Here is a 57,671-nt window from a genome sequence, read left to right on the forward strand (position 1 = left end):
ACTGCGTCCGCTGGACCTGATGCAGCCGTACCGCCTGGAAATGGGCACCAAGCTGGCCAACGCCCGTGGCAAGGACCTCTATGCCTTCTGGGGCGAGCGCATCAGCGCCTGGCTGAACGAGTCCCTGGCCGAGCAGGGCGACGACGTACTGCTGAACCTGGCCTCCAACGAATACTTCGGCGCGGTGAAGCGCAAGGCCTTGAATGCGCGGGTGATCGACACCGAGTTCAAGGACCTGAAGAACGGCCAGTACAAGATCATCAGCTTCTACGCCAAGAAGGCCCGCGGGATGATGGCGCGCTATGTGATCAAGGAGCGTCTGAGCAACCCAGAAGGCCTGAAGGACTTCAACTACGCCGGCTACGCCTACAGCGCCGAGCACTCCAAGGCGGACCAGCTGGTATTCCTGCGCGACCACGCCGAAGACTGATTCGCCGGCCCTGCTGCACCAAACGGGAGCCCTGAGGCTCCCGTTTCGTTTCCGCGCAGAACCTGCGGGAACGCCCCATGGGTGCGATTGTGTGCATGGACCTGCCGCCCCGTGCGTCCGATGGGACGTCCGGTGTTGGGCGGTTCGCGAGCCAGCTCGCTCCTACGAAAGCCCCTGTACGACCGAAGCGGGTGCAACCGCCGGCCCTGCGGACGGTTAGCGGGCGTGGTCCGCTCCTGCAGGGGACGATTACCCGCGCCGCTTCGCTTCTGTTTCGCCGCCCAAAATCACCGCTGATTCCAAGTGGCCTGTAAGCCATTGACCATGGAACTGCCCAGTCACGGGTGGCGGTTCTGTACGTTTCCTGTCCAAAACACCCCCTCAAGACCACACTCGCTGAATGGTCAAAATGACCGTTCGTCTGCTTCAGGATTAATCGTGAGAAATTTTTTCGACCGCCAGGACCGGTCGGAAGGATGGAAATCGTCCTGATTCGCCCCCTCCCCTGTAATCCATTGGCCATTAACAGCCTTTGGCCATGACATGCATTTCACGATTGCACTTTGCAATAGAGAAAGCTGAACGGCAGCTGAACGAATGTCTTGACGACGATACACGGTCGTTTTTAACGAAAATTTCAATGGAACTTTCCCCGACCTTGCACTTTGCATTGACGGAAATGACCTGTGTTTTGCCATTAGCGCAGCATCAGGTGATATCAATTGGATATTTCACATTCTTTCAGGGACGGGATGGGCGGAAGGAACTAACCGCATTTCGGATAAATCCTATTTGCGCAACGAGCATCGTTGGCGAAACAGAAATGCCCCGATGGAAATTGGAGTTTTACTTCCAAGGTTATTTCGATCAGCTCTTGTCGATTCATCCTTGAAACGCAACCCAATGAAATAACTGAACTTTTCAGATGACGAGGCAATCATCTAACCAGACTGGAGCACGCCAGGCAGACATTGCACCAACTTTGCAATCTGCCTGAAACATAACAGGGCAAACATCCAAAGTTTGCGCCAATACCGTGCTCGAAAGTTTAGCACTCGATTCCCATGCCTGCCTGGAAGGAAGTACGGAGAACACTTTGACAGTGAACTCCGGGGATTCACTCAACCTGAATAAAGCGCCCTTCGGGGCAACCTGAATAAATCGCCCTACCGGGCAACTTTAAACAGTTCGACCATTGAAGAGGTGAATGCGATGCGTATCAGCATCTTTGGTCTTGGGTATGTTGGCGCAGTATGTGCCGGCTGCCTGTCCGCACGGGGCCATGAAGTCGTTGGGGTGGATGTGTCCACCACCAAGATCGATCTGATCAACAACGGGAAATCGCCCATCGTCGAGCCGGGCCTGGAGCCTCTGCTGCAGCAGGGCATCCGCACCGGTCGCCTGTCGGGCACCACCGACTTCAAGAAGGCCGTACTGGACACCGACGTGTCGTTCATCTGCGTCGGCACCCCGAGCAAGAAGAACGGCGACCTGGACCTGGGCTACATCGAATCCGTCTGCCGCGAGATCGGCTATGCGATCCGCGAGAAAAAAGAGCGCCACACCGTGGTCGTGCGCAGCACCGTGCTGCCGGGCACCGTGAATAACGTGGTCATCCCGATCATCGAAGACTGCTCGGGCAAGAAAGCCGGTGCCGACTTCGGTGTGGGTACCAACCCGGAGTTCCTGCGCGAATCCACCGCGATCAAGGACTACGACTTCCCGCCCATGACCGTCATCGGTGAGCTGGACGCCCAGACCGGCGACCTGCTGGAAGAGATCTACCGCGAGCTGGACGCGCCGATCATCCGCAAGACCATCGAGGTCGCCGAGATGATCAAGTACACCTGCAACGTCTGGCACGCCGCCAAGGTCACCTTCGCCAACGAGATCGGCAACATCGCCAAGGCCGTCGGCGTCGATGGTCGCGAGGTGATGGACGTGATCTGCCAGGACCGCAAGCTGAACCTGTCGCGCTACTACATGAAGCCCGGCTTCGCCTTCGGCGGCTCCTGCCTGCCCAAGGACGTGCGCGCCCTCACCTACCGCGCCAGCCAGCTGGACATCGAGCACCCGATGCTCGGTTCGATCATGCGCAGCAACCAGCACCAGGTGCAGAAGGCCTTCGACATCATCGCCGCCCACGGCAGCCGCAAGGTCGGCCTGCTCGGTCTGTCGTTCAAGTCCGGCACCGACGACCTGCGCGAAAGCCCGCTGGTGGAACTGGCCGAGATGCTCATCGGCAAGGGCTACGAGCTGCAGATCTTCGACCGCAACGTCGAGTACGCCCGCGTCCATGGCGCGAACAAGGAGTACATCGAATCGAAGATCCCGCATGTCTCCTCGTTGCTGGTTTCGGACCTGGACGCGGTCGTGAAGTCCTCCGACGTCCTGGTCCTGGGCAACGGTGACGAGCTGTTCGTCGACGTGGTGAAGCAGGCGCCTGAAGGCAAGAAGGTCGTCGACCTGATCGGTTTCATGCCGAGCGTCACTGACGAGCGCGCCGAAGGCATCTGCTGGTAATTGGGTTTCGATTGGCTGCGCGTCGGCCCGGTGTCGTTGGAGAGGAACTCGGAAATGCTCATTCACTTCAGTGAACTCCGCTTCCTCGTCCCTCTCCGCCTAACCGGACTCTAGCTCGCTCAATCGAGTCCATGCCTTCAGACCCTAAAAGCGCCGGTCACCGGCCCGCCCAGGCGGGCCGATGACCAAGCCCAACCAGACGGATAGACGACGATGGAAACCTACAAACGAATCATCGGTGAGGCCACCGGCTGGCTGGTCTTTCTCGGCCTGCTGATGCTGCTGGCACTTCTCGTGCCGCCGACCGTATTCGACGCCGAATCCAAGGACTTCCTGCTGCTCATCGGCGCGGTCGGCATCTGGCGCTATTCCATGGGAGGCCTGCACTTTCTGCGCGGCATGCTGTTCCTCTACGTGGTCTATCCGCACTACCGCCGCAAGATGCGCAAGCTCGGCGACGCGGCCGACCCGTCCCACGTGTACCTGATGGTCACCAGTTTCCGGATCGACGCGCTGACCACCTCGATGGTCTATCGCTCGGTCATCGAGGAAGCCATTGCCTGCGGCTACCCCACTACCGTGGTGTGCTCCATCGTCGAGATGTCCGACGAGGTGCTGATCAAGCAGCAGTGGCAGAAGCTCAACCCGCCGGAGCATGTCGAACTTGACTTCGTGCGCATCCCCGGCACCGGCAAGCGCGACGGCCTGGCTCACGGCTTCCGTGCCATCTCCCGCCACCTGCCCGACGAAGACGCGGTGGTCGCGGTGATCGACGGCGACACCGTTCTGGAGCCTGGCGTGGTGAAGAAGACCGTGCCCTGGTTCAAGCTCTTCCCCAACGTCGGCGGCCTGACCACCAACGAATTCTGCGAAGTGCAGGGCAGCTACGTGATGAGCGAGTGGCACAAACTGCGCTTCGCCCAGCGCCACATCAACATGTGCTCCATGGCCCTGTCCAAGCGCGTGCTGACCATGACCGGGCGCATGTCGGTGTTCCGCGCCGCGGTGGTAACCGACCCCGACTTCATCACCGACGTGGAAAGCGACCACCTCGACCACTGGCGCCTGGGCCGCTTCCAGTTCCTCACCGGTGACGACAAGTCCAGCTGGTACAGCCTGATGCGCCTGGGCTACGACACCTTCTATGTGCCGGACGCGGCGATCAACACGGTCGAGCACCCGCCGGAGAAGAGCTTCATCAAGGCCAGCCGCAAACTGATGTTCCGCTGGTACGGCAACAACCTCCGGCAGAACTCCCGCGCCCTGGCACTCGGCCCGCAGCGCCTGGGCTGGTTCACCAGCGTGGTGCTGTTCGACCAGCGCCTGTCGATGTGGACCTGCCTGCTCGGCCTGGTCGCCGCGATCATCGCCAGCATCAAGTACAGCATCGCCTTCCTGCTCATCTACCTGCTGTGGATCGGCATCACCCGCTTCGTGCTGACCCTGCTGCTGTCGCTGTCGGGCCACCACATCGGGCCAGCCTATCCCGCGATCCTCTATTACAACCAGATCGTCGGTGCCCTGGTGAAGATCTACGTGTTCTTCCGCCTCGACCAGCAGTCGTGGACCCGCCAGAACACCAAGCTCGACCGCGGCCTGGCCAGCTTCCAGCGCTGGTTCAACACCTGGTCCTCGCGAGCCATGACCTTTTCCGCGGCCAGCGTTTTCGTCGCCGTACTGCTGACCATCGTCTGACCTCCTTTTTAGCTACGTACAGGACTCGACCTCATGAATACCGCCGTCAACGTCAATGTCGTGCATGAATCCGAAGCCCAGCGCCAGCACGCCCGGGTCAAGCTGCCCGCCCGTATCCGCTACATCGGATCCCACCGCGAGGGCGTCGACGCCCGCCTGCTGGACCTGTCCGCCGGCGGCTTCGCCTTCACTTCCGCGAACAACACGCCGGTACAGGTCGGCGACCTGCACAAGGGCAAACTGTTGTTCCAGATCGACAGCATCAGCTTCTCCCTGGAAGTGGAGTTCCAGGTGCGCTCCTACGACCGCGAAAGCGCGCGCGTCGGTTGCGAATTCCAGCACCTGAAGCCGCGCGAGATCGCCGCCCTGCGCTACCTGATCACCTCCTACCTGGCCGGTGAAGTAGTGAGCGTGGGCGACATGCTCAACACCCTGCAGCGCGAGAACTTCACCAAGGCCCGCAAGCACGGTGCAGGCTCCGGCGGCATGGGCTTCTTCGGCCGCTTCCGCGCGGTCACCGTAAGCACCGCGATCTTCGTGGTCGGCGTCGGCGCCTTCGCGGTGATCCTCAACCAGATCTACAACCTGTACTTCGTCACCCATGCCGACTCGGGTGTGGTCAGTGTGGCCAACCAGCAGATCACCATGCCCCGCGAAGGCACGGTGGAAAGCCTGGTGGAGCCTGGCGCCGAAGTCGCCAAGGGCGCGCCGATCGCCTCCTTCTCCGCCAACCTGCTGGACCTGCTCAAGGGCAACCTGACCGAAGAACAGCTCAACCCGAGCAACATCGAGAAGCTCTTCGGCCATCAGATGAAGGGCACCCTGACCAGCCCGTGCGACTGCCGCGTGGTCGAGCAGCGCGTCGCCAACGGCCAATTCGCCAACAAGGGCGACGTGATCTTCACCCTGACCCCGCGCGACAGCACCGCCACCGTCGAAGCGCGCTTCCCCTACCGCAACGCCGCCGAGCTTTCCCCCGGCACCCACGTGAACTTCCAGGTCGCCGGCGACAGCGAAGTGCGCGGCGGCCGCATCCTGCGCACCGCGCCGGTGGACGGTGACCTGTCCTCGGAAATCCGTGTGCAGATCACCCCCGACCAGCCGCTCGACAGCCAGATGGCTGGCCGCCCGACTGAAGTCAGCATCGGCGGCCTGCCGGGCCGCACCCTGCTGAACAAGGCGATGGCCCTGGCCACCGCTCGCTAAGAGGACTGCCCGCATGAATCGACCTGTCTTGCGACACGCCCCGCACCTGGCACTGGCATTGGCCATCGCCGCCGCGGCCGGATGCGCCGGCCTGCCCGACCAGCGCCTGGCCCAGGAGGCCCTGGACCGCGGCGACATCGCCACCGCCCAGGCCAACTTCCAGGCCCTGGCCACCATGGGTTACGCCGACGCACAGGTCGGACTGGCCGACATGCAGGCCGCCACCGGCGACCCCGACGAACAGGCCCGCGCCGAGAAGCTCTACCGCGAAGCGGCCGAGAGCTCCCCGCGCGCCCGCGCCCGCCTGGGCAAGTGGCTGGCGGCCAAGCCCGGCGGCACCGACGCCGAGCACCGCGAAGCCGAACAGCTGCTGACCCGCGCCTTCAACGAAGGCGAGGACAGCGCGCTGGTTCCGCTGATCGTCCTCTACCTGCAGTACCCGCAGGCCTGGCCGAACGTGAACCCGCAGCAGCGCATCGACCAGTGGCGCGCCCAGGGTCTGCCGCAGGCGGACCTGGCGCAGATCATCCTGTACCGCACCCAGGGCACCTACGACCAGCACCTCACCGAAGTCGAGCAGGTCTGCCAGCGCTGGCTGAACCGCATGGACGTGTGCTGGATGGAGCTGGCCACCGTGTACCAGAAGCAGGGCAACGCAGATAAGCAGAAGGCCCACATCGAAGCGCTCAAGGCAGGCTGGAAGGCCGGCCGCGTACCGTCCGAGCGCGTCGAATCAGTAGCCGGCGTGCTGGCCGACCCGAACATCGGCACCGCCGACCCGCAGGCCGCACAGGCGTTGCTCAACGAGATCGCGCCAACCTACCCGGCCGCCTGGGTCAGCCTCGCCAAGCTGCAGTACGACAACCCCGACCTGGGCGACCTCGACCAGATGCTCGACTACCTGAAGAAGGGCCAGGAAGCCGCGCAGCCCCGCGCCGAACTGCTGCTGGGGCGCCTCTACTACGACGGCAAGTGGGCCCCTCAGGAACCGCAGAAGGCCGAACAGCACCTGCTCAAGGCCGCCGCCACCGAGCCTCAGGCGCACTACTACCTGGGCCAGATCTACCGCCGCGGCTTCCTCGGCCAGGTCTACCCGCAGAAGGCCGTGGACCACCTGATCATCGCCGCCCGCGCCGGCCAGGCCAGCGCCGACATGGCCCTCGCACAGCTCTATTCGCAGGGTCGCGGCATTCGCCCAAACCTGGTCAATGCCTACGTCTTCGGCGAGCTCGCCCAGCGCCAGCAGGTACCCACTGCGAGCGACCTGATGGCGCAGATCGAACCGCAGATCCAGCCGGCCGACCGCAGTGCGGCCCAGCAGTTGCTCAAGCGTGAAGAACAGGCTCGCGGCGCCAACTGGCAAGCCACCGTCAGCCTTCTGCAGAACAATCAGGAACAAGAAAATCTATGAAGCGCACCGACCCGATGACCACCCCGCTGTTTGCTCTCGTCGATGGAGTTCAGCCGCGTGCCCTGGCTTCCGCTGTCCGCCGCGCCCGCCTGTTCCCCGCCATGCTCGGCGTTGGCCTGAGCCTCGCCGGCACCCTGTTCGGCAGCCTCGCCCACGCGGCAGAAGAGCCACCGAAGAACTTCGGCCTCGACATCAAGGTGACCGCCGAATCCGAGGATGACCGCGACCTGGGCACCGCCCGCGGCGGCGACCTCAACGGCATCGGTCTGGACCTGCGCCCCTGGGCCTTCGGCCAGTGGGGCGACTGGAGCGCCTACGTGATGGGCCAGGCAGTCGCCGCCACCGACACCATCCAGACCGACACCCTGCAGAACGACGACGTCAACAACCCCAGCAGCGGCAGCCGCGACAACAAGCGCGAGCCCGACGATGCCTACCTCGCCCTGCGCGAATTCTGGGTCGACTACGCCGGCCTTACCCAGTACCCCGGCGAGCACCTGCGCTTCGGTCGCCAGCGCCTGCGCGAAGACAGCGGCATGTGGCAGGACACCAACATCGAAGCGCTGAACTGGACCTTCGACACCACCCTGCTGCGCGCCCACCTCGGCGCCGCCCAGCGCTTCTCCGACTACCGCACCGACATCACCGACCTGGCGCCGGAGGACAAGGACCGCACCCATGTGTTCGGCGATATCTCCACGCAGTGGATGCCCCAGCACTGGGTCGGCCTGCGCCTGCACCATTCCGACGACAGCGGCAGCCTGCCGGACCGGGGCGAGACCGTCGACTCGCTGGACAAACGCTCCACCGGCGACCTCACCTGGGTCGGCATCGAGGCCAACGGCGATGGCTACAACTGGCGCTCGCAGATGCCCATCAACTACTGGGCCAGCGCTACCTGGCTGACCGGCAACCGTGACCGCCTGACCACCGTCCCGGTGAACGGTGAGCGAGTCGCTGCAGGCAAGCAGAGTGGCGACGTGGATGCCTACGGCGCCGACCTGGGCCTGCGCTGGAACATCGACGAGCAATGGCGCGTCGGCGGTGCCTACGCCCGCGGCAGTGGCGGCGGCAAGAACGGCGAAGACCAGTTCGAGCAGACCGGCCTTGAGAGCAACCGCTCCAACTTCACCGGCACCCGCGCCCGCGCGCACCGCTTCGGCGAGGCCTTCCGCGGCGAACTGTCGAACCTCGAAGCTGCGACCCTTTTCGGTTCCTGGCAGCTGCGCGACGACTACGACGCGAGCGTCATCTACAACAAGTTCCGCCGCGTGGACAGCGACTCGGACATCGGCAGCAGCGGCATCACCGCTCCGCTGGTCAACGACTCCAAGGACATCGGCCAGGAAGTCGACCTCGTCGTCACCAAGTACTTCAAGCAGGGCCTGCTGCCGGCTTCGATGAGCCAGGCGATCGACGAGCCGTCGGCGCTGATCCGCTTCCGTGGCGGCGTATTCAAGCCTGGTGACGCCTACGGCAGCCACGTCGACTCGACCATGCACCACGCGTTCGTCGATGTGATCTGGCACTTCTGAGGACTGTAGCGATGACTATCCGAGCACCCTTCCCCGCTCCAACACCCTCACCCCAGCCCTCTCCCAGGGGGAGAGGGGACGCTCTGGCGTTGGGTTGCGTGCCGTGCCAGCCGATCGCTCCGAACAGCTCCCTCTCCCTGCGGGAGAGGGTTGGGGTGAGGGGGCCGCAAGGCCAGCGCAAGTCCGGCGCCGTGCAATGGTCCACCCTGCTGCTGGGCAGCGTATTGCTGGCCACCACTCCAGCCTGGGCGGCGCAGCCCGCGGCCAAGGCCGAAGCCAGCAGCGCACATGCGAAGAAGACCGACGCCGCGAAAGCCGAAACCGGCAAGACCGCCGAAGGCGAACAGGCCCCGGCAGAAGAACCGGGCCACACCCAGACCCTCAAGCAATCGGGCAACTACACGGTGACCGCGGCACCCAGCGAGCCGCTGCACCTGGAACCGCCCAAGCTGCCCGACCTCACCGGCTACACCGCCGAGGCGGTGGAGAAGAAGATCCAGCGCAACAAGCGCGGCAAGGCCCACATCGAACGCATGGTCCAGCAGCAGCCGCTGAAGGAATTCACAGGCGGCAAGAACCGTCTCGCCGAATGGGTGAAGCGCCAGCGCCAGATGCCCCAGGCGATCTTCATCGACGGCGGCTACGTCAACCTCGCCGACCTCGTGGGCAAGTTGCCGAAAACTGCCCTGGAACAGACCGAGCCGGGCGTCTACGTGGCCCGTCTGCCCATCGTCGTCAGTCAGGGCGCCACCCTGGAGATCGACGGCAAGGTCAAGGAACTGCGCCTGTCCCAGGACCGCGGTGCGTTCCTGGTCAACGACGGCAAGCTGTTCGTGCGTAACACCAAAGTCACCGCCTGGAACGAGGCGAAGAAGGAACCGGCGTGGTTCAAGGAGCCCAACGAATTCCGCCCCTTCCTGATCTCCTGGGGCGGCGCCGAGGCTTACCTGGTGAACAGCCACTTCACCAGTTTCGGCTACAACGCCTCCAAGGCCTACGGCATCTCCATCTCGCAGTACAGCCCGGGCATGGACAAGACCATGAAGCGTCCTCGGCCCCAGGGCTGGGTGCTCAATTCCACCTTCGAGGACGCCTGGTACGGCTTCTACTGCTACGAGGCCGACGACCTGGTGGTACGCGGCAATACCTACAAGAACAACATCGTCTACGGCATCGACCCGCACGACCGTTCGCATCGCCTGATCATCGCCGAGAACACCGTCTACGGGACCAAGAAGAAGCACGGCATCATCGTTTCGCGTGAGGTCAACGACAGCTGGATCATCCACAACAAGACCTACGACAACCACCTCTCCGGGATCGTCCTCGACCGTAATTCCGAGCGCAATCTGGTGGCCTACAACGAGGTGTACCGCAACCATTCCGACGGCATCACCCTCTACGAGTCGGGCGACAACCTCATCTACGGCAACCAGGTGCTGGCCAACCTGCGCCACGGCATCCGCATCCGTAACAGCGTGAACATCCGCCTCTACGAGAACCTCGCGGCCGGCAACAAGCTGATCGGCGTCTACGGCCACATCAAGGACCTCTCCGATACCGACCGCAACATCGACCTCGACCCCTTCGACACCAAGGTCTCGCTGATCGTGGTCGGCGGCAAGCTGGCCGGCAACGGCTCGGGTCCGCTGTCGGTGGATTCGCCGCTGTCGCTGGAGCTCTACAAGGTGGCCATGCTCGGCCCGACCAAATCATCCGGCATCTCCTTCAACGGCGTGCTCGGCGAAAAGCAGGACCAGATCCTGGACCTGCTGGTGCGCCAGCAACGCGCGGTGCTGATCGACCCCGTCGAAAGCCAGGCCGAACTGCAGAACTGAGGACCGACCATGAATAAAATCACCACCAACCTGCTGCGCCTGTCGGGCCTCACCGCCGCCCTGCTGCTCGCCCACCAGGCCAGCGCCGCCGACGCGCCGAGCTACTCCGCGCAGCCGGCTGCCGGGCTGTGCCCGACCGCCGCCAACAACGCGGCGTACAACACCAAGTACCTGGGCTTCTTCACCCACCTGGTGCCGGCCCAGGAAGACTGGCTGTTCCGTACCACCTACGACCTGCGCACCGACTTCGGCACCAGCGCCGAAGGCTGGCGCGAGCTCAAGCAACTGCGCGACGAACTCAAGCGCAAGGGTATCGACCTGGTCGTGGTCTACCAGCCCACCCGTGGCCTGGTGAACCGCGAGAAGCTCAACCCGCAGGAGAAGGCCAGCTTCAACTTCGAGCTGGCCAAGCAGAACTACCAGGCGACCATCGCCCAGTTCCGCAAGGCCGGTATCTACACGCCGGACTTTTCGCCGCTGTTCGACGAGAAGGAAGAGCACCCGTACTACTTCAAGGGCGACCACCACTGGACGCCGTACGGCGCCATGCGCAGCGCGAAGATCGTCGCCGAGACCCTGAAGGAAATCCCCGCCTACAACGACATTCCCAAGAAGGAATTCGAGAGCAAGCGCGTGGGCCTGCTGTCCAAGCTGGGCACCTTCCACAAGGCTGCCGCGCAACTGTGCGGCAGCAGCTACGCGCCGCAGTATGTCGACCGCTTCGAAACCGAACCGGTGGGCGACTCGGGCGGCGGCGATCTATTCGGTGAAGGCGGCGATGCCCAGGTCGCGCTGGTGGGCACCTCCAACAGCGGCCCGGCGTACAACTTCGCCGGCTTCCTGGAGCAATACGGCAAGGTCGACATCCTCAACAACGCCGTCTCCGGCGGCGGCTTCGACAGCTCCCTGCTGGCCTACATGACGAGCAAGGAATTCCACGACAAGCCGCCGAAGATCCTCATCTGGGAGTTCGCCACCCACTACGACATGGCGCAGAAGAGCTTCTACCGCCAGGCCATGCCGCTGGTGGACAACGGCTGCGCCGACGGCAAGCCGGCCATCAGCCGCAAGGTCAAGCTGCACGCCGGCAGCAACGAGGTGCTGGTCAACAGCAGCGCCCTGCCGATCCGCTCGGGCAGCTACACCGCCGACGTCACCTACTCCGACCCCGGCGTGCACGAACTCAAGAACACCATCTGGTACATGAACGGTCGTCGCGAGCAGCTGAAGATCGAGCAGTCCAAGGCCGTGGATACCGGCGGACGCTACGTCTTCGAACTGCGCAACGACGAGGACTGGTCGAACCAGCAGTTCCTCTCCCTGGAGATCGAGGCGCCGGAAGACATGCCGGCGGGCCTGGAAGTCGAGGCCAAGCTCTGTCAGACGCCCAAAGCCAAGTCGGCCGACGTGGCCGCCAACTGACGCGAGGGAGTGAATTCCATGCCCAGCCTACGCAAGATCAAGACCCCCGTGGTCGCCCGCATCGGCCTCTCCATCGCCGTGCTCGGCGCCCTGTTCGGAGGCGAAAGCGCCACCTACGCCGCCGACCTGATGCCGCCACCGGGCTACTTCTCCGCCGTCGGCGACAAGGGCAGCAAGAAGGACGCCGACAGCTGCCCCACCGCGCCGACGCCCTACACCGGCAGCCTGCAGTTCACCAGCAAGTACAAGGGCTCGGATTCGGCGCGCTCGACCTTGAACGTCGACGCGGAGAAAGAGTTCCGCAGCCAGATCAAGGACATCACCGACATGGAGCGCGGCGCCACCAAGCTCATCACCCAGTACATGCGCAGCGGCAACAAGGGCGACCTGGACTGCGCGATGAACTGGCTGGATTCCTGGGCGCGGGCCGGTGCGCTGGAAAGCAGCGACTACAACCACACCGGCAAGTCCATGCGCAAATGGGCGCTGGGCAGCCTGTCGTCTTCCTACATGCGCCTGAAGTTCTCCAGCAGCCGCCCGCTGGCCGCCTACGGCGAGCAGTCGAAAGAGATCGAGAACTGGTTCAGCACCCTGGGCAGCCAGGTGGTGCGCGACTGGAGCGACCTGCCGCTGAAGAAGATCAACAACCATTCCTACTGGGCCGCCTGGTCGGTGATGTCCACCGCTGTGGTAACCAACCGCCGCGACCTGTTCGACTGGTCGGTGCAGGAGTTCAAGGTCGCCGCCAACCAGGTCGACGCCGACGGCTACCTGCCCAACGAACTCAAGCGCCGCCAGCGCGCGCTGTCGTACCACAACTACTCGCTGCCGCCGCTGACCATGATCGCCGCCTTCGCCCAGGTGAACGGCGTCGACCTGCGCCAGGAAAATAACGGCGCCCTGCAGCGCCTGGCCAACCGCGTGATGCAAGGCGTGGACGACCAGGACGCGTTCGACCAGAAGACCGGCAACGACCAGGACATGGGCGACCTGAAGGAGAACAGCAAGTTCGCCTGGCTCGAACCCTACTGCGCGCTCTACAGCTGCGCGCCCAAGACCCAGGACTGGAAGAAGAAGATGGAGCCGTTCAACAGTTTCCGTCTGGGGGGTGAAGTGACCAAGGTTTTCAACCGTCAGGGGGCGGGGAGCTGAAGCAGCGCCCGTCTCCTTGAAAGCGGAACTCCCGTAGGGCGCATAACCGCTTGCGGTTATCCGCCGAAGGATCTGGCACGAAACCACGGCGGATAACGCTTCGCGTTATTCGCCCTACCAGAGCAGAGCGGCAACACCGAGCCATCCGACAACACCGGACGGCCCCCTCTCCCACTGGGAGAGGGCTGGGGTGAGGGCAAGCCCTCGCTCCGAAGCAACGGCAACACCACCCGACCCACGCAATAAAGACGCGGGCGGGCGCAACAGATTGAGCACCACATGGGGAGGAATTGGCGGGTTGCCCCGGCCTTTCCTCAAGGCGTCGCGAAGACGCCGGAAGGTCCGGAGCGACTCAAGGTTTGAAGCTCCAGAGAGAGACGCGGAATGGTCTTTTCTTCCAACGTATTCCTGTTCCTGTTCCTGCCGGTCTTCCTCGGCCTGTACTACCTGAGCGGGAACCGCTACCGGAACCTCCTGTTGCTGGTCGCCAGCTACATCTTCTACGCCTGGTGGCGGGTGGACTTCCTCCTGCTGTTCGCCGGCGTCACGGTCTTCAACTACTGGATCGGCCTGCGCATCGGCGCCGCCGGCGTACGCACCAAGGCTGCCCAGCGCTGGCTGCTGCTTGGCGTGGTGGTCGACCTGTGCGTACTGGGCTACTTCAAGTACGCCAACTTCGGCGTCGAGAGCCTCAACGAGATCATCACCTCGTTCGGCATGCAGCCCTTCGTGTTGACCCACATCCTGCTGCCGATCGGCATCAGCTTCTACACCTTCGAATCGATCAGCTACATCATCGACGTGTACCGCGGCGACACCCCGGCCACGCACAACCTGATCGACTTCGCGGCGTTCGTGGCGATCTTCCCGCACCTGATCGCCGGCCCGGTGCTGCGCTTCAAGGACCTGGTCGACCAGTTCAACCACCGCACCCACACCGTCGACAAGTTCGCCGAAGGCTGCACCCGCTTCATGCAGGGCTTCGTCAAGAAGGTGTTCATCGCCGACACTCTGGCGGCGGTGGCCGACCACTGCTTCGCCCTGCAGGACCCGACCACCGGCGACGCCTGGCTCGGCGCGCTGGCCTACACCGCACAGCTGTACTTCGACTTCTCCGGCTACAGCGACATGGCTATCGGCCTCGGCCTGATGATGGGCTTCCGCTTCATGGAGAACTTCAACCAGCCCTACATCAGCCAGTCCATCACCGAGTTCTGGCGGCGCTGGCACATCAGCCTGTCCACCTGGCTGCGCGACTACCTGTACATCAGCCTGGGCGGTAACCGCGGCACCACCTTCCAGACCTACCGCAACCTGATCCTCACCATGCTGCTGGGCGGCCTCTGGCACGGCGCCAACGTCACCTACATCATCTGGGGCGCCTGGCATGGCGTGTGGCTGGCCATCGAGCGCGCGCTGGGCGTGAACGCCGCACCCCGCGTGCTCAATCCGCTGAAGTGGGCGTTCACCTTCCTGCTGGTGATCGTCGGCTGGGTGATCTTCCGCGCCGAGAACCTGCACGTGGCCTGGCGCATGTACGAAGCCATGTTCAGCTTCGGCGACTGGAAGCTCTCCGAGCTCAACCGCGCCAGCCTCACCGGCCTGCAGGTCGGCACCCTGGTGATCGCCTACCTCGTGCTCGCCTTCTTCGGCCTGCGCCAGTTCTACAACCAACCGATGCAGAGCAAGGCGCCCAAGGCCGCCGCGAAGACCGAACAGGTCGACGCCGACGGCCCGGCCAGCGCCCAGCCGCGCGCTCCGGCCATGGCCCAGCAGGACCCAGCGGCGATCGCCTACTCGCCCAGCGGCGCCGCCGTCTACCAGCCGCACTGGATGACCCAGCTGCCGGTACTGGCCACGCGCATCGCCCTGCTCCTGCTGTTCGCCGCCTCGGTGCTCAAGCTCTCGGCGCAGAGCTACTCACCGTTCCTCTACTTCCAGTTCTGATCCGGACGAGGCATCCATGACTATCGCCAAACCCCTCCAGTACGCCTACATCGCCGCCTTCGGCGGGATGTTGCTGGGCCTGGCCGGCTGGTCGCTGAAGGCCTTCCCCAGCTTCTCCGCCGCCGAGGGCACCACCGTGCTCAACGGCAAGCTGGCCCACGCCTTCGAAGGCCACTACGACGACGAATTCCCCATCAAGCGCCTGGGCACCAACCTCTGGGCCGCATTGGACTACACCGTCTTCGACGAAGGCCGCCCCGGCGTGGTGATCGGCAAGGACGGCTGGCTGTTCACCGATGAAGAGTTCAAGCCCGCCCCCTCCCAGCAACAGTTGGAAGATAACTGGGCGCTGGTGCGCGGCGTGCAACAGGAGCTGGAGCGCCGCGGCGTGAAGCTGGTGCTGGCGATCATCCCCGCCAAGACCCGCCTCTACCCCGAGTACGTCGGCAAGGAGCAACCCGCAGCCCTGCACGCCTCGCTCTACACCGACTTCCTGCAGCGCGCCCGCCAGGCCGGCATGGCCGCGCCCGAGCTGCTGGAGACGATGGAAAAGGCCAAGGACAACGGCCAGGTGTTCCTGCGCACCGACACCCACTGGACCCCGCTGGGCGCCGAAGCCGTGGCCCAGCGCCTGGGCGAAAGCATCCGCGCCGGCCAGGGCGCCGACCTGCCGACCCAGAGCTTCGTCACCGAGGCCGGCAAGAGCGGCGCGCACAAGGGCGACCTGCTGACCTTCCTGCCTCTGGACCCGCTGTTCACCAACCTGCTGCCTGAAGAAGACCAGCTGCAGCAGCGCCAGACCCACCCGGCCGAGGACACCGCCGGCTCTGCTGACACCAGCGGCGGCGACCTCTTTGGCGACAGCACCCAGCCGCAGGTCGCCCTGGTCGGCACCAGCTACAGCGCCAACGCACGCTGGAACTTCGCCGGCGCCCTCAAGCAGGCGCTCTCGGCGGATGTCATCAACTACGCCAAGGAGGGCAAGGGCCCCCTGGAACCGATGCTCGAACTCCTGCAGGACGAAGGCTTCAAGCAGAAGCCGGCGCGACTGCTGGTCTGGGAATTCCCCGAACGCTACCTGCCGATGCACAGCGACCTGAGCCAGTTCAACCAGGACTGGGTGGCGCAATTGCGGGCAGCCGGTAGCCGCGACGAACGCCTGGCTTCCAACCAGGCCCCGGCTCACTGAGCAGATACATCCACGGCGCATCGAGCGCTGGAACAGGGCACCACCCGTGCCCATACGAGAAAAAGTAGACGGAGGTACACCCCATGAACCGACTGACCATTCGCACCCTGAAGTCGTCCGCCCTCGCACTGGCCCTGGGCGCCGCATCCTTCGGCGCTTTCGCCGGTGGTGAAGGCGCGCTGTACGGCCCGCAGGCGCCCAAAGGCTCCACCTTCGTACGGGCCTACAACGCCGGCAGCGGCGAACTGTCCGTCAGCGTCGGCAACGCCACCCTCAACGACATCTCGCCGCTGGGCTCCAGCGACTTCAAGTTCCTCCCGCCGGGCAACTACACCGCCAAGGTCGGCACCCAGAGCCTGCCGGTGAAACTCGACCCGGACGCCTACTACACCCTCGTCAGCCAGCCCGGCGGCCAGCCGCGACTAGTGCCCGAGCCGCCGTTCAAGAACAAGCAGAAGGCTCTCGTCCGTGTACAGAACCTCAGCGGCAAGGCCCTCACCCTGAAGACCGCCGACGGTAAGACCGAAGTGGTCAGCAACGTCGCCCCGCAGAGCCACGGCGACCGCGAGATCAACCCGGTGAAAGTGAACCTAGCGCTGTTCGACGGCGCGAAGAAGGTCAGCGACCTCAAGCCCGTCACCCTCGAGCGCGGCGAAGTGGTCTGCCTCTACGTCACTGGCGACGCCGGCAAGCTGAACCCGGTGTGGGTCAAGCGCCCGGTGAAGGCGGACTGATCCATGCGCCGGCGGATGCTGCACTGCCACTCCCATCCGGAGTGCGGACGAGGCGCCACACCTCCCGCCGGCACGAACTGCCTGCCCTTCCCTCGGGGAGGGTCCTGGGGCGCACCGGCAACTGACGCGCCCCGCTCCACCCAGAACAACAAGACCGGCTAAGCACCGGCAGAAGAACCCGTGCGCCGCAACGACGGCAAGCACAGGAGAGGTCACCCAAACCGCACGCCGGCCCGCATGACGTGGACCGGCCAACAGAACGCAAACGCTTTAGGAGAAACCCGATGATCCCAGTAATCCTTTCCGGTGGTAGCGGCTCGCGACTCTGGCCTCTTTCGCGCAAACAGTATCCCAAGCAGTTCCTGGCCCTGACCGGCGACCACACCCTGTTCCAGCAGACCCTGGAGCGCCTGGTGTTCGAGGGCATGGAGCCGCCGGTGGTGGTGAGCAACCAGGAACACCGTTTCATCGTCCAGGAACAGCTCGAAGCGCTGGACCTGAAGACTCAGTCCATCCTCCTCGAACCCTTTGGCCGCAACACCGCCCCGGCAGTCGCCATCGCCGCCATGAAGCTGATGTCCGAAGGCCGTGACGAACTGCTGCTGATCCTCCCCGCCGACCACGTGATCGAAGACCAGCGCGCCTTCCAGCGCGCCCTGGCACTGGCCACCAACGCCGCCGAAAAGGGCGAGATGGTGCTCTTCGGCGTCCCCGCCGACCGCCCGGAAACCGGCTACGGCTACATCAAGTCCGGCGACGAGCGCGGCCTGCCGGACGGCGTCATCCGCGTCGAGCGCTTCATCGAGAAACCCGATGAAGCCCGTGCCCGTCAGTTCGTCGAGGAAGGCGGCTACTTCTGGAACAGCGGCATGTTCCTGTTCCGCGCCAGCCGCTTCCTGGAAGAACTGAAGAAGCACGACGCCGACATCTACGACACCTGCCTGCTCGCCCTCGAGCGCAGCCAGCACGACGGCGACCTGATCAACATCGACGCCGCCACCTTCGAGTGCTGCCCGGACAACTCCATCGACTACGCCGTGATGGAAAAGACCCGCCGCGCCTGCGTAGTCCCGCTGGCCGCCGGCTGGAACGACGTCGGCAGCTGGTCGTCGATCTGGGAAGTCCACGACAAGGACGCCGACGGCAACGTCACCATGGGCGACGTGGTCGTGCACGACAGCCACAACTGCCTGGTGCACGGCAACGGCAAGCTGGTGTCCGTGGTCGGCCTGGAAGACATCGTGGTGGTCGAGACCAAGGACGCCATGATGATCGCCCACAAGGACCGCGTGCAGGACGTCAAGAAGGTAGTCAACCAGCTCGACGCTGCCGGCCGCAGCGAGACCCAGAACCACTGCCAGGTCTACCGTCCGTGGGGTTCCTACGACTCGGTGGACATGGGCGGCCGCTTCCAGGTCAAGCACATCACCGTTAAGCCGGGCGCGCGCCTGTCGCTGCAGATGCACCACCACCGCGCCGAGCACTGGATCGTCGTCTCCGGCACCGCCCAGGTGACCTGTGACGACAATACCTTCCTGCTAACCGAGAACCAGTCCACCTACATCCCGATCGCCTCGGTCCACCGCCTGGCCAACCCGGGCAAGATCCCGCTGGAGATCATCGAAGTGCAATCGGGCAGCTACCTGGGCGAAGACGACATCGAGCGTCTGGAAGACGTCTACGGCCGAACCACCGAGAACGTGGAGCTGCGCGCCGTCGTGCGCTGATTCCACGCGAGAATCCGGCGCTTCCCCCATCGGCGCCATGCCCCCGCACCTTCCGGTGCGGGGGCTTTTTTATGCCCGTAGCTGCCCACTCCCTCAGGGATACACCGTTGCCGGACGGTTCGCGAGCGAGCCCCACAGGGAACACCCGCGCCACATCAACCCGCCCTATCCCGCCGCCTGCTAAGGTAATGCTCGAAACCCTGCGCGGAGCGCTCCATGCTGTACGGCATCCTGCTGATCGTCACCTGGATCATCCTGCTGATCCGCTACCCCTCCCGCGCCCTGCCGATCTCCGGCGCCGGGCTGGTGGGGCTGGCCACGGTCATCGCCGTGGCCATCTGGCAGGACAACAGCGACACCCGCCAGCTCCAGCACCTGGAATTGCGCATCGCCTATCAACCCGACCAGTGCCAGCCTGGCCGCCCCCTGGCCGTCAGCCTGAAGAACGGCTCCGCGCGCCCGCTGCTGGAGCTGCGCTGGAAAGTTGCCGCCTACCGTCCCGGCGATACCACCGACCTCGCCGAAAACCTCTACGAAGCGCCGCGCTACCGTGGCCCCGGCGCGCTGCTCGCCGGCGATAGCTGGAACGACTGCCTGCCGCTGCCACCGCTGCGCCCCGGCTACCGCGCCAGCACCCTGGAATTTCGCGCCGAGCGAGTCAGCGGCCGCTTCGGCAATTGATTCACCTGCCCCGCACAATCCGGTACGGTAGTCCCGCCCACAACCCAAGGACTGCCACACCATGCCCCAGCCCGTCGCCCTCATCACCGGTTGCTCCAGCGGTATCGGCCGCGCCCTCGCCGATGCCTTCCAGGCCGCCGGTTACCAGGTCTGGGCCACCGCCCGCCGCGATGAAGATGTCGCCACCCTCGGCCAGGCGGGTTTGCGCGGCGTGCTGCTGGACGTCAACGACGAACCCGCCGTCGAGCGTCTCGCCAAACTACTGCAGCGCGAAGCCGGCGGCCTCGATGTGCTGATCAACAACGCCGGCTACGGCGCCATGGGCCCGCTGCTGGACGGCGGCAGCCAGGCGATCCGCCGGCAGTTCGAAACCAATGTGTTCGCCGTGGTCGGCGTCACCCGCGCACTGTTCCCGGCGCTGCGGGCGCGGCGCGGGCTGGTGGTGAACATTGGCAGTGTGTCCGGCGTATTGGTCACCCCCTTCGCTGGCGCCTACTGCGCATCGAAAGCCGCGGTGCATGCGCTCAACGATGCACTGCGCCTGGAGCTGGCCCCTTTCGGCATCGAGGTGATGGAAGTGCAGCCCGGCGCCATCGCCTCCAACTTCGGCGCCAACGCCAGCCGCGAGATGGCCGCGGTGGTCAGCGAAGACTCCGCCTGGTGGCCGCTGCGACAATTCATCCAGGCGCGCGCCGCGGCCTCCCAGGACAAACCCACCCCCGCCAGCGACTTCGCCCGCGAGCTGCTGGCTGCCGCACAGAAATCCCCGCGCCCGCGCCTGCTGCGCATCGGCAACGGCAGCCGGGCCCTGCCGCTGCTCTCGCGCTGGCTGCCCACCGGCCTGCTGGACAAGGTGCTGAAGAAGCGCTTCGGCCTCGACGGGCAACTCTGATGACCTACCCGATCCGTTACCTCGCCCTCGCCGGCATCCTCGCTGCCTTCTTCCTCAACGTGGTGGCACGCGGGCTGCTGCGGGTCGGCGGTGTGCCGGCGACCTTGCTGGTGGCAGCGGTGATCGCCGCCACCATGGCCTTCTGGTTCGCCCGCCGGCACAAACGCCTGGCGGAGACCGCCGAGCGTTGGCGGCTGACCGCGCTTTACGGCGGTGGGCTGGCGGTGCTCTACGCCCTCCTCGTCGGCATGGCTGCGTGGAAGAACACGCCGAGCCCTGCGGCGCTGCTGATCTACGCGTTGAACTACCTGTGCTATCCGCTGTGCGTCTGGTGGTTCTTTCGCCCCGGCGTGCTCGCGCGCTTCCTGCCGGCCGACCGACGCTGAGTCGCCTTCACGCTTTCTTCACCTGCTTTTCATCCGCTTACAACCGGCCTCCTTCTAAGGTGACGCGGACCTTAGAGGAGTCCCCATGTCCCTGCCTTCGATTCTCCGTGGCGCCATCGCCGCCGCCCTGCTGAGCACTGCACTGCTGAGCATTAGCCCGCTCGCCTTGGCCGCTGGCGAGACGCAGGCCGACTGGGCCAAGCCGGTGGACAAGTCGTTCAACCTGTACCAGATGTCGCCGACCCTCTACCGCAGCGCCCTGCCCTCCGGGCAGAACCTGCCGGTGCTGGAGCAACTGAAGGTGAAGACCGTGGTCAGCTTCATCAAGGACGACGATCGCGCCTGGATCGGCCAGCAGAACATCGTGGCCGTGAGCTTCCCGACCCACGCCGACCGCGTCGACGACGCCGACGTGCTGAAAGTCCTGCGTCTCCTGCAGAGTGCCGAGCAGAATGGCCCGGTGCTGATGCACTGCAAGCACGGGCGTGATCGCACCGGCCTGTTCGCCGCCATGTACCGCACGGTGATCCAGGGCTGGAGCAAGGAAGACGCGCTCAAGGAAATGGTCGAGGGTGGCTACGGCACCGAAGACGACATGACCGACGCCATCGCCTACGTGCAGAAAGCCGACATCGGCAAGCTGCAACTGGCCCTGGCCAGCGGCGCATGCAGCACCTCGGCCCTCGCCGGCTGCCAACTCAAGGGCTGGCTGGCGGACACCTTCGGCGAGGAACGGCCGCCGCACCCGGCGCACTGATCGGCGTATCTGTCACACCGTCATGGCGAGAGTGCGCTAACGTGGGCGCACTCTCACCGTTTCACAGGCATGCCATGACTTCCTCCCGTTTCAGCGCCGTCACCCACACCCGCTACATCGACCATGCAGGCCTCGATGCCTTCTGCGCCGACTACGACGGCTTTCTGCTCGACCTCTGGGGTGTGTTGATCGACGGTGTCGACGTGTTCCCCGGCGCCCTCGACTGGCTCGCGCGCCGCGCTGCCGAAGGCAAGCCGGTGTGGTTCCTCAGCAACGCCTCGCGCAGCGTCCCGGAAATGGCCGACACCCTGGTGCGCCTGGGCGTCTCCCGCGAGCTGTTCGCCGGCATCACCACTTCCGGCCAGTTGGCCATCGACGCCTTCACCCATGAACGTAAATTCCAGCGCGGCGGTATCTACACCGTCGGCGTGGGCGATGCGCTGACCACCTGGCCGGTGGAGATCCGCGAGCGCTTCTGCGACGACATCCATGCCGCCTCGCTGATCCTCGGTGTCGGCAGCTTCCCGCAGGACGAGCTGGAAGAGCGCTTCGCCCCTCTGCGCAGCGCGACCGACAAACCCTTCCTGTGCGCCAACCCCGACCGTGTGGTGGTTTCCGGCGGCCAGACGGTGTTTGGCGCCGGCCGCCTGGCCGAGGCGTTCGCCGAGGAAGGCGGCAGCGTGCACTGGTACGGCAAGCCCGATCCCTCGGCGTTCCGCATCGCCCAGCGGCAGTTGGAGGCGCGCGGCGCGAAGCACATTCTGTTCGTCGGCGACTCGCTGGTGACCGACGTACCCGGCGCGCTGGCCGCGCGCATCGATACCCTGTGGCTGGCGTCCACCGGCATCCATCGCCAGGCGCTGGGCGTGCCTTTCAATGGCGAGCTGGACGCGGAGAAAACCAACGCGCTGCTCGATGGCTATCCAGTTCGACCGCACTTTGCAGCGCCGGGGCTGGTCTGAGTTCAGGACATCCACCTGAGCTCGAGCCCCCATGAACGAACTGATCGACCTGCTGCAATGGCCAGCCATGCTGGTCACCGTCCTCGCCGCCTGGCTGGTGGGCTCGCGCGACCGCAAACGGCGCAAGGTGGGCTTCTGGGTGTTTCTCGTCAGCAATGCGCTGTGGATTGCCTGGGGCCTGCCGGCCAAGGCCTACGCGCTGGTGCTGCTGCAGCTGTGCCTGGCGGCGATGAATATCCGCGGCAGCTACAAGAACCGCCGGCGCGAAAACGCCGAGGGATAAGCGATCCCTGTAGGAGCGAGCTTGCTCGCGAACCGCATGGCACCGGCGCTGGGCTGTTCGCGAGCAAGCTCGCTCCTACGAAGATCTTCGCCCTGCGCGGCTGTCCCATCGACCTGTTAGGCACAGGGGGATCCAGGGCATCAGCCGGCACAGTCGGCCCCCTCTCCCCTCGGGAGAGGGTTGGGGTGAGGGCAGCCCAGGCGACGGAGCTTCCCGCTGCACGGACCTGAAACGAAAACGGGAGCCGCAGCTCCCGTTTTCATTCACCCGATCAACTCACTGCGCCGCCGCAGCCGCGCCGTCGGAGAGTTCCGCGTTGCGGCTCTGCGGGTTGACGATCACCGTGGCGGTGATGCCCGCTGCCAGCAGCACGCCTTCGGGCACGTCGTCGATGTGGATGCGCACCGGCACGCGCTGGGCCAGGCGCACCCAGTTGAAGGTCGGGTTCACATCGGCCACCAGTTCGCGGCTTTCCGGGTTGTCGCGGTCGTAGATGGCGCGGGCGATGCTCTCGACATGGCCCTTCAGGCGCTCGCCGCTCATCAGTTGCAGCTCGGCCGGGTCACCGACACGGATGTGCGGCAGCTTGGTCTCTTCGAAGTAGCCGTAGATCCAGTAGGAGTTCTCGTCGACCACGGCCATCTTCGCCTCGCCCACGCGGGCGTAGTCGCCACGGTGCACGTTGAGGTTGGTCACGTAGCCGTCTACCGAGGCCCGCACCTGGGTGCGTTCCAGGTTCAGCTTGGCGGCGTCCAGCGCGGCCAGGGCCTGCTGGTAGTCGGCCTCGGAGGCGGCGGCGGTGTTGCTGGCGTCGTCCAGGCTCTCGCGGGAGACGACTTCCTCGTCCATGGCGCGGCGGCGCTTGGCGTTGAGCAGGCGCATCTGCAGGGTGGCCTTGCGCGAGTCGACCAGGGCCTGCGCCTGCTTCACGGCGATCTGATAGTGGTCCGGGTCGATCTGCATGAGCAGGTCGCCCTTCTTCACTTGCTGGTTGTCACGCACCGGCACGTCGACCACCACGCCGGAGACGTCGGCGGCGACATTGATGATGTCGGCGCGCACCCGGCCGTCGCGGGTCCAGGGCGTATCCATGTAGTTCACCCAGAGGGCGCGGCCGATCAACGCGGCGACCGCCAGGATGATCAGGGTCGCCAGCAGGCTGATGATGGATTTGAGAGTCATGGGTGCACGCTCGTTACTTATAGATAGTGAGAGACAGGCCGCCGAACAGGCAGGCGAACAGGCACACGCGGAACAGCGCTGGGTGCCAGGTGAAGCGGTACAGGCCGATGGAGGCGAAGATGCGGTCGATGCCCCAACAGATCACCGCAGCAACGAGGAACATCAGGGTCAGGGTCGGCATGTAGACCCCGTGGAACGCGATCTCGCGGGGCAGGTCAGGCAACATGGGTCGATCTTCCAGAAGAGGTTTCGCCATCGCGCAGCGGCGACTGCGGGTCGAGCAGGCTGCTGCGGAGGAAGTGCAGGTAGCTGAGCACGCGGCGCAGCGGCGAGCTTTCGAAGTCCGGGGCGCGCGGCTCGTCGGTGGTCTTCACACAGTCGATGGCCTGCTCGACGGCGGCCAGGGCGCGTTCGCGGTTGGCCTCGCACGGCTTGACGAACAGGCGGATCAGTGCGCGGCCCATGGCGCGGATCGACTGCCGCCAGGGCGTCGACTCGGCGTAGCAGGGCTCGTCCGGCAGGGCTTCCTGCTCGACGCGCAACTCGATGATCGAATGGCCGATCTCCAGCACCACGAAGGTCCAGCGCAGCAGGCGGCGCTGCATCTGCGGGCTGCGCGCGGCGACGCCGTAGGCCTGGTTGAGCAGGTCGCGGGTGCCGCTCTCGAAGGACGAGACGAGGCCGTCGAGCTTGCCGCTGATGGCTTCCACCACGCGCAGGCGCAGGTCCTTCTCCAGGCGGCGCCACAGCCAGGCGCTGGTGGGCGGCATGATCACCGCGGCGACCACGGCCGCCAGGCTCTGCGACAGCACCAGGGAGATGTACTCGTTGAGCATGCGGCCCGGATCGTAGACGGTGAGGTTCGCCGGGATCGCGCCGAAGCTGAAGAACACCAGCAAACCCAGGCCGTAGCCGGCGTACTTGGGCTTGATCGAGAGGAACGCGCCCACCGCGAACACCGGCGCCAGGGCGAAGGCCAGCAAGGCGAAGCCGTCCAGGTGCGGGAACACGAAGAAGGTTTCCGAGAAGCCGAGGATGGCCGCGAAGAAGGTGCCCACGGCCATCTGCATGGCCATCTTTGCCGGGTCTGGCGCGGCAGAGACCAGCGCGGCGACGGCGGCGGCGTTGAGCACGAAGGTGCTGCCGCTGGGCCAGGCGGTCTCGATCCAGAAGATGCCGAACACCAGCACCATCAATGCGGTTCGCCCGCCGGCCACCAGCGAGGCGACCAGGTTGGCCTTGGGCGAGAAGCCGTGCTTCCAGTTCTCCCGCTCGTGCTTGTGCGCGGCCAGGGAGGCGTGGGTCAGGGCGTAGTTGTAGAGGTCGTCGGCCAGGCGGTAGAGCAGCTCGCCGGCGGTGTTGTAGTCCATCAGCGCGGACGGCTCGTCCTGCTCCTCCAGCAGTTGCGCGCGACCGGAGCGGATGCGTTGCATCATCCGCGTGCGGTGGCTTTCCAACTGCGCGGCGAGGCGTTCGGCGTCGCGGTCGGTGACCGACTGGCCACGCCACGGGGCGAGCACCTGGGCGAGTTCATCCAGGCACGGCTGCAGCGCGCGCAGCACGGCCTCGGCTTCCTGCGCACGCAGGCGCGAGAGCAACTGGTGCAGCGCGTGGTAGCGGGTGGTGAGGACCATGAACTCGTTGTTCAGGCGCGACAGGCGGCCGGAACGCAGGCGCATATGCGGATCTTCGAAACGGGTGACGCTGCGCAGCGCTTCCAGGCCCACCGCCTGGGAGGCGAACGCCACATTGGCGGCCTCGAACTTTGGCCGCTCGCCGCCGCCGAGGTTGTCCAGGACGAAGCCGGCGAAGGCGCCGAAACGCTGGTACAGCGCACTGCGCATGGCGGTACTGGAGGTCTGCGGGAACAGCGTGGCGCTGACCACCATGGAGCAGAGGATGCCGAGGCTGATCTCCAGCACGCGCCAGATCGCCGACATGAACGCGGCTTCCGGGTGCAGGGTGGCGGGCAGGCCGATCAGCGTGGCGGTGTAGCCGGCGAGGACACAGGCGTAGGAGCGGAAGTCGCGGTAGCGCGCGGCGCCGACGGTGCACAGGCCGATCCACAGCGCCGAGACGAGCAGGAACAGCTCGCGCTGCTGGGCGAAAATGGCGATCAGCGCAACCATCACACTTAGTCCGACCAGGCTGCCGAGAATCCGGTAGAAGCTCTTGGCGAACACCTGGCCGCTCTGCGGCTGCATGACGATGAACACGGTGATGGTCGCCGTGCTCGGCTGCGGCAGTTCCAGGCGCATCGCCAGCCACAGGGTCAGCAGCGCGGCGAGCAGCACCTTGGCGATGTACACCCAGGTGACGCCGTCACTGCGACCCCACTCCAGCAGCGCACGACGCAGGGCGTCCAGCGGCGCGAGCTGGCGGGTGGCGGTGCTGCCGTTGAAGGAGTCGCCGGCCATCTCAGCGCTCGCTGGCCGCGCGGACGTCGACGGTCTCGGGGACCATCTTCGCCTCTTTCGGGCCTTCCTGCTTGTCCATCAGGCCGCCGCCCAGGGCAACGACGAGGCCGGCATGGGTAGCCAGGCGCGCGGCACGAACCTGCTGCTCCACCAGTTGCTGCTGGAACAGACGGGTCTGTGCGTTGAGCACGTTGAGGTAGTCAGTCAGGCCGCCACGGTAGGCCTTGGTGGCGATGTCGTAGGTGCGCTGGGCCGAGGCCACGGACTTGGCGGCGAAACCTTCCTGCAGCTCCATCGAATGCATGCGGATCAGCTGGTCGGAGATGCCCTTGAGGGCGTTGACCAGGGTCTGGTTGTACTGCGCCACGGCGGCGTCGTAGCCGGCGGATTCCTGGCTCAGCTGCGAGCGGCGACGACCACCGTCGAAGATCGGCAGAGAAATGGCCGGGCCGACGCCGTAGGTGAATTTCTCGGCGTTGAGGAATTCCAGCACGCCGCCACCGACGGCGCTGTAGCCGATGCTCGCGACCAGGTCGACGTTGGGATAGAACTCAGCGCGGGCGACGTCCACGCCCTTGGCCTGGGCGGCGACCTTCCAGCGGCTGGCGACCACGTCTGGACGGTGGCCGAGCAGCTCCATCGGCAGCTTGCTGGGCAGGCCGGGGCCTGCGGCAAGCTTCAGGCTCGGACGCTGGATCGAGGCGCCGGCGCCGGGGCCTTTGCCGGCCAGGGCGGCGATCTGGTTGCGGGTCAGCTGGATTTCCTCGTCCACTGCCTCGATCTTGCGCTCGGTTTCCGGCAGCGGGACTTCCGCCTGGCTGACTTCGAAATGCGTGCCGATGCCACCGTCGAGGCGGCGCTGGGCCAGGGCCAGGATACCCTGCTGCTGCGCCAGCATGGCCTTGCCGATGTCCAGCTTGGCGTATTGCAGCGACAGCTGGATGTAGGCGCGGACGATGTTGTTCTCCAGCTCCAGCTGGGCCATGCGCGCCTCGGCGGCGGTCATCTTGGCGATGTTGACGTAGCGCTCGGTGTTGCTGCGCTCGCGGCCCCAGAGGTCCAGCGAGTAGCTGAAGCCCAGGGCGGCGTTGTTGTTGAAGGTGGTGCTGTCGGCGAGGTCGCCCGGGCCGTAGAAATAGTCGGTCGGCCAGCGGTGGCGGGTCAGCGAGGCGTCGACACCGATCTGCGGCGACTCGGCGGATTCGGCGATGCCAGCCATGGCCATGGCCATGCGCACCCGCGCCTCGGCCTGGGCCAGGGTCGGGCTGCCCTCCAGCGCGGTCTGCACCCAGGCATTCAACTGCGGATCACCATAGGCGCGCCACCACTGCTCAGCCGGCCAGCCAGCTTCCTGGTTGGCGTGCGCGATGGCGGCGTCGGTGGCCAGCTCGGTGTCGCCCAGGCGCTGTTCCTGCGGGGCGATGCCGTTGGTGCTGATACATCCGGCGATTGTTGAAAAAATGACAAAGGAGCCGACGAACGTCAGTCCTTTCACGAGGTGACGCGACACGGTGGAGGTCCTGGAAGTGGTCTAGCTTTTCAGCGTGGGGCTTTTAAGCGTGGAGATGCCGGCAAAGCCACTGGCGGCGATTGAATTCTAGGGATGGGGAAGGGAACGGATAAGCCGGCTGATTTGTGATTGTTTATTACCGATAATGAAACAATGTGTGTCGCCATCCATGTGACAATAGGCCGCCCCCGCTCTGCTCCGCGCATTGCCACCCATCAAGGACATGCTGCCGGCGACGACGTATCGCTTCACTGGCGTCGCCACCCGGGACAGACGCCCCACTGACGAGGCCCCAATGGACACACTGCAGACCATGCGTGCGTTCGCCTGTGTCGCGGAAACCGGCAGTTTCACCGCCGCCGCGCAGCAGCTGAACACCACCACCGCCTACGTATCCCGCGCGGTCGCCAATCTGGAGTCCCACCTGCGGACCCGCCTGCTCAACCGCACCACCCGGCGGATCGCCCTCACCGAGGCTGGCCAGCGCTACCTGCTGCGCTGCGAACAGATCCTCGCCTACGTCGAGGAAGCCGAAGCCGAGGCCAGCGACGCCCATGCCCGCCCCGCCGGCCGCCTGCGCGTGCACTCGATGACCGGTATCGGCCAGCACTACGTGATCCGCGCCATCGCCAACTATCGCCAACTGCACCCGGACGTCACCTTCGAGCTGACCATGGCCAACCGCGTGCCGGACCTGCTCGACGAAGGCTTCGACGTTGCCATCGTGGTCGCCTCGGAACTGCCCGACTCCGGCCTGGTATCCCAGCGCATCGGCGAGACCTACAGCATCCTCTGCGCCTCGCCCGACTACCTGGCCCGGCGCGGCACGCCGAAGACCCCGACGGAGCTGATGGACCACGATTGCCTGCGCCTGATCAGCCCGGTGCTGCCGCTGGACAAGTGGCTGTTCGACGGCCCCAACGGCCAGGAAATGATCACCCTCGGCCCCTCGCCCTTCCAGGTGAACGTCGGCGACGCCATGACCGAGGCCATCGGCTCGGGCATGGGCATCAGCGCCCTGCCCGTCTACTCGGCTATCGACGGCCTGCGTGACGGCTCGCTGGTGCGCGTGCTGCCGCACTACAAGCTGCAGATTCTCAACGTCTACGCGCTGTATCCGTCGCGCCAGTACCTGGACGCAAAGATCAAGACCTGGGTCGCTTACCTGCGGGAAAATCTCCCCGGTGTGCTCCAGGCCGATGGCGCCGGGCTCGCCGATGTGGGACCCTGACCACCCCTTTTCGTCGTGTTTCGCGGGCAAGCTCACTGTGTAACTCCCTACCCCGGTGTTCAGTGAGCTTGCCCGCGAACCCATCTTCTTTTCCGCCGCACATACCCCACGTTCGATAATCGCCCGGCGCGCACGCAGGCCTTGCGCCGCTCTGGCTCGGCAATGGTAGGGTTAAGCCCCCTCCGCTTACCCGCCGTCCGAGAGCCATGAAAAAGAACGTCTTCGTCTTCAGCCGCCTTGCCGCGGAACACCTCGACCGCCTGCGCAGCCAGTTCAATGTCACCGTGCTCGACCCGAAGCTGGGCGACGTCGATGCGCAGCTGGCCGCCGCGCTGCCGACCACCCACGGCATGATCGGCGTCGGCCGCCCGCTGGGCGAGAAGCAACTGGCCCAGGCCGCCCAGCTGGAGGTCATCTCCAGCGTTTCGGTCGGATACGACAATTACGACCTGAACTACCTGAACCAGCGCGGCATCCCGCTGACCAACACCCCGGACGTGCTGACCGAAACCACCGCCGACCTGGGCTTCGCCCTGATCATGGCCGCCGCCCGGCGCACCGCCGAGCTGGACGCCTGGACCAAGGCCGGGCAGTGGAAGCGCACCGTGGACGCCCAGCACTTCGGCGTCGACGTGCACGGCAAGAAGCTCGGCATCCTCGGCCTGGGCCGCATCGGCGCGGCCATCGCCCGTCGCGGCCACTTCGGCTTCAACATGGACATCCTCTACCACGGCAACAACCGCAAGCCGGAGCTGGAACAGGCGTTCGGCGCGCGCTTCTGCGGCTTCGAGGAACTGTTGGGCGAGGCGGATTTCGTCTGTGTGGTGGTGCCGCTGTCGGACAAGACCCGCCAGCTGATCGGCAAGCGTGAGCTCGAGCTGATGAAGCCCACCGGCATCCTGGTGAATATCGCCCGCGGCCAGGTGATCGACGAGGCCGCATTGGTGCAAGCGCTGCAGGAGAAGCGCATCCTCGCCGCCGGCCTGGACGTCTACGAGAAGGAACCGCTGGCCGAATCGCCGCTGTTCTCGCTGCCCAATGCCGTGACCCTGCCGCACATTGGCTCGGCGACCCATGAGACCCGTCAGGCCATGGCCGAGTGCGCGCTGGACAACTTCGAAGCCGCCCTGCGCGGTGAGCGGCCGAAGAACCTGGTCAACCCGCAAGCCTGGAAAGCCTGATGCACTTTTCGTAGGGCGCATAACCTGGAACAGGTTATCCGCCGGCACCTCGGCGGCGGATAACGCTGGCGCGTTATTCGCCCTACCAAGCTACGAGGAGCGTCAGGCCTGTGCCGGCTGCAGCACCGGCCTGGGCTTGCGGAACACCAGCACGTTGCCGACCATCACCAGACCCAGCCCGGCCAGCGCCGGCAGGCTCCACTGGTAGCCCTCGGCGAAGGCCGAGACGTTCAGCGCCACCACCGGGAACAGCACGGTGCAGTAGGCCGCGCGCTCCGGTCCCATGCGCCCGACCAGCGTAAGGTAGGCGGTAAAGCCGATCACCGAACCGGGAATCGCCAGGTAAAGCAGCGACCAGACGTACTGCGGGCTGCTGTCGAAGGTCAGCGGCACGCCCTGCACCAGACAGATCGCCAGCAGTATCAGCGAGCCATAGAGCATGCCCCACGCGTTGGTCGACAGCGGCCGCAGACCAGCCTTCTGTTGCAGGCTCGACAACAGGTTGCCCGCCGAGAAGCACAGCGTGCCCAGCAGCGCCAGGCCCAGCCCATAGATGGTTTCCCGCGTGGCCTGGTGCCCGGACAGCTCCGGCCAGAACAGCAGCGCCAGTCCCGCCAGCCCGAACGCGCCACCGCCCAGTACGTTGGGCGCGATGCGCTGGCCGAAGAAGATGCGCGCGTTCAGCGCATTCCACAGCGTCGCGGTGGAGAACACCACGGCCACCAGCCCGCTGGGTATCCACTGACTGGCGGTGTAGAAGCAGAGGAAGTTCACGCAGAACAGGCACAGCCCCTGAGCAAAGCAGATCGCCTGCCCGCGCCGTCCCAGCGGCTGCAACCGGCGCGAAACCAGCAGCAGGGCGAACAGCACCAGCGCCGCCAGGCTGAAGCGATAGGCAATGGACAAAGGAATCGCGACCACGCCGACCTGCAACTTGATGGCGATCCAGGTCGTGCCCCATATGAGCACGGTGAGCAGGTAAAGCGAGAGGTTCATGGCGGTCTCCGAAAATCCTACGGAAACAGTCTCCCGCCCGCCCCCGGCGCCGGCTTGCAGATTCTTGCGCTTATTGCGACAACCGGGCTGGCAAGGCGCGCCCGCGCGGTTAGAGTGATGGCAACAGAGGAACACCCATGTCAGCCATTTCGCAGCTCGAAGTTTTCCAGTCGATGAACGCCTCGCCCAACGCCCGCCTGGAGCGTTGCGCGGAGCTGGGCGACGGGCTGTCTGCGGCGATCTGGAGCAACAGCCACGACGCCCGCGACTACCACGCGCCGAGCCATCACACGCTGTCCTGCTACCTGAACGACGGCACCGGCACCTTCCGCCGTGGCGCCCCCGGCACCACCGGTGCGCCGGACAAGCTCTGCGTGATGCCAGCCGGCGCCGAATCGGCCTGGATCGTTAACGGCGACATCCGCCTAGCCCACCTCTACATCGGCCAGGAACAGTTCTCGCTCGGCTGCATCCGCCTGCTCGACCGCGAGCCGCGCGAACTGCAACTGCACGAACGCACCTTCCTCGACGACCCGCAGCAGGCCGCGCGCTTCCGCCAACTGGTGAAGCTGGACTGGCACGAGCCGGGTGAACGCATCCGCACCAGCACGCTGGCCCACGACCTGATCGATCACCTGCTGCTGAACCAGGTCGGGATGCGCGAAGGCTTGAAACTCAAGGGCGGGCTGGCGCCGACCATGCGCCGGCGCATCGCCGACTATATCGAGCAGCGCCTGGACCAGCCGCTGTCGCTTGGGGAGTTGGCGATGCAGACGGCGCTGTCGGAATACCACTTCGCGCGGATGTTCCGCGAAAGCTTCGGGATGCCACCGCACCAGTACGTCCTGGCCCGCCGCGTGGCCTTGGCGCAGCGCCTGCTGCGCGATACCCGCCAGCCGCTGAGCCAGGTCGCCCTGGCTTGCGGCTTCTCCAGCGCCAGCCACTTTGCCAACCGTTTCAGATCGGTGGTGGGCGGGACGCCGGGGGAATATCGGCAGGCGTTCGAGGAGTAGATCCTCTATCGACTACCTGCACTTACACGGTTCGCGAGCAAGCTCGCTCCTACGAAGAGCACCTCCTCCCGGCTCTGGCTCTCGCTCTGAAGTCGTCCAGAGAAATGTCCGCACGCGCCGAACGCCCCGTTCAGGAGGCCTCGGTGAAGCGGAGTTTCAGGGGTTGAGCGACATGGATGTCGCGAGAGCCGCGATGGGCCAGGGATGGCCCTTCGTGGGGGGGACGCCTAGTTCGGGCCCCTGAAACTCCGATTCAACGAGGGAATTTTTCGCCCAAGCGAAAAACCGAATGTCCGGGGCAAGACCTTTGCCTACTTTGCGTGGGGCGGCCATCCGTCGTTTGGCAAAGTAGGTCGCCCGAGGGGGCGAAACAGGAAGCCTGCGCGTACGCCGAAGCGGCGCAGAAACATCCAACCACAAGCAAGAACATCGCGGGCGTACCTCGCTCCTACGAGACGCAAAACTCCGTCGCTGGCCTGGTACGCGAGTAAAAGTCTCAACCCAGTACCGCCAGCACGCCCCCAATCACCGGCATCGCCGCCGCCGTCGGCAACGCCCAGCGCGGCCGCCAGGCCAGCAGCAGGACCAGCGCGGCACCGGCGATCATCAGCAGGCACGCCCAATAGACGATGCCCAGCTCAATCCCCATGCGGTGAATCGAATAGCCCAGCGCCAGCGCGCCATCCACCAGCGCGGCGATACGCAGCAGCCGCGCGCGAGCCTGCGACGGCGCGCCGCCGAACAGATCTCGATGATGGCGCGACAGCGACAGGCAGGCCGCCGCCAGCGCTAACAGGTTGAGACCGAATACCAGCAGCATCAGGCGTACTCCTCGTCACGGACGCGGCGTGCGCGTGCGGGCTCGATGCGCTCCTGTCCCAGGCGCCAGCCGAGGAAGGCGCAAATACCTCCGATCAACAGCAGGCCGAGATCGATGCCGACCATCATCCAGTCGCCGTTGGCGAAATGCGTCGTCACCCGACCAGGTTCGGGGCCGAACAGGCTCAGCACCGGCAGCAGCAGCGCCAGCGCCGACAGCGCAACGAACTGCTCGCGGGCCATGGTGCGGCTGCCACGGCGTAGCAGCGCGTGGGCCAGCGCCAACAGCCAGATCACCACGAAGGCGGCGGCTTCCCAGCGCGTGCGCTGGAGCAGGTCGGCCGGCAGCAGGCGCGACGCTGCCAGCAGGCCAAGGGAGGCGATCGGCAAGCCGCCGCAGACCGCGCCGTTGAGCGTGCGCACCAACGCAACGCCACGGTGGCCGCGCCCTTCACGCTTGCTGACCCAGACCTGCAGGCCGCCGAATACCATCACGCAGCCCACCAGACCAAGGACGAAATACATCACCCGCAACAGCTCGTTGCCGAACTGCGCCATGTGCAGGCCGGTCAGCCAGGCGTAGGTCTTGTAGCCCGGCTTATAGGGCTTCTGTATGTGCAGCAGCGCGCCGCTGCCCGAGTCGAAGGAGACGGTGCGCTGGTCGTTGACCATGCTCTTGTCGATCGCCTTGCGGATCTGCACCATCGCCGCGGCGTCACCCGGATTCTCGACGTTGATCCAGCCGACCTGGCTGTCATCGCCCCAGGCCTCGCGGGCCTTGAGGATCATGTTGTCGATGGACTTGGTCGCCTTGGCCGGCTTGCCCAGCGCCTCACGGTCGAAGGCGCCCTGCACGTCATGGAAGAAGTGCTCCATGTCGTTCTTGTAGGCCACCTTGATGCCGGCGGTCATATAGAAGGTGATGAAGATCGCCAGCCCTGTGTAGGCCATCAGCAGATGGAACGGCAGGCCCAGAACGCCCAAAACATTGTGCGCATCCAGCCAGGCGCGCTGCTTCGCTGCCTTCGGGCGCAAGGTGAAGAAGTCCTTGAAGATGCGCCGGTGGACGATCACCCCGCTGACCAGTGCCACCAGCATGAACACACCCGCAACGCCGACTACGTAGAGACCAAGCATGCCGCCATGCAGCTCGTAGTGCAGTTCGAGGAAGAAGTTGCCGCCAACGGTCTTGGGCAGCACCTCGCCGCTCTGGGCGTCCACCAGGAAGGACTGGAACTCGCTGAAGTCGGCCGGCTCCCAGCCTGCCGTCCAGTAGGGCATGCGCTCGGTAGGCGGGTGCATCCAGTAGCCATGGGCCTTGGGTGCGCGCTGGACGATCAGCTCGCGCACCTGGTCGGCGCCTACCTTGACCTGTTCCAGCTTGTGCAGCTGCGGGGTCATCCAGCGCGTGAGTTCCTTGTCGAACACCGCGACGGTGCCGGAGAACAGCACGACGAAGAGAATCCAGCTGACCAGCAGCCCGGCCCAGGTGTGCAGGCCGGACATCGATTGACGCAGGCTCATGGGCGCATTCCGTATGTGGCCGGCACGAAGGCCGCCACGCCCAGCGCGATGCTCAGCACTACCGGCAACCAGACTGCACGCCACGGGCTCTTGGCGCCAAAGGCGTAAATGATCGCCGCCACCCAGACGATGAAACAGGCGAGGCTCGACAGCGAGACGCGGTCCGGCCGCGACATCGGCAGGTAGACACTGAGGAAGGCGGTAGCGGCATAGGCCAGGGCATAGCCGCCGATCACGGCGCTGAGGATGCGGGCCGCGACGGCGCCGGCTTGGGTAGCGCTCATGCGGCGATTCTCGGTTGGGGCGGGCGCAAGGAAACGCACATGCAGCTCAATCCTGACGGGGCAGCCCAGGTACTTCCTGGCGCGCAATTGAAAAGCGGAATTATATGATATTAATTCTCAATTAAAAGAGCTCAACAGCGTCGTTTGTGAGTATCCGTGTCGAAAATTCGCTGAACGGCATAGCTAGCGGTCACATCCATTGCGCGCACCAGCCTGCTCATCACCATGTCAGCTTCGGCCATGACACGTGGTGGCGGCGGCTCAAGGAGGATTCGGGATGCGCCAGGGGTCAGTTCGACCGCGGCCACCACCGTGCCCTTGCCGAAGAGGTATTGGTAGATCAGCAGGTAGTCCGTGCCCGGCCGGTCCTTGTACTCCGCTACACGCCTCAGCACATTGAGCGCACCGACTATCCAGTCCCGGCTATCGCGAAATTCCAGCACGCCCAGGCTCCAGGTCTGGGACCAGTCATCGTAATGATCCCAGGCCGGCGAGCGCAGGTGCCGACTCCAACCATCCACCCACCCCTCTGCCGCCGTGCCCTGCCCCAGTTCGCACAGTTCGCTCCATGTCAAACCACCACGGAACCGGGGATTGCGATCCAGCCACTGCTCCAGGTCATCAAACCCCGCAGCGGAGCCTGCCTCCTGACGCAGGAAATCTTCCAGCCTTGCGCGGCTGATGGCGACTTTCAGGTATAGCTGGCATGGCTCGGCCATGAAGTTTCCTCTTTTTCTGATCCAACGATTCACCTCGAATCGCTTGTCGCGAGGTAGAGGTGCTGAATCGATGATGCTAGAGGTTTGGCCTGTTCGCGGTTCGCCGTACGTTTTCTACCGTGAGGTGGGTTTTTCAGATCGTGTTGTACAGCCGTTCAACTTTCCGCAGGCTTTTCAGTCGGCTCAGGGCTTATTGCCCCATCCTCATCCTTTTCTGCCGGTCCCACGAGAGGGAAACGCTCTGGATTCGCGTGAAGAAAAGGAATATCCGCCCGGTTCTGAGCTCGATTTCTGTCAGCGCCCGCCCACCTGCGCCATAGCCCGTTCCAATCCCTCGAAGACGCGGGGCGACAGGCACTGGGCGACGTTGAAGCGCAAGTAGCCGGTAGCGCTCTGGCTCAGGCTGAAGACGTTGCCCGGCGCCAGCACCAGGTTGTCCGCCAGGGCCGCCCGAGATACCTCGGCGGCATCCAACCTCCCTGGCAGGCAAGCCCAGACGAACACCCCGCCGCGCGGTTCCAGCCAGGGCTGGATATCCAGCGTGCGCAGGCGCAGCAGCGTCTCGCCCATGGCGTCGGCCAGGCGCCCGCGCAGGCTGTCCAGGTGGCGGCGGTAGCTGCCCTTGCGCAGCAATTCGTAGAGCATCTCCGCGCTGAACGGGCTGTTGCCGAAGCTGGTGGCCAGCTTCAGGTCCACCAGGCGCTCGCACCATTCAGGCTTGGTGGCGATATAACCGCAGCGCACCGAGGCCGACAGTGTCTTGGAGAAACTGCCGACCTGGATCACCCGCTCCAGCCCGTCGAAGGCCGACAGGCGCGGCGCGCTCTCATGCTCGAAGTCGCCGAAGATGTCGTCCTCGACGATCAGCAGGTCATGGGCCTCGGCGAGCTTCAGCAGGCGATGGGCAACCAGTGGCGACAGCACCGCGCCGGTGGGGTTATGGAAGGCCGAGTTCGTGATGTACAGGCGCGGGCGGTGCTGCTCCAGCAGGGTGGCCATGACGGCGACGTCCGGTCCGCTCGGCGTGTACGGCACGCCCACTACTTGCACGCGGTGCGCACGCAGCAGCGCCTGGAAGTTAAAGTAGCCGGGGTCGTCCACCAGCACGCAGTCGCCCGGCTCCAGCAGGAAGCGGCAGACCAGGTCAATGGCCTGGGTGCCATTGTCGGTGAGCACCACCTGTTGCGGACTGACCGGCACGCCGTAGTCCGCCAGTCGGCGCGCGAGCTGCTCGCGCAGGCCGGAATGGCCGTAGGGGCGGCCGTATTCCAGCAAGCTCGATTGCGGCGCGCGGGCAATCTGCCGCAGCGCCCGGCGCAACTCCTCCTCCGGCAGCCAGGACGGCGGCAGCCAGCCGCAGCCGGGCTTGAGCGAGGTATCCGCAGCCTCCAGCGACTGTCTCGAAATCCACAGCGGATCGATGCTGCGGTCCAGCGCCGGGCCGACATCCGCCAGGGACAGCGGCGGCGCGTGGCCGGCGACATAGAAGCCGGAACCCCGGCGCGCGGCGATCACGCCGTCGGCGGCCAGCCGGTCATAGGCTTCCACGACGGTGGTCTTGGACACTTCCAGCTGTTCGGCTAACCGGCGAATCGACGGCAGCCGCTCACCGGGCACCAGCGCCCGTGCGGCCAGGCGCTCACGCACGTGGTGCATCACCGAATCGACCCGCGTGCTCTTTGGTCTGCCCATGCTGCCCTCGCCTGCTCGAATAAGGTGTACCGATATAATTTACAGACAGTTTGCGCAAATTGTACCTTTCTGTCACTGGCCATCCGGCGCCTCCGCGCGCAACCTGCAAGCTCGCTCTCCTGCCGGACGCCCACCATGAACAACACCCACACTCTGACCACGAACAGCAACCTCGGCGGCTGGCTCAGTGGCTTCCTCGGCGTACTCATCTTCAGCGGTTCTCTGCCGGCAACGCGGGTCGCGGTGGCCGACTTCGACCCGACCTTCCTGACCCTCGCCCGCGCCAGCATCGCCGGTCTGCTGGCGGCGGCGATCCTCCTGCTGCTGCGGCAGAAGCTGCCAGCGCGCAAGGACCTGATCCCCCTGCTGGTGGTCGCTGGTGGCGTGGTGGTGGGTTTCCCGCTGCTCACCGCGCTGGCGCTCAAGCACGTCAACTCGGCCCACGCCATCGTCTTCGTCGGCCTGCTGCCGCTGGCGACCGCGCTGTTCGGCGTGATGCGCGCCGGCGAACAGCCGCGTCCGGCGTTCTGGATCTGCTCGTTGCTGGGCAGCGCCGTCGTCGCCGGGTTCGCCCTGTCGCAGAGCGGCGCGGGCAACTTCACCGGCGATCTGCTGATGCTCGCTGCAGTGGCGGTCTGCGGCCTGGGCTACGCCGAAGGCGGACGCATCGCGCGCCACCTGGGCAGCTGGCAGGTGATCTGCTGGGTGCTGGTGCTGTCCCTGCCGCTGATGCTGCCGCTGGCCTGGTACACCCAGCCGGAGACTTTCACCGGCGCCAGCTGGCCGGCCTGGATCAGCCTGGGCTACGTGTCGCTGTTCAGCATGCTGATCGGCTTCTTCTTCTGGTACCACGGCCTGGCCACGGGCGGCATCGCCGCGGTGGGCCAACTGCAACTGCTGCAGCCGTTCTTCGGCCTGGCGCTGGCCGGCCTGCTGCTGCACGAGCAGATCAGCCCGCTGATGGCCGGCGCCACCGTCGCTGTCGTGCTGTGCGTAGCGGGGGCGAAACGCTTCGCCCGCTGACCGCCGGTTTCCTTCCGCGTCCCGCCCGAGAGAAATCGCGGTATCATCGGGCGTTTGCGTACTCGGCTGGACTGCCGGAAGGAAACTCGGATGAAGCCACCCGCCGAATCTCCACTGCCCGTCGTGGAGCGCGACGAGCTCGCGCCCCGGCCACGGCTGACCCTGGGCAGCCACGTGCACAGCGGCTTCGACCTGCGCAGCGGGCGCATGCAGAACATCTCCCGGCACCGCGCCGCGCTGGCATTCCTGTATGGCGACATGCCGGTCTCGGGCAGCGTCACGCCGCGCTCGGGTCGCGAGATCCGGGTATTCCGCGACGACCAGATCGTCCGCGTCAGCCGCGAACTGGAACAGGAGCACGCCTGGCGCCTGGACCTGCGTGAGCTCGGCTTCAAGCCGGCGATGCGCCGCAGCGATGCCCTGGAAGACAGTGCCGGGGAGATGTTCGAGTTGCCCGACGACAACGCCTGGCAGGAATTCATGCGCGAGGGGCTACCGCAACTGCGCGAACAGGGCTGGGAAATCGATGTCCGCCCCGAATTCGTCTTCGACCTCACGCCAGTGGAGAACTGGTACGCCGAGATCGAGGAAACCGACGACCGCCAGTGGTTCGACCTGGAACTGGGCATCGAGGTGGAAGGCCGGCGTATCAGCCTGCTGCCGGCGCTTATCGAACTGATCCGGCGCATGCCGGCGCTGCTCGATCCGGTCGCCCTTGCCCGCCATGCCGACGATGAACAACTGGTGCTACGTCTGGATGCCGGGCGCAACCCGATCCACACCTGGCAGACCGCCTCCGACCGCCCGCTGCGAGTCTCGCTGCCGTTCGGCAAGCTCAAGCCGATGCTGGGCACGCTGTCCGAGTTCTACATCGGTGAACAGCCGCCGGTGCGCCGCCTGCGCATGGGTGCCCCGGACGCCGCGCGCCTGACCGAGCTGGAAGAGCTGCCACTGACCTGGCAGGGCGGCGAGCAGTTGCGCGAGATTGCCCATCGCCTGCGCGACTACCGCGCCCAGCCGGCGCCGATTCCCGCCGGCCTCAACGCCGAGCTGCGCGGCTACCAGCACGAAGGCCTGAGCTGGATGCAGACTCTGCGCGAAGTCGGCGCCAGCGGCATCCTCGCCGACGACATGGGCCTGGGCAAGACGCTGCAGTCCCTCGCCCACGTGTTGCTGGAAAAGCAGGCCGGGCGCCTGACCAGCCCGGCGCTGGTGATCATGCCCACCAGCCTGATTCCCAACTGGCTGGACGAGGCCGAGCGCTTCACTCCCGACCTGCGCGTGCTCGCCCTGCACGGCGCCGGGCGGCGCAAGGCGTTCGCGAAGATCGCCGAGCATGACCTGATCCTCACCACCTACGCCCTGCTGCCCCGCGATGCCGAGAAGCTCGGCCAGCACGAATACCACCTGCTGATCCTCGACGAGGCGCAGAACATCAAGAACGCCACCACCAAAGCCGCCCAGGCCGCGCGGCACCTGCGCGCGCGCCACCGGCTGTGCCTGACCGGCACGCCGCTGGAGAATCACCTGGGCGAGCTGTGGTCGCTGTTCCACTTCCTGCTGCCGGGCTGGCTGGGCGACGCTCGGCAGTTCGCCGTGGACTACCGCACGCCCATCGAGCGCCACGGCGACCAGGGTCGCCTGGCGCACCTGGCCGCGCGCATCCGCCCGTTCCTGCTGCGCCGCACCAAGGAACAGGTCGCCTCGGAGCTGCCGCCCAAGAGCGAGTTCATCCAGCACATCGAACTCAGCGAGGCGCAACGCGACCTCTACGAAACCGTGCGCCTGGCGCTGGACCGCAAGGTGCGCGACGAGATCGCCCGCCGAGGCCTGGCGCGCAGCCGCATCATCATCCTCGAGGCACTGCTCAAGCTGCGCCAGGTCTGCTGCGACATCCGCCTGGTGAACAAGGAAGCGCCGCCGCCCACCGGCAAATCCGCCCGCGCGGTGACCTCGGGCAAGCTGGTCTACCTGCTGGACATGCTCGAAGAGCTGCTCGCCGAAGGCCGCCGCGTACTGGTGTTCTCGCAGTTCACCTCGATGCTTGCGTTGATCGGCGAGGCGCTGGCCGAACGCAACCTGGAATACGCCCTGCTCACCGGCGACACCCGCGACCGCCGCGCGCCGGTGAAGGATTTCCAGGAAGGTCGCGTGCCGCTGTTCCTGATCAGCCTGAAGGCCGGTGGTGTAGGCCTGAACCTCACCGCCGCCGATACCGTGATCCACTACGACCCCTGGTGGAACCCGGCCGCCGAGAACCAGGCCAGCGACCGCGCGTACCGCATCGGCCAGGACAAACCGGTGTTCGTCTACAAGCTGATCGCCCGTGGCACGGTGGAGGAGAAGATCCAGCTGCTGCAGCGCGACAAGGCCGCACTGGCCGCCGGCATCCTCGACGGCTCGGGCAGCGACTGGCAGCTGGACGACGCGGACATCGACGCGCTGTTCGCGCCGCTGCCCAAGGCGGTCTGATCCTGCACGAGTGCTGTAGGAGCAGGCCATGCCCGCGATCGCGCGCATGGCGCGCATGGCGCGCTCCCATAACCCGCTTCGGTCGTAGATGCCGGCCAATCCCACGATTACCGTTCCGGGAAAGCTCCTACAGTGAAGAACCTCCTGACACCACGAAGGGGAAATCCACTACATCGCCAAGCACCGGCATGTAGGAATCTACACCTGCGCCGACGCAACGAGCCCGGACCCGGCAGAGGCAGACGCCCCGGGTGAACCAGAGCTCTTGCCGGCGCAAGCAAGTCGACCCAATGACCCCGCTCGTCCCCTTACGAGACGGGGTCATTGTCCTTGCGCCTCCAGCTCAGCGCATTCCCCAACCATGGCTGACCAGAACCGACTGTCCGGTGAGCGCCGCCGAGGGGAAACTGGCCAGGAACAGTACCGTCTGCGCCACGTCCTCCACGCTGGTGAACTCGCCATCCACCGTCCCGCCGAGCATCACCTGTTTCACCACCGCTTCCTCGCTGATGCCCAGCTCCTTCGCCTGTTCGGGAATCTGCTTCTCCACCAGCGGTGTGCGCACGAAACCGGGGCATACCACATGGGAGCGCACGCCGTGTGGCCCGCCTTCCTTGGCCAGGGTACGGGCCAAGCCGAGCAAGCCGTGCTTGGCAGTGACGTAGGCGGATTTGAGCGGCGAGGCTTCGTGGGAGTGCACCGAGCCCATGTAGATCACCACACCGCCGCGCCCGGCCGGATACAGGTGGCGCAGCGCTGCGCGGGTAGTGAGGAAGGCGCCGTCGAGGTGGATGGCGAGCATCTTCTTCCAGTCGGCGAAGGCGTAGTCCTGCAACGGATTGACGATCTGGATGCCAGCGTTGGAGACGAGGATGTCGAGCCCGCCGAAGGTGGCGACTACCCGCTCGATGCCGTTGTCCACAGCCTGCTCGTCGGTCACGTCCATGGTCACCGCCAGTGCCTTGCCACCGGCGGCTTCGATCTCGGCGACCACGCGCTGGGCGGCGTCCTGCTGCAGATCGGCGATGGCCACTGCGGCACCAGCCTGCGCCAGGGTCAGGGCGATCTGTTTGCCGATGCCGCTCGCCGCGCCGGTGACCACCGCGACCTTGCCGTTCAATGCGTTCATCAGAGAGCTCCCGAGAAGTTGGAACTCTCACTCTAGACGGCCCGGAGCCAGCCGCCGCGGTCACCAGCCCTTGAGCTGGTCCCAACGCCAGTTGCGGTACTGGTAGATCAGTGTACCCAAGAGTCCATAGGCCGCCGCCATGGCGAAAAGGATGAGGATGCGGTCGGCCACGGCGGAAAGCGGCAGGTTCATCTGGTTCATTTCCACCACGGCGCGGATCGCCCAGGTAGACGGGATCGCGTCGGCCAGCAGCTGTACCCACTGCGGCATGGCCTGGGGCGGCCAGGTGAAGCCGGCCATGTAGAACAGTGGCAGGGTGATGAAGGTCATGGTCAGGTACACCGCCTCTTCCGAGGGCAGCAGTTCGGCGATGAACTCGCTCATGGCGATCACCGCCAGCAGGAAGGGCAGCACCAGGCCCATCAGCATGAAGAACGAGGCCGTCTGCCGGTATCCCATGATCCACGGCCAGATCACATAGAAGAGCATCGCCAGCACCGTCCAGATCAGCAATTGCGCGGCGTAGCGGCCAAAGCGCGTCGAGGTCGGCTGGCGCAGCGAGCGCGGGGTGCCGCCGCGCAGGTTGAGGTTCACCCGTGTGCAGGAGAGCAGCAGGCTGTGCTGCAGGATCAGCGTCACCAGCCCCGGCAGGACGATGGCGGCGAAGCTGGTGCCGGGGTTGAACAGATCGGTCAGCTGGCCGATGGCCGGCTGCAGCAGTACATTCGCCTGCACCTCGGAGAAGCCGCCGCGCATCAGCCGTTCGCGGTTATAGCGCAGCGACAGCTCGGTGTAGGTGGCGCTGATGTCCTGCTGGATCTGCCCGTTGGCCATGCGGTTGGTGGCGTCGCCGAAGATCGGCACGGTCACCGCCTCGCCGCGCAGCACGCGCTTCTCGAAGTCCAGCGGGATCACCACGATGGCGAACAGCTTGCGCCAGGCCAGGTCGTGCTGGGCCTCGGGCAATTGGTCGTAGCCGACCGTGGCGATCTTCGGCGCGGCATCCAGCTGACGCACCAGTTCGCGAGACACCGCGCTGTGGTCCATGTCGATCACGGCCACCGGCAGGTCGTCCATGGTGCGGTGGGCGTAGGGCAAGGTCGTCAGCGCCACGGACAGCACCATCAGCAGCCACAGCGGCTTGCCGAGCATGCCGCTCAGGGATTCGCGGAAGACCTTCCAGAAGTTCTCCATGACAGCTCCTTACGCCGGGCTCAGGTCGAGGCGCCGGCGCAGGCGCATCTTGGCGATCATGTAGGCGATCAGCGGGTAGAGCAGCAGCTTGCAGCAGGTGTAGAGCCCGGACTCGGCCGGCGCCCTGCGCAGGAACTGGTCGAACAGGCCGTGCAGGGTGTGGGTCAGCGGCTCAGCCTCGGAAATGACACGGGCGATCTGCGGCATCGCCAGTTCCGGCAGCAGCACGCCGGAATAGGTCTGCGCCACGCCGATCAGCAGGCCGATCAGGGAATACGCGCTGTAGCGGTTGGCGGTGAAGATGAACAGCATCAGCCCGACACTCTGCGCTGCCGCCACGTAGCAGACGGTGATCGCCAGCATCCACCAGGGGTTGCCGTTGATCCGCGCGCCATTGAGCTCCACCAGCAGGAACAGCTCGACCATCAGCAGCGTGCTGAACAGCAACGTGTAGGGCGCCAGCTTGCCCAGCAGCCGCGCGCCAAGGGCCTGGGCACGCAATATGTGCGGCGAGGACGCGCGCAGCTCCGGCGCTTCGCGCGCCAGCACATGCACGGTGGCGACGATCACGAACAGTTGCAGCAGGTGCACGATGGCGGCGAACTGCTGGAAGTAGATGTAGTTGCCGCTGGCATTGAACAGGCTTTCATAGGACACGCTGATGCTGGCCAGCGCCGGCACGGCGCGGTCCATGCCGGTGGCCAGGCGCGGGCGCAGCTCGGCGTTGACCGAACTCATCAGGCCGCTGAAATCCTGGGTCGAGTAGAAGCCGGCGGAATAGAACAGCGAGTTGTAGTACAGCTCGGCGACCGGCTGGCGGCCGGACAGCGCGTCCGCCTCGAAGTCGCGCGGGATGTAGAGCAACGCATAGTCATCGGCCATGCGCAGGCGGTGCAGGCCCTCCTGCAGACCGCCGCCAAGCACCTCGGCCTTGGCGTGGGAGCCAGCATCCAGCTCGCGGACGATACGCCGCGACAGGCTGCTGTGATCCGCGTCGACCACCGCCACCGGCATGTCCAGCAGCGTGCCCGCCTGGTACACGCCGCTGATTACCACGAACAGCAGCAAAGGCCAGAGCCAGCCGAGCCAGTGGATGGTCCAGCTGCGCAGGGCGACCCGCGTTTCGCTGCCGAAGGCCTGGGCGAAACGCAGCAGGTTGCGCCTTACTGCTTCCACTGCCACAGCGCGCTCATGCCGGGGCGCAGGCCTTGCACCGGCTGGTCCGGATACAGGCGCACCTCGAAGGTCTTCAGGTCGAAATCGCCGGTGGCGCGGGTGGCGCGCTTGGTAGCGAAGTCGCCGAGCGGCGCAATGTAGGCGACCCTGGCTTTCACCTCGGCGCCCTTGAGCGCCGGCACCTGGATCGCCACTTCATCGCCCTTCTTCACATCAGCCAGGATGTCTTCGCGCAGGTTGAACACAAAGTAGCTGTCGGACAGCCGCACCAGCGTCAGCAACGGGCTGTAGGCGTTGACCAGCTCGCCCTGCTCCGCCGGGATCGGCCCGACTTCGCCGTCAACCGGCGCAACCACGTTGAGATCATCGGTCTGCGCCTGCAGCTCGAGTATCTGGGCGTCAGCCCGGCGCACGGCGGCTTCCAGCGCGCGGCGGCGCTCCTCTCGGTCGCCCTGGGTGCCTTCATCGAGGTTGGCCTGAGCCTCGGCGACGCGGTTGCGCGCCACGTCGCGACCACGGCGGGACAGGTCCAGCTGCGCCTGGGAAACGAAGCCGCGGCCGGCCAGTTCCTCGTTGCGCTGGTACTCCAACTCGGCGTTGCGCAGCTCCGCCTGAGCCTGGGACAGGCTGGCTTGCAGGGCGCGCAGGGTTTCCTCGCGGGTGCCATGAAGGGATTCGTCGAGGTTCGCCTGCACCTGGTTGCGCGCGGCGCGCAGCGAGTCCAGCTGGGCCTGCAGCTCCGGGCTGCTGAGGGATATGAGCACCTGGCCCTGCTTCACGTCGTCGCCGCGCCGCACATGCAGCACTTCGACCCGGCCCTTGGCCTTGGACGCGACGATGACGTTGGTGGCGTCCGCCTCGCCCTGCAGCAGCAGCGGCTGGGTGTGCAGGCGCAGGTAAAGGGTAACGGCGATGATCACCAGGATCAGCAAGGGTGCGAACAGCTTCCATCCCTTCATGGAGTGGTCTTCTCAGGCAGCGGATGCACCGATGGTAGTGCATCCGCCGGCCGAGCGGCGGCTCTGGATCAAAGCCGCCGGGCGATCAGCGCTCGTCGTCGCTGATCAGGTCGTGCTCGCCACCGCGCAGCTTGCCGCTGGGCGAAGGGAAGCGCGAGGAGGCATAACGCACCACCAGGATCGCCAGCGCCAGCAGCAACAGGGCCACCGAGACCAGGATGATGCCGTCGTCGGGCACGTGGTTGTGCTGGATGTCGGCGATCATCAGGCGGGTCAGCGCGGTCATCGCCACATAGATCAGGAAGCGCACCGGCATGTGGTTGGTCTTGAAGTAGATACCGACCATGGCGCCCAGCTCGAGGTAGATGAACAGCAGCAGGATGTCGTCGATGCTTGCGTGCCCCTTGCCGACCATCTCGCCGAAGGCCACCGCCGCCGACCAGAACACCGTGCCGCCGATGGCGAACAGCGCCAGGTAGTGGAAACCCTCCACCAGCAGGTTACCCAGGGATTCGGCACAGCCGTGCATCCGCTCGCTCAGGCGCTCGGCCCAGTTCTGTTTCATTCGTCGGTTCTCCGCAATACAAGGCTTTGTTGGCGTGAAGCCTGCAAGTGCTACGCCATTGATCTTGCGCAGTCATGGCACAGATGGGCTGCGCGAATATGACTGCGAACTTTTTCGGCCCGCCCCGAGTCCATTCAGGGGCATGCCACAAAACAGGCAGGAACGAGTGATGGAAAGTCCCTTTCAGACGCTGACCGACGCCTTCCAGGACCAGTACCGCGTCAATTTCAGCCTTGAACGGCCCGACGGCAGCATTGTCCTGACCCTCTCCACCGAGGCAGGAGTCGCCGCGCGCCGGCTGATCCGCAACACCCAGCTGCAGGACCCGGAACAGCTGCAGCGCTTCATCCAGAGCATCCGCTTCGGCATCGCCATCGAGCAAGGCGGCACGGCGCCGCAGCTGCTGGCTGCCATGACGCGCGGCGACAACGGCCTGCCGATCGCGTCCTGACGGCACCCTCTGCAAGAATTCCTTCCTACAGAGCCATCTGACTGACGATTCATTGCGCCAGTCACGTGGCTGCGTTGCGCGCGCCTACGGGGCGCGCGCACTGCTTTGGGCCGCCGCCAATACTGGCCTTCTACAAGCACATCCCTTTCCTGCGTCTACGCTGCTGGCAACGATTCGCACAGCCGCAGTAGCATCGCGCGATCATTTTACTGTATAAATAGACAGTGATTTCGAACCCCCCAATCAAAGAGAAGGCACAGAGGTGATGAATGGCCGTCGAAGTGGTGTACCGCAGCAGCCGCGATCCGGAGCGCCTGTTCATGGATAAGGCAGAGGCCGACCGGCACGACAAGATGCTGGAGCTGGCGGAAACGCTGGCCGACGTGCTGCAGAAGGCGGTGCCTTCGCTGAAGGAGGATCAGGTCGAGGAGATCGGTATCTTCATGGCCAGGAACCGCGACGCCTTCGCCCGCGCCTTCAAGAACCAGCCCGATGCGTTGAGCGATATCTTCAGCGAGCCTGCCGCCGAGGAATGACATCCCGCTCCTCGCAGCTTCAGTGCCCCGAATGCTCGCCGTAGAGAATCCGTTCGGCCAGCATATCGGCGATGCGCGCCGGTGAACGGTGATCGGCCTGGGCGTGGGCGTATACCTCGGTCAGGCGTTCGGCGATGCGTGACAGGTGCGCGGTAATGGTCGGCAGGGACTCGCCCTGGTGTTGCAGCGCGACGTAGATCAGCCCGCCGGAGTTGATTACATAGTCCGGCGCGTAAAGGATGCCCCTTCCCTCCAACTCGTCAGCGACCTCCGGGTGCGACAGCTGGTTATTGGCCGCCCCGGCCACGGCAGCACAGCGCAGGTGGCCGACCACATGCGATGTCAGCACACCGCCCAGCCCGCACGGAGCGAGGATGTCGCACGGCGTCGTGAGCAGTGCTTCGTTGGGCACCGGCCGGGCGCCCAGTTGCTCGACGGCAAGCTGTACCTTGCCGGCGTCGATATCGCTGACCAGCAATTCAGCCCCCGCGGCCGACAGGTGTTCGGCCAGCGCGTAGCCCACATTGCCCAGGCCCTGGATCGCCACGCGCAGGCTGTCCAGGTCATCGCTACCCAGTCGTGCCTGGGCACTGGCGCGGATGCCGGCGAATACGCCGAGGGCGGTGTGCGGTGAGGGATCGCCGCCACTGGTGGTGCTGGTGACGTGGCGGGTGAACTGGGCGATGCAGTCCATGTCGGCACTGGAAGTACCGCTGTCCACCGCCGTGATGTACGCGCCGCCCAGGAAATCGATCGCGCGGCCGAAGGCCTCGAACAGCTCGCCACGGTTGTTGACGTGCGGGGCGCGCAGGATCACTGCCTTGCCGCCGCCCTGGCGCAGGCCCGCCAGCGCCGCCTTGTAGCTCATGCCCTGGGCCAGGCGCGCGGCATCGCGCAGTGCGGCATCGTCGCTGGGGTAGGGCAGATAGCGGCAACCACCCAGCGCAGGGCCGAGGCGGGAGTTGTGGATGGCGATGATGGCCTTGAGTCCCGTGGCCGGGTCCTGGAAGAGATGCAGCGACTCGAGCCGGGTGGCTTCCATCATGTCGAACATGGCGGCGCTCCCTTGCTGGGGGTGGACGGCGGTCCGAAGGCGGACCCTCTTCAGTATAGGCAGCGCCTGTCACAACACCTTCACGGGCGACGACTGCACCACTGGACGAGTGCCCGGCGCTCCGGTTACAACCGCAGGGTCAGCCGGAGAACGCCATGGACCCGCGTCAAGCCTGCCTTGCCTGTCTTGCCCAGGACCCGCCCGCCCTGTTCGAAGCGGCCCTGTGGATCGCCGCCGAGCACGAACCGCACCTGCCGCCGGACCAGGCGCTGCGGTGGTTCGACTCGCTCGCGCACCAGGTCGCGGTGGCCCTGCCGCAGGGCACCGGCGATGCCGAGCGCGCGCAGTTCCTGCTGCGCCGGCTGAGCGAGCTGGGCTTCGCCGAGGACGACGAGTACCCGCTGCACCCGCGTGCCGCCCTGCTCCCCCAGGTACTGCAGCGCCGCCATGGCCAGCCACTGTCGCTGGCGCTGATCGCACTGGAGATGGCTCGGCGCAACGGCATCACGCTGGTCGGGGTGAACTTCCCCGGACGTTTCCTGCTGCGCGTGCCCGGTGCCGACCACCTGCTCGACCCCGCCACCGGCCGCCGTCTCTACACCCGCGACTGCCGTGATCTGCTGGCGCGCCAGATGGGCATCAACACCGAGCTATCCGCCGAGCACCTGCGCACAGCCAGCGCCGCCGACATGCTGCAGCGCCTGTCGCGCAATCTGCGCCAGCTGCACCTGGCCGCCGGGGAACCGCTGGGGGCACTCAAGGATGCCCAGCGCGTTTTGGAATTGGGGCCGCCCAGCGCCAGCGATCACCTCGCCCGCGCCGACCTCTACCACGTGCTGGATTGCCCGCAGGCGGAGCGCTACGACCTGGAGCGCGCCATGTTGCTCAGCGACGACGCCGCCGAGCAGATGCGCCTGGCCCAGCGTCTGGCCGAGATCAGCGTGCCGCCCAAGGCGCTGCACTGAGACTCACGGGTCAGACCTTCAGCAGGCCCAGCTCTTTTGCCCGCGCGACCGCCTGGGTGCGGCGCTCCACGCCGAGCTTGCCGTTGATCCGGCGTGCGTGGGTCTTCACCGTGTGCAGGGAAATGTACAGCCGCTCGCCGATTTCCAGGTTGGAACAGCCGCGGGCGATCAGCTCCAGCACCGAGAGTTCGCGCAGGCTCAGCAGGTTGTGCGGTGCCATCTCGCCAGCATGCGGGCGCAGGCCGAACAGGCCGGGCTGGCGGCGCTGGGTGTCGCGCAGCGTCGAGAGCAGCCCGAAGCGCTGGGCCAGGGATACCCCCTGATCCAGCGCGCTGCGCGCTTCGTCCAGGCTGCCGGCGATGAAGTGCGCTTCGGCCAGCGCCAGCCAGACGTCGCAGGCCAGGGTGTTGCGGCCCTGGCGCAGCAGGTCCGGCAGCATCGCCAGCAGGCGCTGCAGGGCGGCGTCAACGTCGCCGTCATAGAGTTCGGCCAGGGCCAGGTGATGTTCGACCCGCAGTATCTGGTCCGGCGCCGCCGCGGGCGGGCTGAGGCGGTCGGCGCGATAGCGCGAGGCCACGCGCTGCAGGACTTCCCGCGCCGGCCCCGCCCGGTTCTGGCGCAGGTTCAGCGCGCCGCTGGCGAGCAGCAGCGGGCCGCGATAGATGGGCTCGGGGACATGTTGCAGTTGCATCAGCCGCTCGACTTCCAGCAGGCGGCTGAAAGCGCCATCGGTGTCGCCGTCCAGCGCATCGAGCCAGGCCATGCCGGTAAAACCGTAGATCGAGCTCGGATCGTGGCTGCGGCGAGTTTCGTTGAGGCCGGCGATGAACAGCTCGCGGGCCTCTTCGTCACGCCCCTGGCGCAGGCATAGCCAGCCACGACGCAGCGCGACGCGGCCGGCCATGGCATTGCAGGTGATGCGCATCTCGTCGAGGTATTCCTGCACCCGCGCCAGCAGCGCATCGGCGCGCTGCAGCTCGCCGCGCTGCTCCAGCCACTGGGCGCGGTCCAGCTCCAGCAGCGCTTCGAAGGTGGTGCTGCCTTGCAGGCGAGCACGCCGCAGCGCTTCGCGGTTGATCAGCCGGGCCTCGGCCAGGCGCCCTTCGGCCTGGGCCTGCTGGGTCAGCGCGGACAGGCAGATCAGCGTCTGCGACCAGGCTTCCTCCGGCAGGTGCTGCAACGCCTCGCGCAGCTGCTCGCGGGAGCCGGGCAGGCCACGTGCGTGGGTGAGCATGCCGTTGAGGCCCTGCCACTGGGCGATCAGTGCGCGCTGGCGGTGTTCGCCTGGCATCGGCAGAAAGCGGTCGAAACCGGTCAATAGCGCCTCCACGTCGTCCAGGCGACCGACGAAGAGCAGGGTCCAGGCGTTGAGGATGAGCAGGCGCGGCGTGCTGCACAGCAGTTCGGCGGGTAGCGACTCGCGCAGTTGCAGCACGCGCTCGACATTGCGCCCGTGCAGCAACTGCTCCTCGGTCAGGCGTTGCAGCAGGCTGGCAGAAACGTCCGGCTGCTCGGCGTACAGGGAATGCTCGAATGCCGAGTGGATTTCCCCGCACTGGGTGAACCACTGACAGGCACGCCGGTGCAAGGTCGCCGCCGGCCAGCGCGACAGGCTCGCCAGTGCCGCCGCGACCATGGGCGCGACCTGGAACCAGTGCTGGGTGTTGTCCACTGCCTCGATCAGCACGCCCCAGGACTGTAGGCCTTCCAGACCGAGGCCGGGCTCGTCGAACAGATAATCACAGAGTTCACGATTGAAGCGGGCGATCTGCGCCAGGCCACAGAGGGTTTCCGCCAGCTCTGCCGGCAGGCTCGCCAGGACTTCGCGTTGCAGGTAGTCCTGCAACAGGCCGTTGCCGGTCTCGACCACCTGGGTGGCGCAGGGCGCGATGGGTTCATTGCCCAGGCTGAGCAGGCGCAGGCGCACGCCGGCGAACCAGCCATGGGTCGCATCCTGCAGGGCCTGGCGCTGGGCCTGTGGCCACTCCAAGCCGGCGGTCTGCAGGTAGGCATCCAGTTCGCACTGGGTCAGTGCCAGAGTGCTCGCCCCCAGCTCCAGCAGCTCGCCTTCGAGCAACAGGCGGGTCAGATTGCAGGCCGGACGACGGCGGCTGGCCAGCCACCAGCCGATCTGCGGCGAGGCCACGGCGAGCAGGCGGTCAAAGCAGTCGTCGAGGGCGGAATCGGGTGCACGGGGGTAGTCGTCGAGCATCAGCCAGACTGGCTCGCTGGCGTTTTCCAGCCAGGCGGCCAGGGCCGCTTCGCCTGACCAGGGTACGCCCAGCGCCTCGCCCAGACGTTCGCAGAACTGCTCAGGTTCGAGCGCCCGGCCACCCAGGCCCAACCAGACGACGCGAGTGCCAAGGGGCGCTAGGCGCGCACATTCGCTCATCAGCACCGTCTTGCCGCAACCGGGCGGCGCCACCAGCAGGCGCAGGCGGCACTCGGTGGCGCTCAGGCTGGCATGCAGCCTTTCGCGGGGCAGGTGCTGGCGGGGCAGGCGAGGCAGCGCCGCACCGTGCTCTGTAAGACTGGGCAGGGCGATTGTCGACATGGGCTTCTTCCGGCCATTTGCAGGCCAGACTATGCCCCTGGGCGGAGCGGGCAAAGGACCATCAGCCAGACTCATGGTGCGGTATAGCGCAGGCCGCTCTCAGGCCCGAACCAGAAGCGGCGCCTTACTAACGGGCGCCCAAAAAGAAACCCGGCATCCACAAGGAATGCCGGGGCCAAGGAGCGGGGTGTTACTCAGCGCACGCCGGTGTTACGCAGCGCGGCCGGGGTGAAGTCGGCCATGGAGGCCTTGTTGCCGAACACGTAGCCGCGCTTCTCCTCGTTGTTCAGGCCGAAGGTCACGTAGCGGCCGGCGAGGATGTCGTACAGCGATTCGGCGGCATAGCCGGTGGCCAGTTCCGGGTAGAAGACCATCGAGTGGCCTTCGCCGATGCGCCACAGTTGGCCGCGACCGTCGTACAGCTCGGACACGGCGATCTGCCAGCTGTCCTCGTCGAGGTAGAAGTGGCGCTGGCCGTAGATGTTGCGCTCGCCGGACTTCAGGGTGCCCACCACTTCCCAGACGCGGTGCAGTTCGTAGCGGGTGAGGTCCTGGTTGATGTGGCCCGGCTTGACGATGTCGTCGTACTTGAGCGTCGGCGAGTTCAGGCGGTAGCTGTTGTACGGGATGTACATCTCGCGCTTGCCCACCAGTTTCCAGTCGTAACGGTCCGGGGCGCCGGAGAACATGTCGTAGTTGTCCGAGGTGCGCATGCCGTCCGAGGCGGTGCCCGGGCCGTCGTACGCAACCTGCGGGGCGCGGCGCACACGGCGCTGGCCGGCGTTGTAGATCCACGCCAGACGCGGTTCCTTCACCTGGTCCAGGGTCTCGTGCACCAGCAGGACGTTGCCGGCCAGGCGCGCCGGGGCCGTTACCTGCTGCTTGAAGTAGGTGAGGATGTTGCTGGTCTTGCTGGCGTCCTGGTCACCCATGTTCTGCGGCACCGCAATCGATTCCTCGAAGCGGATCGGCGTGTAGCTACCGTTGGTCTGCGGCACGACCTGCACTACCACACGGGAAATATTGCCGCCGTGGTAGCGGGTCAGGTGGTTCCACAGAGCCTGCACGCCGTTCTGGGGCAGCGGGAAGGCGTAATAGCGGCTCTTCTCGAAGTTTTCCAGACCGTTGCCGTCGTTGATCGGCTGGACGAACTCGGCGCTGCGCTTGATGGCGCCGTAGATGTCGTCAGGCAGCGCGAAGGTGCGGTGGGTCTTGTACACCGGGATTTTGTAGGTATCCGGGTAGCGCTTGAACATCGCCAGCTGGCCGGCGGAGAGCTTGTCCTTGTACTGGTCGGCGTTCTGCGCGGTGATGGTGAACAGAGGCTTCTCGTCGGCGAACGGATCAGATAGGAAGCCCTTGCCGTCGATCTTGCCGGCGGTGCGGGAAATGCCGCCGGTCCAGGCCGGAATGCTGCCATCGGCGTTGCCTTCCTTCTGCGAGCCCATGGGTGTCAGGCTCGTGCCCAGCTTGGCCACTTCATCGGCGGATACCGCCGCCATCACGCCGCAGGACAGCAGGCTCAGGGCCAGCGCGCCGCATTGGAGGATTCTTGTCGTTCTCATGTCGATTCCTTGAGCAGGCAGGTCAGAAGTTCACGCCGAAGCTGAGCGAAACGAAGTCACGGTCGACGATGGTGTTGTAATCGCCGCCGAAGAAGTTCGTGTAGTTCAGGCTCGCGGTGTAGGTGTTCTGGTAGTCCGCATCGACTCCGACACTGGCGGCCTTGCTGCCTTCGTTGAAGACCGGGCCGTAGCCGTGCACGTCATGGGACCATGCGACGTTCGGTTTGAGGTTCACACCGGCGAAGACGTTGTTGTAATCCCAGATGGCGCGGGCGCGGTAACCCCAGGAAGAAGAGGTGTAGAAGCCGCCGCTGCCGTACTCGTTGCGCGCGGTGGCGTTTTCCGGCACGCCGTAGACCGAGTCGCGCCCGTAGCGCTCGCCGACTTCATTGGTCATGCCGCCGACGTAGGTCATGCCGACTTCGCCCACCAGGGTCAGGCGATCCGCGCCCATGGTCTGGTCGAAGAAGTGGGTGAAGGTGGTCTGCGCCTGGGTGACTTCCTTGCGGATGTAGCCATGGTTGACCGCGTTGGCCTGGGCCAGCGCACCGGCGACGCCGCCACTGGCGAACCCTCCGGCCACGGTGGTGGCGAGCAGCGGGGTCATGTCAGTGGTGTTGAGCTGCAGCGGCATGTTCGGCCGGTAGCTGATCTCGCCGTTCCACGCGGTGCCGGTGGGCAGCGTGGTGGAGAAGCTCAGGCCGTACAGGCGGATGTCCTCGGGGTATTCGAGGAAGTAGCTGCCGCGTCCCAGCAGGATCGGCTGGGCCAGCGCCGACACGCGCAGTGCATTGATGATGTCGGCGCGGCCGGCGTTCTGCATGCTCACGATGGGTGTGCGACTGTGGTAGTTCATGGCGTAGGCGCCGTACTCCACGTCATCGCCCAGCCAGCGCAGGGCCAGGCCCCACTGGCCGGAATCACGCGCATCGCGGTCGGCGCCGCGGGGCACCATCAGGCCTTCCTGGTTGACGGTTACGCCCATGGAGTTGAGCAGCGAGTGGATCCCCGGTGAGTTCAGGGTATTGAGCGTGGCCGGATCGAGGATGTTGTAGTTAGTGTTGCAACCGTCGGCGGCGACGTCGGTGGTAGAGAAGAAAGTGCCGCAGTTGTCCAGCACCGTCTGGTCCCATTCCAGCTGGTAGAAGCCTTCCACGGACAGCGCGTCGGTGACGCTCTGCGACAGGTAGACCATGTTCACCGGGATCAGGCCTTCCTTGATTTCCGAACCGGGACGGCGGAAGGCGGAGACGTCGATGGGGTTGATGGTGTTGATGCTGTTGCCGATGAAGGTGCTTTCACCCCAGCTCACCACCTGCTTGCCCACCCGCACGGTGCCCGGTAGGTCAGCGACGGAATAGTTGTAGTAGCCGAAGGCGTCCAGCAGTTGGGCGCCGGAGGATTTCGCGCCCTCCTTGCGACCGTCATCGGAAATCTGTTTCCAGTCGGTGCTCTCGTCCTTCAGGCGGAAGTCATACCAGTACTTGCCGCGGGTGAACACGCCGAAGTCCCCGTACTTCAGCTCCAGGTCGTGGATACCCTTGAAGATCTTCGAGAAGGTGTCCCCCTTGCGGAAGTTCAGCCGGCCATCGTCGTTGGTCTGGGTCATGCCGTGGCCGCCGTTGGCGGCGCCGATCAGATCCTGCTTCGGACTCTGCGTGCTCCAGCTGGCCCCCACGGACAGGCTGGAATCGAACTGTCCTTCGATCTCCCCGATATTGAAATTGATTGCCTGAGCCTGGGTGGCGCATCCCAGGGCGACAGCAGTGGCGAGTAGTTGCGGTTGGAAGAATCCGCGCCTTGTTTTTGTTGTCATGCGGCTCTCCTGACGGTGTCTAGGTGCCGCTACCCTACTGAGCGACCTGACGGGGAGTAAGCGCTCCAAGGTGGTATTTGGCGTGTCGCCCGAAAGAGTGAATCCCCTCTCTGCCATAGGCTCTGGCGGCCGATATTGGCGCAGGCGATGACGAATCATCGAGACGATGGATAGTGCCCGGCGCTTGTAAGTGCTTTGCCACTACCCGAGAAGCGCCGTCTGGGGCATGCTTAGCCCCCTATGCATGCCATCGACCAACGCCCGACCGACAGCCACCTGACCGAGCAGACCCGCGAGGTGGTGCTGCGCTACCACCAGTGCTGGAAGCATCGCGACCTCGAAGCGGTGCTGGCGCTGTATCACCCGCAGGTGCAGTACAACGACTTCTTCCAGAATCGCACCCTGGGCTACGCCGACCTGCGCGACTACGTGCAGAGCACCATGCCCAGCCGCCCGGAAGAGTTCCTCGACCACATCGACCGCATCCGCGTGGATGGCGACACCGCCTTCATCCAGTACCGCATCGCGGTCACCCTGAGCGGCCGCCTGGCGACCTTCCATTCCAGCGAAGCGATCACTGTGCGCGAAGGCCTGATCTGGCGCATCAATGAATACGCCTCGGTGGTCCGTGAAGGAGGTGAAAGCCGTCCGCAGGCCATCGATCCGCGCCCGGCCACCAGCCGCCTGGGCCTCTCGCCGCGCCAGCTCAGCCAGTTGGCCAGCGACCTGGAAGACTATTTCAGCAAGAGCCAGCCATACCTTGCGCCGGACCTGGACCTGACCCAGGTGGCCACCGCCACCGGCTACACGCGCAACCAGATTTCCTACCTGCTCAACCAGGTGATGGGCCTGAGCTTCTACCAGTATGTCAACCAGACGCGCCTGACCCACCTGCTCAGCCAACTGCGCCCGCCGCTGCCTTCACGCATCGACGAACTGGCCTTCTCCGCCGGCTTCAACTCGCTCTCGGCCTTCTATCGCTGCTTCCGCCAGCAGACCGGCCAGTCTCCCCGCGAGTACCTCAAGCGCCTGCGCGAGGAACAGCAGGAGGCCTGATGCGCCCCTGCCGGCGGGTACGCGAGCAATCCTCGCGTACCCGCGCGCACGACAGAACCCCGCGCCAAATCTAGGCTTGCCGACATTCCCCCTCTTCCTTTTGGAGTCGTCTATGTCGGCATGGCGTCATATCAGTCTGTGGATGAACCAACTGGACGATGATTTCGTCCCGCGGCCGTCCCTGCAGGGCACCCTGGACGTCGATGTGGCCATCGCCGGCGCCGGTTACACCGGCCTGTGGACCGCCTATTACCTGAAACTGCGCGAGCCGCAGCTGAAGATCGCCATCGTCGAGGCCGAGACAGCCGGCTTCGGCGCTTCGGGCCGCAACGGCGGCTGGCTGATGGGCAACATGCTCGGCGAGGATCGCCTGCTCGCCGGCCTGTCGCCTGAGCAGCGCCGCGCCTCCTACGACCTGCTGCACGACATCCCCGATGAAGTGGCCCGAGTGCTCGACCGCGAAGGCATCGACTGCGACTACCGCAAGGCCGGCGTGCTCTATACCGCCGCGCGCTACCCGGAGCAGGAAACCCGCCTGCGCGAGTACCTCGCCCACCTGCACGCCGAAGGCCTGACCGAGGACGACTACCGCTGGCTGAGCAAGAGCGAACTGGACGAGCAGCTGCGCATTCCCAGCTCGCTGGGCGCCATCCACACCCCGCACTGCGCCACCATCGACCCGGCCAAGCTGGTACGTGGCCTGGCCCGCGCGGTGGAACGCCAGGGCACGCAGATTTTCGAGAAGAGCCGCGTCACCCACTGGGCGCCCGGCCTGCTGCGCACTGACCGGGGCGAGCTGAAGGCTCACTGGGTGGTGCCGGCCATCGAAGGCTACGCCGCCGACCTGCCGCCGCTGGGCAATTACCAACTGCCGGTACAGAGCCTGCTGGTGGCCACCGAGCCGCTACCCGAATCGGTGTGGACGGAAATCGGCCTCGACAAGGGCCAGGCTTTCAGCGAATTCAGCCGCCAGGTCACCTACGGCCAGCGCACACCGGACAACCGCCTGGCCTTCGGCGCCCGCGGCGGCTACCGCTTCGGCGGCAAGCTGCGCAACGATTTCAGTCTGACCGAGGATGAGGTCGGCCTGCGCCGCTACCTATTCAGCGAACTGTTCCCGCAACTCAAGGACGTGCGCATCACCCACACCTGGGGCGGCAACCTGGGCATGTCGCGGCGCTTCCACCCGCACATGCTGATCGACCGTCGCAACGGCATCGCCCTCGCCGGCGGTTACGGTGGCGAAGGCGTCGGCGCCACCAACCTGGGCGGCCGCACCCTCGCCGACCTGATCCTTGGCCAGGACAGCGCCCTCACCCGCCAGCCCTGGGTCATCAATGATCGCAGCGTGCAGGACGGCCTGCGCGGCTGGGAACCCGAACCCTGCCGCTGGCTGGGCTACAACGCCATCATCCGCAGCTTCGTGCACGAGGACGATGTGCTGGCCAACCCCTACAGCGCACCCTGGCGCCGCCGGCTGGCCGAGAAGGTCGCCGCCAGCATGGAAAACCTGATGACCTGGAGGGTCGGCTGATTGCCGCCCGGCTTCCGAACAGTCAGCCCCCGAATAGAAAGCCCACTGGAGTCCCCGTATGAAACTGACGCACCTGAAGAACACCCTGCACGCCGAACTTGGTGAAGCCAACCCGGTGGCCGTGCCCCTGGGCGAGCCGATCTCGGAGACTCGCGTCGAATCCATCGAACGCACCGATCGCGTGGAAACCGGCATCTGGGAATGCACCCCGGGCCGCTGGCGCCGCCAGATCGTCGAGCAGGAATTCTGCCACTTCATCGCCGGCCGCGGCACCTTCACCCCGG

At 65.7% G+C, this 57,671-nt stretch carries 49 protein-coding genes (2 of these 49 running past the window's edge); 30 read left to right on the top strand and 19 right to left on the bottom strand.

The features are described from left to right. From yaaA to IB274_RS03920, 19 genes are all read left to right on the top strand, one after another. Positions 1-430 carry the 3' portion of a peroxide stress protein YaaA gene (gene yaaA, locus IB274_RS03830; protein WP_192430725.1) on the top strand. The gene continues 350 nt to the left of window position 1, outside the view, so the window shows 430 of its 780 coding nt (coding positions 351-780); its start codon lies off the left edge, out of view; its stop codon occupies positions 428-430. A gap of 1,212 nt (positions 431-1,642) precedes the next feature. Then, positions 1,643-2,953, top strand: a complete 1,311-nt coding sequence (gene algD / locus IB274_RS03835; protein ID WP_081516164.1) for a GDP-mannose 6-dehydrogenase — start codon at positions 1,643-1,645, stop codon at positions 2,951-2,953. 213 nt (positions 2,954-3,166) lie between these two features. Next, on the top strand, positions 3,167-4,648 hold the full coding sequence (gene alg8, locus IB274_RS03840; RefSeq protein WP_192430726.1) for a mannuronan synthase: 1,482 nt from the start codon (positions 3,167-3,169) through the stop codon (positions 4,646-4,648). A 33-nt stretch (positions 4,649-4,681) separates the two neighbouring features. Then, positions 4,682-5,854, top strand: coding sequence for an alginate biosynthesis protein Alg44 (locus IB274_RS03845; protein ID WP_192291891.1), 1,173 nt, complete (start codon positions 4,682-4,684; stop codon positions 5,852-5,854). 13 nt (positions 5,855-5,867) lie between these two features. Beyond that, a complete protein-coding gene (gene algK / locus IB274_RS03850) occupies positions 5,868-7,265 on the top strand; it encodes an alginate biosynthesis TPR repeat lipoprotein AlgK (protein WP_192430727.1) in 1,398 nt (465 codons plus the stop codon). A gap of 101 nt (positions 7,266-7,366) precedes the next feature. Continuing rightward, entirely contained in the window at positions 7,367-8,800 is a 1,434-nt protein-coding gene (locus tag IB274_RS03855) for an alginate export family protein (protein ID WP_192430920.1), read from the top strand. Positions 8,801-8,955: 155 nt separating this feature from the next. Further along, positions 8,956-10,638, top strand: a complete 1,683-nt coding sequence (algG, locus tag IB274_RS03860; RefSeq protein ID WP_192430728.1) for a mannuronan 5-epimerase AlgG — start codon at positions 8,956-8,958, stop codon at positions 10,636-10,638. A 9-nt stretch (positions 10,639-10,647) separates the two neighbouring features. Further along, the gene (locus IB274_RS03865) at positions 10,648-12,060 is read left to right on the top strand and encodes an alginate O-acetyltransferase (protein WP_192430729.1); all 1,413 of its coding nucleotides are present in this window, start codon (positions 10,648-10,650) and stop codon (positions 12,058-12,060) included. A gap of 36 nt (positions 12,061-12,096) precedes the next feature. Continuing rightward, positions 12,097-13,212 (top strand): mannuronate-specific alginate lyase, encoded by a 1,116-nt coding sequence (locus IB274_RS03870; RefSeq protein ID WP_192430921.1) that lies wholly within the window; start codon positions 12,097-12,099, stop codon positions 13,210-13,212. A gap of 384 nt (positions 13,213-13,596) precedes the next feature. Then, positions 13,597-15,159: an MBOAT family O-acyltransferase gene (locus IB274_RS03875; protein WP_192430730.1), complete on the top strand. Its 1,563-nt coding sequence runs from the start codon at positions 13,597-13,599 to the stop codon at positions 15,157-15,159. 16 nt (positions 15,160-15,175) lie between these two features. Continuing rightward, positions 15,176-16,348: an alginate O-acetyltransferase gene (locus tag IB274_RS03880; RefSeq protein ID WP_192430731.1), complete on the top strand. Its 1,173-nt coding sequence runs from the start codon at positions 15,176-15,178 to the stop codon at positions 16,346-16,348. Between the two features lie 83 nt (positions 16,349-16,431). After that, positions 16,432-17,082: an alginate O-acetyltransferase AlgF gene (gene algF / locus IB274_RS03885; RefSeq protein WP_192430732.1), complete on the top strand. Its 651-nt coding sequence runs from the start codon at positions 16,432-16,434 to the stop codon at positions 17,080-17,082. 284 nt (positions 17,083-17,366) lie between these two features. After that, complete coding sequence (locus IB274_RS03890) at positions 17,367-18,809, top strand: mannose-1-phosphate guanylyltransferase/mannose-6-phosphate isomerase (protein ID WP_192430733.1); 1,443 nt, start codon at positions 17,367-17,369, stop codon at positions 18,807-18,809. Between the two features lie 216 nt (positions 18,810-19,025). Next, positions 19,026-19,490 carry a multidrug transporter gene (locus IB274_RS03895; protein ID WP_192430734.1) on the top strand — a complete coding sequence of 155 codons (465 nt, stop codon included), beginning with the start codon at positions 19,026-19,028 and terminating at the stop codon, positions 19,488-19,490. 61 nt (positions 19,491-19,551) lie between these two features. Further along, the gene (locus tag IB274_RS03900) at positions 19,552-20,382 is read left to right on the top strand and encodes an SDR family oxidoreductase (RefSeq protein ID WP_192430735.1); all 831 of its coding nucleotides are present in this window, start codon (positions 19,552-19,554) and stop codon (positions 20,380-20,382) included. After that, entirely contained in the window at positions 20,382-20,768 is a 387-nt protein-coding gene (locus IB274_RS03905) for a hypothetical protein (protein ID WP_192430736.1), read from the top strand. Before IB274_RS03900 ends, IB274_RS03905 begins: the two co-directional genes overlap by 1 nt. A gap of 85 nt (positions 20,769-20,853) precedes the next feature. After that, positions 20,854-21,525, top strand: coding sequence for a tyrosine-protein phosphatase (locus IB274_RS03910; protein ID WP_192430737.1), 672 nt, complete (start codon positions 20,854-20,856; stop codon positions 21,523-21,525). 74 nt (positions 21,526-21,599) lie between these two features. Continuing rightward, entirely contained in the window at positions 21,600-22,487 is an 888-nt protein-coding gene (locus IB274_RS03915; RefSeq protein WP_192430738.1) for a TIGR01459 family HAD-type hydrolase, read from the top strand. A gap of 31 nt (positions 22,488-22,518) precedes the next feature. Continuing rightward, positions 22,519-22,770, top strand: coding sequence for a hypothetical protein (locus IB274_RS03920; RefSeq protein WP_192430739.1), 252 nt, complete (start codon positions 22,519-22,521; stop codon positions 22,768-22,770). Positions 22,771-23,046: 276 nt separating this feature from the next. Here the strand turns inward: IB274_RS03920 and IB274_RS03925 are convergent, their stop codons facing one another. The 4 genes from IB274_RS03925 to IB274_RS03940 are packed head-to-tail and all read right to left on the bottom strand — an operon-like array spanning position 23,047 to position 27,879. After that, entirely contained in the window at positions 23,047-23,952 is a 906-nt protein-coding gene (locus IB274_RS03925; RefSeq protein WP_192430740.1) for an HlyD family secretion protein, read from the bottom strand. A 13-nt stretch (positions 23,953-23,965) separates the two neighbouring features. After that, a complete protein-coding gene (locus IB274_RS03930) occupies positions 23,966-24,166 on the bottom strand; it encodes a DUF1656 domain-containing protein (RefSeq protein WP_081516439.1) in 201 nt (66 codons plus the stop codon). Position 24,167: 1 nt separating this feature from the next. Further along, positions 24,168-26,369, bottom strand: a complete 2,202-nt coding sequence (locus IB274_RS03935) for an FUSC family protein (RefSeq protein WP_192430741.1) — start codon at positions 26,367-26,369, stop codon at positions 24,168-24,170. 1 nt (position 26,370) lies between these two features. Beyond that, on the bottom strand, positions 26,371-27,879 hold the full coding sequence (locus IB274_RS03940) for an efflux transporter outer membrane subunit (RefSeq protein WP_192430742.1): 1,509 nt from the start codon (positions 27,877-27,879) through the stop codon (positions 26,371-26,373). A 295-nt stretch (positions 27,880-28,174) separates the two neighbouring features. Here IB274_RS03940 and IB274_RS03945 point away from each other — a divergent pair, with 295 nt between their 5' ends. Together IB274_RS03945 and IB274_RS03950 are read left to right on the top strand one after the other, a co-directional pair. Further along, positions 28,175-29,110 (top strand): LysR family transcriptional regulator, encoded by a 936-nt coding sequence (locus tag IB274_RS03945; protein ID WP_081516204.1) that lies wholly within the window; start codon positions 28,175-28,177, stop codon positions 29,108-29,110. 206 nt (positions 29,111-29,316) lie between these two features. Next, a complete protein-coding gene (locus tag IB274_RS03950) occupies positions 29,317-30,291 on the top strand; it encodes a 2-hydroxyacid dehydrogenase (RefSeq protein ID WP_192430743.1) in 975 nt (324 codons plus the stop codon). 102 nt (positions 30,292-30,393) lie between these two features. Here IB274_RS03950 and IB274_RS03955 read toward each other — a convergent pair whose 3' ends face one another. Next, entirely contained in the window at positions 30,394-31,287 is an 894-nt protein-coding gene (locus IB274_RS03955) for a DMT family transporter (RefSeq protein ID WP_192430744.1), read from the bottom strand. Between the two features lie 137 nt (positions 31,288-31,424). Between IB274_RS03955 and IB274_RS03960 the strand changes: the two genes are divergently transcribed. Further along, complete coding sequence (locus tag IB274_RS03960; protein ID WP_192430745.1) at positions 31,425-32,300, top strand: helix-turn-helix domain-containing protein; 876 nt, start codon at positions 31,425-31,427, stop codon at positions 32,298-32,300. 496 nt (positions 32,301-32,796) lie between these two features. On the opposite strand, the gene IB274_RS03965 is transcribed toward IB274_RS03960, so the two are convergent. The 5 genes from IB274_RS03965 to IB274_RS03985 form a co-directional block, all read right to left on the bottom strand. Beyond that, positions 32,797-33,120 carry a DUF3325 domain-containing protein gene (locus IB274_RS03965; protein ID WP_192430746.1) on the bottom strand — a complete coding sequence of 108 codons (324 nt, stop codon included), beginning with the start codon at positions 33,118-33,120 and terminating at the stop codon, positions 32,797-32,799. Next, positions 33,120-34,643, bottom strand: coding sequence for a PepSY-associated TM helix domain-containing protein (locus tag IB274_RS03970; RefSeq protein ID WP_192430747.1), 1,524 nt, complete (start codon positions 34,641-34,643; stop codon positions 33,120-33,122). The genes IB274_RS03965 and IB274_RS03970 overlap by 1 nt, the downstream gene beginning before the upstream one ends. After that, positions 34,640-34,927, bottom strand: coding sequence for a DUF3649 domain-containing protein (locus tag IB274_RS03975; protein ID WP_192430748.1), 288 nt, complete (start codon positions 34,925-34,927; stop codon positions 34,640-34,642). The genes IB274_RS03970 and IB274_RS03975 overlap by 4 nt, the downstream gene beginning before the upstream one ends. Before the next feature lie 131 nt (positions 34,928-35,058). Beyond that, entirely contained in the window at positions 35,059-35,646 is a 588-nt protein-coding gene (locus tag IB274_RS03980) for a hypothetical protein (RefSeq protein ID WP_192430749.1), read from the bottom strand. A gap of 294 nt (positions 35,647-35,940) precedes the next feature. Then, on the bottom strand, positions 35,941-37,338 hold the full coding sequence (locus IB274_RS03985; RefSeq protein WP_192430750.1) for a PLP-dependent aminotransferase family protein: 1,398 nt from the start codon (positions 37,336-37,338) through the stop codon (positions 35,941-35,943). A 135-nt stretch (positions 37,339-37,473) separates the two neighbouring features. Between IB274_RS03985 and IB274_RS03990 the strand changes: the two genes are divergently transcribed. Continuing rightward, positions 37,474-38,361: a DMT family transporter gene (locus IB274_RS03990; protein ID WP_192430751.1), complete on the top strand. Its 888-nt coding sequence runs from the start codon at positions 37,474-37,476 to the stop codon at positions 38,359-38,361. A 441-nt stretch (positions 38,362-38,802) separates the two neighbouring features. Continuing rightward, entirely contained in the window at positions 38,803-40,833 is a 2,031-nt protein-coding gene (locus IB274_RS03995; RefSeq protein ID WP_192430922.1) for a DEAD/DEAH box helicase, read from the top strand. 343 nt (positions 40,834-41,176) lie between these two features. Here IB274_RS03995 and IB274_RS04000 read toward each other — a convergent pair whose 3' ends face one another. From IB274_RS04000 to IB274_RS04020, 5 genes are all read right to left on the bottom strand, one after another. Next, positions 41,177-41,962: a 3-hydroxybutyrate dehydrogenase gene (locus IB274_RS04000; protein WP_225614631.1), complete on the bottom strand. Its 786-nt coding sequence runs from the start codon at positions 41,960-41,962 to the stop codon at positions 41,177-41,179. A 60-nt stretch (positions 41,963-42,022) separates the two neighbouring features. Beyond that, positions 42,023-43,156 (bottom strand): ABC transporter permease, encoded by a 1,134-nt coding sequence (locus tag IB274_RS04005; RefSeq protein WP_081516218.1) that lies wholly within the window; start codon positions 43,154-43,156, stop codon positions 42,023-42,025. Between the two features lie 9 nt (positions 43,157-43,165). After that, positions 43,166-44,338 (bottom strand): ABC transporter permease, encoded by a 1,173-nt coding sequence (locus IB274_RS04010; protein WP_192430752.1) that lies wholly within the window; start codon positions 44,336-44,338, stop codon positions 43,166-43,168. Next, on the bottom strand, positions 44,320-45,291 hold the full coding sequence (locus IB274_RS04015) for an HlyD family secretion protein (RefSeq protein ID WP_138216097.1): 972 nt from the start codon (positions 45,289-45,291) through the stop codon (positions 44,320-44,322). The genes IB274_RS04010 and IB274_RS04015 overlap by 19 nt, the downstream gene beginning before the upstream one ends. 85 nt (positions 45,292-45,376) lie before the next feature. Beyond that, positions 45,377-45,856 (bottom strand): phosphate-starvation-inducible protein PsiE, encoded by a 480-nt coding sequence (locus tag IB274_RS04020; protein ID WP_081516221.1) that lies wholly within the window; start codon positions 45,854-45,856, stop codon positions 45,377-45,379. Between the two features lie 169 nt (positions 45,857-46,025). Here IB274_RS04020 and IB274_RS04025 point away from each other — a divergent pair, with 169 nt between their 5' ends. Together IB274_RS04025 and IB274_RS04030 are read left to right on the top strand one after the other, a co-directional pair. Continuing rightward, positions 46,026-46,307: a DUF3509 domain-containing protein gene (locus IB274_RS04025; RefSeq protein ID WP_151188210.1), complete on the top strand. Its 282-nt coding sequence runs from the start codon at positions 46,026-46,028 to the stop codon at positions 46,305-46,307. Positions 46,308-46,576: 269 nt separating this feature from the next. Continuing rightward, the gene (locus tag IB274_RS04030; RefSeq protein WP_081516223.1) at positions 46,577-46,843 is read left to right on the top strand and encodes a YebG family protein; all 267 of its coding nucleotides are present in this window, start codon (positions 46,577-46,579) and stop codon (positions 46,841-46,843) included. A 19-nt stretch (positions 46,844-46,862) separates the two neighbouring features. Here IB274_RS04030 and IB274_RS04035 read toward each other — a convergent pair whose 3' ends face one another. Further along, complete coding sequence (locus IB274_RS04035; RefSeq protein WP_192430753.1) at positions 46,863-47,897, bottom strand: Glu/Leu/Phe/Val dehydrogenase family protein; 1,035 nt, start codon at positions 47,895-47,897, stop codon at positions 46,863-46,865. A 155-nt stretch (positions 47,898-48,052) separates the two neighbouring features. Here IB274_RS04035 and IB274_RS04040 point away from each other — a divergent pair, with 155 nt between their 5' ends. Continuing rightward, positions 48,053-48,862: a SirB1 family protein gene (locus tag IB274_RS04040; protein WP_151188219.1), complete on the top strand. Its 810-nt coding sequence runs from the start codon at positions 48,053-48,055 to the stop codon at positions 48,860-48,862. A 10-nt stretch (positions 48,863-48,872) separates the two neighbouring features. Here the strand turns inward: IB274_RS04040 and IB274_RS04045 are convergent, their stop codons facing one another. The 3 genes from IB274_RS04045 to IB274_RS04055 form a co-directional block, all read right to left on the bottom strand. After that, a complete protein-coding gene (locus tag IB274_RS04045; protein WP_192430754.1) occupies positions 48,873-51,416 on the bottom strand; it encodes a LuxR C-terminal-related transcriptional regulator in 2,544 nt (847 codons plus the stop codon). 194 nt (positions 51,417-51,610) lie between these two features. Continuing rightward, positions 51,611-52,981 (bottom strand): DUF1329 domain-containing protein, encoded by a 1,371-nt coding sequence (locus IB274_RS04050; RefSeq protein WP_192430755.1) that lies wholly within the window; start codon positions 52,979-52,981, stop codon positions 51,611-51,613. Between the two features lie 22 nt (positions 52,982-53,003). Next, positions 53,004-54,797, bottom strand: a complete 1,794-nt coding sequence (locus IB274_RS04055; protein WP_192430756.1) for a DUF1302 domain-containing protein — start codon at positions 54,795-54,797, stop codon at positions 53,004-53,006. 303 nt (positions 54,798-55,100) lie between these two features. Here IB274_RS04055 and IB274_RS04060 point away from each other — a divergent pair, with 303 nt between their 5' ends. The 3 genes from IB274_RS04060 to IB274_RS04070 all read left to right on the top strand — a co-directional run. Next, positions 55,101-55,853 carry a helix-turn-helix domain-containing protein gene (locus IB274_RS04060; RefSeq protein ID WP_401085602.1) on the top strand — a complete coding sequence of 251 codons (753 nt, stop codon included), beginning with the start codon at positions 55,101-55,103 and terminating at the stop codon, positions 55,851-55,853. A gap of 112 nt (positions 55,854-55,965) precedes the next feature. Beyond that, positions 55,966-57,387, top strand: coding sequence for an NAD(P)/FAD-dependent oxidoreductase (locus IB274_RS04065; RefSeq protein ID WP_192430758.1), 1,422 nt, complete (start codon positions 55,966-55,968; stop codon positions 57,385-57,387). A gap of 58 nt (positions 57,388-57,445) precedes the next feature. Continuing rightward, on the top strand, positions 57,446-57,671 hold the 5' portion of the coding sequence (locus tag IB274_RS04070; protein WP_081516238.1) for a cupin domain-containing protein. It continues 122 nt past the right edge of the window; 226 of the gene's 348 nt are visible here — the first part of the coding sequence; it begins with the start codon at positions 57,446-57,448; the stop codon falls past the right edge of the window.

The organism is Pseudomonas sp. PDM18, from assembly GCF_014852585.1.
In the GTDB taxonomy this organism is placed as follows: domain Bacteria; phylum Pseudomonadota; class Gammaproteobacteria; order Pseudomonadales; family Pseudomonadaceae; genus Pseudomonas.

What these genes read in the sequence shown, in the direction of transcription:
- IB274_RS03975 (WP_192430748.1), bottom strand. Translation starts at nt 34,927, where the DNA reads ATGAGCGCTACCCAAGCCGGCGCCGTCGCGGCCCGCATCCTCAGCGCC.
- IB274_RS03950 (WP_192430743.1), top strand. Translation starts at nt 29,317, where the DNA reads ATGAAAAAGAACGTCTTCGTCTTCAGCCGCCTTGCCGCGGAACACCTC.
- alg8 (WP_192430726.1), top strand. Translation starts at nt 3,167, where the DNA reads ATGGAAACCTACAAACGAATCATCGGTGAGGCCACCGGCTGGCTGGTC.
- IB274_RS03895 (WP_192430734.1), top strand. Translation starts at nt 19,026, where the DNA reads ATGCTGTACGGCATCCTGCTGATCGTCACCTGGATCATCCTGCTGATC.
- IB274_RS03935 (WP_192430741.1), bottom strand. Translation starts at nt 26,369, where the DNA reads ATGGCCGGCGACTCCTTCAACGGCAGCACCGCCACCCGCCAGCTCGCG.
- IB274_RS03965 (WP_192430746.1), bottom strand. Translation starts at nt 33,120, where the DNA reads ATGCTGCTGGTATTCGGTCTCAACCTGTTAGCGCTGGCGGCGGCCTGC.
- IB274_RS03845 (WP_192291891.1), top strand. Translation starts at nt 4,682, where the DNA reads ATGAATACCGCCGTCAACGTCAATGTCGTGCATGAATCCGAAGCCCAG.
- IB274_RS04000 (WP_225614631.1), bottom strand. Translation starts at nt 41,962, where the DNA reads ATGAACGCATTGAACGGCAAGGTCGCGGTGGTCACCGGCGCGGCGAGC.
- IB274_RS04045 (WP_192430754.1), bottom strand. Translation starts at nt 51,416, where the DNA reads ATGTCGACAATCGCCCTGCCCAGTCTTACAGAGCACGGTGCGGCGCTG.
- IB274_RS03955 (WP_192430744.1), bottom strand. Translation starts at nt 31,287, where the DNA reads ATGAACCTCTCGCTTTACCTGCTCACCGTGCTCATATGGGGCACGACC.
- algF (WP_192430732.1), top strand. Translation starts at nt 16,432, where the DNA reads ATGAACCGACTGACCATTCGCACCCTGAAGTCGTCCGCCCTCGCACTG.
- IB274_RS03915 (WP_192430738.1), top strand. Translation starts at nt 21,600, where the DNA reads ATGACTTCCTCCCGTTTCAGCGCCGTCACCCACACCCGCTACATCGAC.
- IB274_RS03855 (WP_192430920.1), top strand. Translation starts at nt 7,367, where the DNA reads ATGCTCGGCGTTGGCCTGAGCCTCGCCGGCACCCTGTTCGGCAGCCTC.
- IB274_RS03910 (WP_192430737.1), top strand. Translation starts at nt 20,854, where the DNA reads ATGTCCCTGCCTTCGATTCTCCGTGGCGCCATCGCCGCCGCCCTGCTG.
- IB274_RS04020 (WP_081516221.1), bottom strand. Translation starts at nt 45,856, where the DNA reads ATGAAACAGAACTGGGCCGAGCGCCTGAGCGAGCGGATGCACGGCTGT.
- algK (WP_192430727.1), top strand. Translation starts at nt 5,868, where the DNA reads ATGAATCGACCTGTCTTGCGACACGCCCCGCACCTGGCACTGGCATTG.
- IB274_RS04065 (WP_192430758.1), top strand. Translation starts at nt 55,966, where the DNA reads ATGTCGGCATGGCGTCATATCAGTCTGTGGATGAACCAACTGGACGAT.
- IB274_RS04040 (WP_151188219.1), top strand. Translation starts at nt 48,053, where the DNA reads ATGGACCCGCGTCAAGCCTGCCTTGCCTGTCTTGCCCAGGACCCGCCC.
- IB274_RS03880 (WP_192430731.1), top strand. Translation starts at nt 15,176, where the DNA reads ATGACTATCGCCAAACCCCTCCAGTACGCCTACATCGCCGCCTTCGGC.
- IB274_RS04005 (WP_081516218.1), bottom strand. Translation starts at nt 43,156, where the DNA reads ATGGAGAACTTCTGGAAGGTCTTCCGCGAATCCCTGAGCGGCATGCTC.
- IB274_RS04030 (WP_081516223.1), top strand. Translation starts at nt 46,577, where the DNA reads ATGGCCGTCGAAGTGGTGTACCGCAGCAGCCGCGATCCGGAGCGCCTG.
- IB274_RS03920 (WP_192430739.1), top strand. Translation starts at nt 22,519, where the DNA reads ATGAACGAACTGATCGACCTGCTGCAATGGCCAGCCATGCTGGTCACC.
- algD (WP_081516164.1), top strand. Translation starts at nt 1,643, where the DNA reads ATGCGTATCAGCATCTTTGGTCTTGGGTATGTTGGCGCAGTATGTGCC.
- IB274_RS03925 (WP_192430740.1), bottom strand. Translation starts at nt 23,952, where the DNA reads ATGACTCTCAAATCCATCATCAGCCTGCTGGCGACCCTGATCATCCTG.
- IB274_RS03890 (WP_192430733.1), top strand. Translation starts at nt 17,367, where the DNA reads ATGATCCCAGTAATCCTTTCCGGTGGTAGCGGCTCGCGACTCTGGCCT.
- IB274_RS03905 (WP_192430736.1), top strand. Translation starts at nt 20,382, where the DNA reads ATGACCTACCCGATCCGTTACCTCGCCCTCGCCGGCATCCTCGCTGCC.
- IB274_RS04035 (WP_192430753.1), bottom strand. Translation starts at nt 47,897, where the DNA reads ATGTTCGACATGATGGAAGCCACCCGGCTCGAGTCGCTGCATCTCTTC.
- IB274_RS04050 (WP_192430755.1), bottom strand. Translation starts at nt 52,981, where the DNA reads ATGAGAACGACAAGAATCCTCCAATGCGGCGCGCTGGCCCTGAGCCTG.
- IB274_RS03875 (WP_192430730.1), top strand. Translation starts at nt 13,597, where the DNA reads ATGGTCTTTTCTTCCAACGTATTCCTGTTCCTGTTCCTGCCGGTCTTC.
- IB274_RS04025 (WP_151188210.1), top strand. Translation starts at nt 46,026, where the DNA reads ATGGAAAGTCCCTTTCAGACGCTGACCGACGCCTTCCAGGACCAGTAC.
- IB274_RS03865 (WP_192430729.1), top strand. Translation starts at nt 10,648, where the DNA reads ATGAATAAAATCACCACCAACCTGCTGCGCCTGTCGGGCCTCACCGCC.
- IB274_RS04015 (WP_138216097.1), bottom strand. Translation starts at nt 45,291, where the DNA reads ATGAAGGGATGGAAGCTGTTCGCACCCTTGCTGATCCTGGTGATCATC.
- IB274_RS03985 (WP_192430750.1), bottom strand. Translation starts at nt 37,338, where the DNA reads ATGGGCAGACCAAAGAGCACGCGGGTCGATTCGGTGATGCACCACGTG.
- IB274_RS04055 (WP_192430756.1), bottom strand. Translation starts at nt 54,797, where the DNA reads ATGACAACAAAAACAAGGCGCGGATTCTTCCAACCGCAACTACTCGCC.
- IB274_RS03960 (WP_192430745.1), top strand. Translation starts at nt 31,425, where the DNA reads ATGTCAGCCATTTCGCAGCTCGAAGTTTTCCAGTCGATGAACGCCTCG.
- IB274_RS03945 (WP_081516204.1), top strand. Translation starts at nt 28,175, where the DNA reads ATGGACACACTGCAGACCATGCGTGCGTTCGCCTGTGTCGCGGAAACC.
- IB274_RS03900 (WP_192430735.1), top strand. Translation starts at nt 19,552, where the DNA reads ATGCCCCAGCCCGTCGCCCTCATCACCGGTTGCTCCAGCGGTATCGGC.
- IB274_RS03990 (WP_192430751.1), top strand. Translation starts at nt 37,474, where the DNA reads ATGAACAACACCCACACTCTGACCACGAACAGCAACCTCGGCGGCTGG.
- IB274_RS03970 (WP_192430747.1), bottom strand. Translation starts at nt 34,643, where the DNA reads ATGAGCCTGCGTCAATCGATGTCCGGCCTGCACACCTGGGCCGGGCTG.
- IB274_RS03980 (WP_192430749.1), bottom strand. Translation starts at nt 35,646, where the DNA reads ATGGCCGAGCCATGCCAGCTATACCTGAAAGTCGCCATCAGCCGCGCA.
- IB274_RS03995 (WP_192430922.1), top strand. Translation starts at nt 38,803, where the DNA reads ATGTTCGAGTTGCCCGACGACAACGCCTGGCAGGAATTCATGCGCGAG.